Source organism: Streptomyces sp. NBC_01306, from assembly GCF_026340465.1.
Classification (GTDB): Bacteria; Actinomycetota; Actinomycetes; order Streptomycetales; family Streptomycetaceae; genus Streptomyces.
Genome location: NZ_JAPEPC010000001.1, coordinates 1,654,557 through 1,712,227 on the forward strand (window position 1 = coordinate 1,654,557; position 57,671 = coordinate 1,712,227).

A 57,671-nucleotide genomic window follows, 5' to 3' on the forward strand; every position below is an offset into this window, starting at 1 on the left:
CGACCGGGATGCGGGCGAGCTGCTTGCCGCTGGTGGTGTCGATCGCGTACACCTCCGCGTTGTAGCGCCCGGTCAGCCAGAGCACCTTGCCGTTGGCCGAGACGCCGCCCATGTCGGGGCTCCCGCCGCCGGGCAGGACCCACTTCTTGATGAGTTTGTCCTGCGGGAAGCTGAAGACCGAGATGGTGCCCTCGCCCCGGTTGGAGATGTACATCTCCTTGGAGTCGCGGCTGATGTAGAGCCCGTGGCAGCCCTTGCCGGTGTGCACCAGCTTCGGGGTGGTGAACTTGTCCGCGGGGAGCACCCACATCCCGTCGGCCATCATGTCGGCGATGTAGAAGGTCCGGCCGTCCGGCGAGATCTTCACGTCCTGCGGCATCGCCCCCTTGAAGGGCAGCTTCTGCTGGCCGACCACCTTCATCTTCTCGGTGTCGACCTTGAGCAGTTCGCCGGAGAACTCGCAGGAGACGATGAAGTACCGCCCGTCGGCCGAGAAGTCCGCGTGGTTGACGCCGGAACACGTCACCGGGAGGGTCTTCTTGATCTTCATGGTGTGCGGGTCGCGGAAGACGAGCTGGCGGTCGAGCGAGGCCATGACGATGGCGTACTTGCCGTTGGGCGTGAAGTAGAGGTTGTACGGGTCGTGGACGTCGAGCGTCTTCCCCACCTTGCCGTTCGCCGGATTGATCGGCGTGAGCGTGTTGCCCCGGTCGTTGTTGACCCAGAGCGTCTTCAGGTCCCAGGAGGGCACGACGTGCTGCGGCTGCACACCGACCGGGATGGTGCGGATGACCTTGTACGTCTTGGGGTCGATCACGTTGACCGTGTTGGAGTTGGTGTTCGGTACGTAGACCAGGGACGGGAACTTCCGCACGACGGGCGAGAGTTTGCCCGGGCGGTCCGCCGCGTACAGGTCCTTGGGGTTGAGGACCGGGGGCATACCGGCCAGTGGCGCGGGTTCCGCCGACTTCGCCGCGGTGCCCCGCTGCGCGGCGGCAGCGGTGGTGGTTCTGGCGGCGGCCGGGTGTGCACGGTGCCCGTGTGCGGCCTCGCCGGAGGACCCGCAGCCGCCGAGTGCGACGGTGAGGCCGGTGGTGACGGTGGCGGCGAACAGCCCGGTGGTGCGTTTGGTGATCATGAGGTCAGCAGCTCCGTAGTCGTCACCGCGTGCAGCCCGCGGCGGTCGAAGGCGTCCAGGATGGCGGGCAGCGCGGCGACCGTGTCCGCGTAGCCGAAGTGCATCGAGACCACCGAACCGGACCGGACAGCGCCGGTGACGTTGCGGACGACCGCCGCGATGCCGGGCGAGGTGAAGTCGAGGGAATCGGTGTCGTACGAGAGCACATGGGGGTACCCCGCGCGTCCCGCGAGCCGCTGGACCAGGGGGGTCGCGTACTGGGTGCGCGAGGGGCGGAACCAGGTGCCGATGGATCCCGTGAGCCGCCGCAGCCGGTCGGCGCAGCCGGTGATCTCGGCGTACGCCTCCTGCTCGCCCATCGCCGAGATGGAGGTGTGGTGGAGGGTGTGGTTGCCCAGGTCGTGACCGCCGTCGAGGATGCGGCGGGCCATCGCGGGATACTCGTCGAGCCAGGTACCGACGGCGAGGACGGTGACCCGTGCTCCGGCCCGTTCCGCCTCGGCGAGCACGGACTTGGCGATGGCGGGCTCGCCCTGGCCGTGGAAGGTGAGCGCGACGCGGGGGCGGCCACGGGGGCCGTGTGCGATCTGGGCCGGCTGCCCGGCGAAGGCGAGGGGTGCCGGGGCATGGAGGGCCCGGGATGTGGCGGGCCCGGAAGGGGAGCGTGCGGGGCGGGCCCCGGCCGGGGAAGGGGCCGCGGCGGGTGCGCCGCCGCCGGAACACCCCGCGGTGAACGCCCCGGCGACGGCCGCGCCGGCTCCTGCCCGCAGTGCGCTGCGGCGGCTTATGTCAGTCACGCGACCATTTAATGAGGAATCACCTGAAGCGGCCCTTTTTGCCTCATCGCACCCGGCAGGGACATAAGGCCATCAGGAGCGGCCGACTGAGGTCCGGGGTCCGGCAATCATCCGCAGAATCTCGCACGCGCTCGTAGATTTACAGGCGGGTTGGTCACTTCACCTGGGATTCACAGCAGCCACGCCGTGATCCGGATGGGTACAACCGGGTGGCATCCCGGCCGTTCGGGGCCCGCTTTCACGGCTGCGGGGCACGACCGTGGGGCACGGGCGCGGGTCACGGGTGCACGGTTCCACAGGTGCGTACGTCAGGAGGGCTGACGGTCGGCGACCCGCATCTCGAACCAGGTGGTCTTGCCGCGCGGCAGCAGGTCCACACCCCAGCGGTCCGAGAGCTTGTCGACCAGGAAGAGGCCGCGCCCGCTGACATCCATCGGCTGGACCGGCATCAGACAGGGCAGCCCGCGGGACGGATCGCGGACCTCCACCCGGATCCAGCCCCGGCGGCGCAGCATCCGGAGCCCGAAGACCCGGGCGCCGGTGTGGCGGACCGCGTTGCCCACGAGCTCCGAGACGAGTAACACCGCGTACTCGGCGGTCTGCGCGGAGAGCCCCCACTGGCGCAGTACGACACCCCGGGTGAGCCGCCGAGCGGTCGCAGCCGACTCCGGGCGGGACGCCAGCCGCACCTCCGCGTCCGTTGGGCTGCCGAACAACTCCAGTGCCTTCAGAGCCTGTTCGTCCTCAACGGCCGGTACCCATCGCGCAGCATCCGCGTGAACGCGCTGCCGCGGCTGCTCCACACCCTCCAGGCCCGCCATGCCCCCCATCATGGCCGCCCGAAGCGGCCTCCGGGGCCGTTCCGAGGGAATCCGCAATTGCATTCCCTCGTCGGGCACCCCACACTTTGGCATATGCACATGGCATTGCAGGGGCCTTCACACCCGCCCTGAGCTGCGCGGATTCCCCCCTCATGAACGAAGTTCAAGGGTCAAGATCGCTCACTCCTTAAGGTTCTCTTAAGGCGCAGCTAATCCACCCAACCGGGTACTCCTCAGCGGAACTTGGCCTTGCCGGGGCCCTCATCGACGAAGCTGCGCATACCCCGTTCGCGGTCCTCCGTCGCGAAGAGACCGGCGAACCAGGTGCGCTCGATGGCCAGTCCGGTGTCGAGGTCCGTCTCCAGACCCGCGTCGACGGACTCCTTGGCGGCGCGCAGCGCGATGGCCGGCCCCTGGGCGAGCCGTGCCGCCCAGGCGTGCGCCTGCTCGTACACCTCGGCCGCCGGGACGACCCGGTCGACCAGACCGAGGGTGAGCGCCTCGGGCGCCTTGACCTGACGGCCGGTGAAGATCAGATCCTTGGCCTTGGACGGGCCGATCAGCCGGGAGAGCCGCTGGGTGCCACCGGCGCCGGGGATCAGACCGAGCAGGATCTCGGGCTGCCCGAGCTTGGCGTTGTCGGCCGCGATACGGAAGTCGGCGCAGAGCGCCAGTTCGCAACCGCCGCCCAGCGCGTATCCGGTGACCGCGGCGACCACGGGCTTGGGGATCCGGGCCACCGCGGTGAAGGAGTCCTGAAGGGCCCGGGAGCGTACGACCATCGCCGCGTGGTCCATGGCCTGCATCTCCTTGATGTCCGCCCCGGCCGCGAACACCTTCTCGCCGCCGTAGAGCACCACAGCGCGTACGTCGTCGCGGTGGGACGCCTCTTCGGCGAGTTCGCGGAGCCGGTCCTGGATCGCGACGTTGAGTGCGTTCATCGGCGGGCGGTCCAGACGGATGGTGCCGACGCCTTCTGAGACTTCGAGGGTGACTGTCATGACAGCAGGTTAACGGTGGCTAACGCGGTGCGGCCCGGTGCACTTGGTCACAGTGCACCGGGCCGTACGGGGTGAGGCCGGAGGGGCTGAAGGCGAGGCGGGTGATACCCCTTCCGGCCCGTGCTGCTTCTTCCGGCCCGTGCTGCTTCTTCCAGTCCGCGTTACTTCTTCCAGTCCGCCCAGGACATGTTCCAGCCGTTGAGTCCGTTGTCCGGCTGGATCGTCCTGTCGTGCGAGTTCTTGACTATCACCACGTCACCGACGATCGACCTGTTGTAGTACCAGGCAGCCGGGGTCTCCTTGCTCCAGCCACCGCGCACGTCGTGCAGGCCGACACAGCCGTGGCTGGTGTTCGCGGCGCCGAACGTACCGCTGGATGCCCAGTAGTTGCCGTGCACGAAGGTGCCGGAGTCGGACAGGCGCATCGCGTGCGGCACGTCCTTGATGTCGTACTCACCGCCGAACCCGACGGTGGCCCCGTTCATCCGGGTCACCGCGTACTTCTCGCTGATGACCATCTGCCCGTTGTACGTCGTGGTCGCCGGGGCACCCGCGCTGATCGGGATGGTCCTGATCAGCTTGCCGTCCTTGACGACCTTCATGGTGTGGTTGTCCGCGTCCACCGTGGAGACCATCGAGCGGCCGACGGTGAACTTCACGGTCTTGGTCTGCTTCCCGTACACCCCGGGCCGGCCCTCGACACCGTCGAGGTCCAGCTTCACCGTCACCTTGGTGCCGGCCGCCCAGTACTTCTCGGGGCGGATGTCGAGGCGGTCGTTGCCGAACCAGTGGCCCTCGACCGGTACGGCGGGGTCGGCCGTCACCTTGATCGCGTCCTCGACGTCCGCGGGGTGGGTGATCCCGCGGGTGAAGTGGATCGAGACCGGCATCCCGACACCGACGGTCGAGCCGTCCTCCGGTGTGTACTGGCCGAGGAAGGTGTTCTTCGGCACGAGCGTGGTGAAGGCCGTGTCCTTCGCGGACTCCCGGCCCTTGGCGTCCTTGGCGACCGCGTGCACCTTGAACCTGGTGGCGGCGGGCAGGTGCTGGAGCGGCTGCCAGCTGGCGCCGCCCGCCGCGATACGGCCCGCGACCTCGTTGCCCTTGGCGTCCTTGACCGTGACGGAGGTCAGCCGGCCCTTGTCCGCGGTGACCTTGAGCGCGTCGCTGGTGGCCACCGACTCGGCGCCGTCCTTCGGGGCCACCGTCACGACGGCCTCCGACGCCGTGGAACCGGCCTCCTTGCCCGCGCCCTGCTTCGCCTTCTCATCGCTGCCGCCGCTGCCCGAACCGCCGCACGCCGTGACAAGCAGCAGCAGCGCACCCAGCAGGAGAGCCAGCAGTCCGGGTCGGCCGCGCCGCGCCCCACGCGCAGGCCGGCCCCCGGCCGATGTCCCCGATATCGGTCGCCCGTTCAACAAGATGGTGGTCTCCCCTCGCGCACGTTCCGGCTCCGCCGGTGCACGTACCCCCGCGCGCCGTGTCCGCGCGCACTGGTCCACAGAATAATCGCAGCGCGCGCCCGCCGGACTCCCCGCCAATGTCACCGTTCAGTTCCAACCGGGCGCCGCCGCGCAGGTCGTGGGGACACGTCGCCTGCGGGCGGGGCTCATGGGGAAACGGCTTCAGCCGAGCGCGGAGCCGGACTTCCAGTGGGCCCAGTCCAGGTTCCAGCCGCCGAGCCCGTTGTCCGGGGCGACTGTCGTGTCCGTCGAGTTGACGACCTCGACCACGTCGCCGATCAGTGTCTGGCCGAAGAGCCAGCCGGCCGGAGACGTGGTGCTGCCGCCGCGCACATCGCGCAGCCCGACACAGCCGTGACTGGTGTTGGACGCGCCGAACGTACGGGCGGGCGCCCAGTAGTTGCCGTGCAGGAACGTCCCCGAGTTGGTCAGCCGCATCGCGTGCGGGACGTCCGGGATGTCGTACTCACCGCCGAAGCCGACCGTCCGGCCGTTCATCCGGGTCACGGCGTGCTTCTCCATGACGACCATCTTGCCGTTGTACGTGGTGTGCTTCGCGGCGCCCGCGGTGACCGGCAGGGTCGTCAGGAGCGCACCGTCGCGGCGTACCGCCATGGTGTGCGCCGCCGCGTCGACCACCGACACCTGGGAGCGGCCCACCGTGAAGCCGACGGTCTTCTGCTGGGTCCCGTACACCCCCGGCGCAGCCTGTACATCGCGCAGCCGCATCCCGACGGAGACCCGGGTGCCCGGCTTCCAGTACGCGCTCGGCCGGAAGTCCAGACGGCTCCTGCCGAACCAGTGGCCCTCGACCGGAACCGAAGGGGTGGCGGTGACGCGGATCGCCCGCTCCACGGCCGGGCGGTTCTCGACGGGGCGGTTGAAGTTGAAGGAGACGATCATGCCGGTGCCGACGGTGGAGCCGTTCTCCGGTGTGAAGTAGCCGATGAAGCGGTGCGGGGGGACGAACGTGGTGAAGGTGGTGTGGCGGGCCAGGGTGTGACCGTCCCCGTCGGATGCCACCGCGTCCACGGAGTACTCGGATGCGAGCCCGAGCCGGCCGCCGTCCGCCTTCCAGGTCCTGCCGTCGCCGGAGACACTGCCGGGAAGCACCTCGCGGTGGCCGTCGGTGACGCTGTAGACCGTGACCTGTTCGAGCCGCTTCCCGTCCGGTACCCGCACCTCGACCTTGCCGTGCGCCCCGACGCCCTTCGCACCGTCGTCCGGCATCACCCGGATCGCCTCTTCGGGTGCCCGCGGTTTTCCGTCCCAGCCGGATCCGCATCCGGTCGGTCCGGCCAGCAGTCCCGCCCATACCAGCGCGGCCGCGACGCCCGCCCGTGTCCGCTTTGTCAGTTGTCTCACGGACCGCTCAACGACCACCCCCCTGCGGGGGAAACGTGAGATTGCCGGTTGTTGCGGGCAGAACAAGAGCGAGGACCATGCGAGGGGCCGCGGCCGGGACGCCGGGGCCCGACGCGCCGCCGGTCCCGATGAGCCGCGGGAGGCCGACAGGTGTCGAGCGCAGCCGAGCAGGAGACCGCACCGGATGCGGTGCAGGAAGCCGTGCGCGACGCGGTGCCCGCGGTGGAGCCGGAAGCCGTGCCGGGCGCCGTGCCCGGGGCGGTGTTCGAAGCCGGGCCGGACGCGGTGACCGTGTGGCCCGGTACGTCCATGCCGCTGGGAGCGCGGTACCGGGTCGGGCCCGACGGGGTCGCCGGTACCAACTTCGCGCTCTGGGCGGGCGGCGCCGAGGCCGTCGAGCTCTGCCTCTTCGACGAGGCGGGCCGGGAGACGCGCTGCGAACTGACCGAGCTGACCCATGAGATCTGGCACGGATTCCTGCCCGGGGTCCGGCCGGGACAGCGGTACGGCTACCGCGTCCGGGGCCGGTGGGACCCGTGGACGGGGGCCCGCTGGAACGCGGCGAAGCTGCTTCTCGACCCGTACGCACGCGCCGTGGACGGCGAGTTCCGGCTGCCGCCCGAGGTGTACGGGCACGTCAGGGACTGGCCGGAGCAGGAGGTCGCCGACACCGTGCGCGACGAGCGGGACTCGGCGCCGTACGTGCCCAAGGGCGTCGTCGTCCACGACGACACCCCGGGCGACGAGTGGGCGGACGACCTGCGGCCCAAGACACCGTGGGCGGACACCGTCATCTACGAGCTGCATGTGCGCGGCTTCACCAAGCGGCACCCCGGGATCCCCGAGGAGCTGCGGGGGACGTACGCCGGTCTGGCCCATCCGGCGGCGATCGGCCATCTCGTACGGCTCGGCGTGACGGCCGTCGAGCTGCTGCCGGTGCACCAGTTCGCACACGAGGACCATCTGCTGCGGCGCGGGCTGCGGAACTACTGGGGCTACAACTCGGTCGGCTACTTCGCCCCGCACGCCGGGTACGCGGCGTCCGGGACGGGCGGCCGGCAGGTCGGTGAGTTCAAGCGGATGGTGCAGGCGCTGCACGCCGCCGGGATCGAGGTGATTCTCGACGTCGTCTACAACCACACGGCGGAGGCCGGTGAGCTGGGGCCCATGCTGTCACTGCGCGGTATCGACAACCGCGGCTACTACCGGCTCCAGGACGACCCGCGCCGGTACGCGGACTACACCGGCTGCGGCAACACCCTGCACGTGGTGCAGCCCCATGTGCTGCGGCTGATCACCGACTCGCTGCGCTACTGGGTCACCGAGATGGGCGTGGACGGCTTCCGCTTCGATCTGGCCGCCGCGCTGGCCCGGTCCTTCCACGACGTCGACATGCTGTCCCCCTTCCTCGCGGTGATCGCCCAGGACCCGGTGCTGCGGCGGGTGAAGCTGATCGCCGAGCCGTGGGACGTGGGCAGCGGCGGCTACCAGGTGGGCGCCTTCCCGCCGCTGTGGACGGAGTGGAACGACCGCTACCGGGACGCCGTACGGGACTTCTGGCGGGGTGCGCTGCCCGACGTACGGGATCTGGGGTACCGGCTCTCCGGCTCCAGCGATCTGTACGCCTGGGGCGGGCGGCGTCCGCAGGCCTCCGTCAACTTCATCACGGCGCACGACGGTTTCACCCTGCGCGACCTGGTCTCCTACCAGCACAAGCACAACGAGGCCAACGGCGAGGACAACCGGGACGGCACCGACGACAACCGGTCGTGGAACTGCGGTGCGGAGGGCGGCACCGACGACCCCGGTGTCAGGGCGCTGCGCCGGAGGCAGCTGCGGTCGCTCCTCACGACGCTGCTGGTGTCGACCGGGGTGCCGATGCTCGTCGCGGGTGACGAGATGGGGCGGACGCAGGGCGGCAACAACAACGCGTACTGCCAGGACAACGAGATCAGTTGGGTCGACTGGACGCTGCTCGACGAGCCGGGCCCGCGGATGCTGCTCAGCCTCACATCCCGGCTGCTGGCGCTGCGCCACGCCCATCCCGTGCTGCGCCGCCGGGCGTTCTTCTCCGGGGCGCGCGCGGGCGACGGGCTGCGGGACCTCGCGTGGTTCACCCCGCACGGCCGGGAGATGACCGAACAGGACTGGTACGCGCCGGCGGCCACGCTCGGGGTCTACCTCTCGGGGGGCGACATCCCCGGCCGGGACGCCAGGGGCGAGCGGATCACCGACGACAGCTTCCTGACGGTTCTGCACTCGGCGGAGCGGCCGGTGGACTTCCTGCTGCCCGGGGCCCCTTGGGCGGACACCTACGAACTGCTCGTCGACACCTCACGGGAGGACCAGTGCGCGGCGCCGGGCACACTGCACCCGGGCGGCGCCGTGCTCACGGTCCCGGCCAGGTCGGTGCTGCTGCTGAAGGTGCGGGCCTGAGTCGGCGGCCCGCGCCGGGCGGGTGTCGGTTTCAGCCCCCGGACAGCCTCAGCCGAGGATCTTGCGGTCGTACGCCACCGCGACCGCCGCTGCCCGGTCCTTGACGTCCAGCTTCCCGTAGATGTGGGTCAGATGGGTCTTGACCGTCGCCTCGCTGATGAAGAGCTCACGCGCGATGTCGCGGTTGGACGTGCCCCTGGCGACCAGCACGAGCACCTCGCGTTCACGTGCGCTCAGCGCGTCGCGTCCCGGCGCTGCCGGGGTGCGCACCCGCGAGACCAGCCGGGAGGCGACCGCCGGGGAGAGCACCGTACGGCCGTCAGCCGCCGCCCGTACCGCGGTGAAGAGTTCGTCGCGCGGGGCGTCCTTGAGCAGATAGCCGGTGGCGCCCGCCTCGATGGCCGGGAGGGTGTCGGAGTCCGTGTCGTACGTCGTCAGGACGAGCACCTTGGCCCGGCTGTTGCGGCGGGTCAGTTCGGCGATGGCGTCCACGCCGTTGCCGCCCGGCATCCGCAGGTCCATGAGGACCACATCGGGGTCGAGCCGGCCGGCCAGCTCGACGGCCGCGACGCCGTCGGCGGCCTCGCCGAGCACCTGGAAACCGGGGGCGTCGGCGAACATGCCGCGCAGACCGTCCCGGACCACGGGATGGTCGTCGACGATCAGCAGGGTGATGACATCAGAGTTCATGGCGGACCAAAGGTACGCGAGCCGAGACCGCCGTGCCGTGCCCCGGCTCGGACTCGACCGCCACCGTGCCCGCGATCCGCTCGGCGCGTGCGCACATCCCGCCGAGACCGAAGCCGCCGTCGGTGCTGCGCGGCGGCAGCGCGAGCGGTTCGAAGCCGCGGCCGTCGTCGCGTACGTCCAGCGTCATCTCGTCGTCCATGTACGAGAGGGTGACCCCGACGCGGGAGGCCGCGGCATGCCGCCGGGTGTTGGTCAGGGCCTCCTGGGCGATCCGGAGCAGGGTGGCCTCGACCTCGTCGTGCAGCGGCTCGACGGTGCCGGTGACGGTGAACTCGGCGCGGACGCCCGCCTCCGCCGACCACTCGGCGACCAGCTTCTTCAGCGCTTCGGGGAGCGGGGTCCCGTCCAGGGCGACCGGGCTGAGGTTCTGCACGGAGCGCCGGGCCTCGCCCAGGCTGTGGCGGGCCAGCTCCTGGGCGCGGGCGAGGTGTTCACGGGCGGTGTCCGGGGCCTTGGTGAGGGAGACGACCTGGAGCTGGGTGATGATGCCCGCGAGCCCCTGCGCGATGGTGTCGTGAATCTCGGCTGCCAGCCTGCGGCGCTCGTCGGCGACCCCGGCCTCCCGTGCCTGGACCAGGAGTTGGGCGTGCAGGGCGGCGTTCTCGTCGAGCGCCTGCTGGAGACGGACGTTGGTGCGCTCCAGTTCGCAGATGGTCTCGGTCTGCTGTGTCGCGCGCTCCCCCTCCAGGTTGGCGAAGTGGGTGAAGACGGTGAGCAGGCTGACGTTCACGCCGAACAGCGCACCGAACACCAGCCAGCCCATGGGGCCGTGCGGTGGCAGTCCGCCGGACTGGGAGCCCGACACGGTGACCGCGCTGGCGAGCAGCCCGATCCGTACCCACCGGCGGGGCAGCAGCCGCTCGGCGCCGAAGTAGCCGGTGACCGCGTAGAACGCGTAGAAGGTGTTCAGCCAGGTCAGGGCGAAGGCGATCGCCCAGCGCAGCAGGTAGTACCAGGTGCCCGCCGTCGAGGGGTCCGGCCGGGTGCGGACCGCGTGGCCCCACCACAGCTGGAGCACGGCCCCTGCCACGGTGAGGGCCGCCGCCGCGACCAGTTCGGACCGGGTCATGTGCAGGGCTCCGGCGGTGGCGCCCGCGGCGAGGGTGCCGATGGCGAGCAGTGCGTACGGGCCCCAGCGGTAGAAGACCGCCCAGCCGACGCCCAGCCTGGAGCCGCCGATCAGGGGCGCGGCGGCCTCCCGGCCGGGCCGGGCGGCGGGGCCGGTCAGGTCCGAAGTCATCCATCCAGTCTGCCCGTACCGGCCCATGGCCGCCGTCACTCCCAACGGAACCAGCGGTTGGCGGCGGCCGACAGCAGCAGTGTCCACAGGGCGAGCACGCCCAGGTGGGTCCAGCCGGGCCAGCCGCCCGTCGCGGCCGTGTTGAGGGCCTGCGCCGCGGCGCCGAAGGGGGTCAGTTCGACGACGTGCGCCATGGCGTCCGGCATCGCCTGGACGGGCAGCCAGACCCCGGCGCAGAACATCATCGGGAAGAAGACGGCGGAGCCGACCGCGTTCGCGATCTTCTGGCTGCGTGACAGGGCGGTCACCAAGGAGCCCATGGCGAGCGCCGCGCAGACCGCCAGGACGAGCGAGAGCAGATAGCCGAGGATCTGCTGGGGCAGGGCGACCTTGAAGGCGATCCGCCCGACGACGAGCAGCATCAGGGTCGAGACGAGTGCCGCGGCGCCGTGCAGGCCCATCTGCGCGGTGAGCAGGGCGTGCGGCCTGAGCGGTGTGGTGGACATCCGGCGCAGGATGCCGCGCTCCCGGTATCCGGTGATCACCTGGGGCATCGCCTGCAGTCCGGCCAGGATCATCGAGAGCAGCACGGTGACCGGGACGTACACGCTGATCAGTGTCTGGCCCCCGATCGAGGAGTCGTGCTCCCGGAAGGACGGGATGGAGCCGAGGATCACCAGCAGGATGGTGGGGAACGCCATGACCCAGAAGAGGGTGGCCGGTTCGCGGCGGAAGAGCCTGAACTCGGAGCGCAGGACGGCGGCGGAAGCGCCGGCCTTGGCGGTGGCCTTCGTACGGGTGGTCGCGGTCGCTGTGCTCATGCTTCGGCTCCCGTCAGGTCCAGGAACGCGTCGTCCAGCGTGGCGTCGGTGACCCGGAGTTGGTGGGCGGTGATGTGGTGCCTGGCGAGCAGGGTGATGACGGCGTTGACCGTCTCGTCGGTGCCTTCGATGACCAGCGCGCCGTCCCGGTGCTGTAGGGAGGCGGCGCCGGGCAGCGCGTCCAGTTCGTCGTCGCCGAGCGGCTGCGAGGGGGTGAAGGAGATGACCGTCGAGCTGGACGAGCGGCGGATGAGGCCGGCCGGTGTGTCGAGCGCGGCGACCCGGCCGCGGTCGATCACGGCGATGCGGTCGCAGAGGCGCTGGGCCTCCTCCATGAAGTGGGTGACGAGCAGGACGGTCACCCCGCTGTCCCTGACGTCCTCGATGAGCTTCCAGGTGTCGCGGCGGGCGCGCGGGTCGAGCCCGGTCGTCAGCTCGTCGAGTACGACCACTTCGGGGTTGCCGATCAGCGCCAGCGCGATGGAGAGCCGCTGCTTCTGGCCGCCGGACAGCTTGGCGAAGCGCGAGTCGGCCTTCTCGGCGAGGCCCAGGCGTTCGGCGAGCGGCCGCCAGTCGGCGGGGTGCGGGTAGAAGGACGCGTAGAGCTCCAGCGCCTCACGGACGGTGATCTTCGGCTGGAGTTCGCTCTCCTGGAGCTGGGCGCCGAGGATCCGCGTCACCCGGTCGTGGTCGGCGACCGGGTCGAATCCGGCCACCCGCACCGCGCCCCCGTCGGGCACCCGCAGCCCCCCGATGCACTCCACTGTCGTGGTCTTGCCCGCGCCGTTCGGCCCGAGAATCCCGAAGATCTCCCCCACCTCGACGGCGAAGGACACCCCGTCTACGGCGGGCTTGCCGCCGTACGCCTTCCGCAGCCCGTCCACTTCGATGATTGCCATGCCCACAGGCTCCCGGGGTACGGCGTCGGGCGGCATCCGTCATCACGCTCGAACAGTCATCAACCGATCGGCTGATACCGGGGTACGACCTCCCGGCGGCCGGGCCGGTGTCCTGTGCCGGGCGGCGCGAACTGCCGCGAAATCCAGTGGGCACTGTCAGTGCCGGACCGTAGGCTCCCGCCCGATGCCCGAAACACATGCAACAGACAGACAACTGTCCGGCGTACGTTCGCTGCTGCGGCTCTGGCCGTATGTGCGACCGGTGCGAAGACGGCTGGCCGCTGCGGCTCTCGTGGGGGTCGTCGCCTCCTGTCTGAGCCTGGTCATCCCGCTCGTACTGAAGTGGATCGTCGACGGCCCGGTGACCGACCGGGACACCCACGGGGTCTGGATCGGCGCGCTGATGCTGTTCGGGCTCGGGGTCGCCGAGGCGCTGCTCTTCGGTCTGCGGCGGTGGCTGGTCGCCCGGCCGCTCTCCTGGGTCGAGGCGTCGATGCGGGCAGGCCTCTACCGCCATCTGCAACGGCTGCCGGTGGCCTTCCACGACCGGTGGCCTTCGGGCCAGTTGCTCTCGCGCGGCACGACCGATCTGATGATGGTGCGGATGTTCCTCGCCTTCCCGCTGACGTTCCTCCTGGTCAACGGGGTGACGATCGTGGTCGGTTTCGTCATCCTGCTGGTGCAGCAGTGGACGCTGGGGCTGGTGCTGCTGGCTCCCGCGATTCCGCTGATGATCCTCTGCAAGATCTTCGAGGAGAAGTACTCCAAGGTCGCCAGGGTCTCCCAGGACCAGGTCGGCGACATCACCACGGTCGTCGAGGAGAGCGTGCTCGGCATCCGCATCATCAAGGGCTTCGGACGCCATCGCAGCCAGGCCCTGGCGTTCCGTGAGCTGTCGGGTCGGCTGCGCTCGACGGAGCTGGTCAAGGCCCGGCTCCTGGCGGGCATCTGGGCGGTGATCACCACCATTCCCGAGCTGGCGATCGGCGCGGCCCTCGTCCTCGGCACGATCCAGGTCGCCGACGGGCATCTCTCCGCGGGCACCCTGGTCGCCTTCCTCTCCACCGCGCTCGCCCTGCGCTGGCCGGTGGAGTCGATCGGCTTCCTTCTGGCGATCACCCAGGACGCGTCGACCGCCACCCAGCGGTACTTCGAGGTGATCGACGTGGCCGAGGAGGCGGACGCCGCCGGTCCTGCCACGCTCGGCCCAGGCGGCGCCGGCACCGGCGACGGCCTGCGCTTCGAGGGCGTCGAGTTCCGGTATCCCGACGCCCCACCCGGCACCCCGCCCGTCCTCAACGGCATCGATCTGCACATCCGGCCGGGCGAGACGCTGGCCCTGGTGGGCTCCACCGGTTCGGGCAAGACCACGCTCACCGCGCTCGTACCGCGACTGCACGAGATCACCGGGGGCCGCATCACCCTCGACGGTCAGGACATCACCGCCCTGCCCCGCGAGCGGCTGCGCGAGCTGGTGTCGGTCGCCTTCGAGGAGCCCACCCTCTTCTCCGCGAGCGTCGCCGAGAACGTCCGGATGGGCGACGCGGGCGCCGACGAGGGCGCGCTGCTGCGCGCTCTGTCCACCGCCCAGGCCGACTTCGTGCACGAACTGCCGCACGGCCCGGACACCCAGGTCGGCGAGCAGGGGCTGAGCCTGTCCGGCGGGCAGCGCCAGCGACTCGCGCTGGCGCGCGCCGTCGTCGGGCAGCCGCGTTTCCTGGTGCTCGACGATCCGCTGTCCGCGCTGGACGTGCACACCGAGGCGCTGGTGGAGGCCGCCCTGCGCCGGGTGCTCGCGGAGACGACGGCCCTCGTCATCGCGCACCGGCCGTCCACCGTGCTGCTCGCCGACCGGGTGGCGCTGCTTTCGGACGGACGTATCGACGCGGTCGGCACCCACCACGAACTTCTGCAGTGCAACGCCGAGTACGCCTGGCTGATGTCCGGCGCCGAGGGGGACGGGACCCGATGACCACCACCGTCGACGGCCGGGAGGCCGCGGAACCGGACCCGGGCGAGGGACCCGGCCCAGGACCCGAAGCGGGCCCTGCGGCCGTACCGCAGCAGACCGGTGACGACCCGTTCGACAAGGACGCGCTGCCCGCCCCGCCCGGCGCGACCGGCGCCCTGCTGCGCTCGCTCGTCGCGCCGCACCGGACGGCGGCGATCGTCTCCGCCGTGCTGATGCTGATCCAGCAGGCGGCGGTGCAGGCCGGGCCGCTGCTCGTCGCGTACGCCATCGACACCGGCGTCCCCGCCTTCCGCGACAACGACCGCGGCCCGCTGATCGCCGTGGCCGTCGGCTACCTCGCCAGTGCGCTGCTCTCCGGAGGCCTGCAGTACGCGTTCGTCCAGGTCTCCGCCCGCGTCAACCAGGGCGCCCTGCTGGACCTGCGGGGCCGGATCTTCCGCCACGCACAGGCACTGAGTGTGGACTTCCACGAGCGCTACACGTCGGGCCGGCTGATCTCCCGCTCCACCAGCGATGTGGAGTCGCTGCGCGAGCTGCTCAGCGACGGGCTCCAGGAGCTGATCGGCGTCGTGCTCTCCGCCGTCTACATCTGCGCGATGCTGCTCTGGCTCGATCCCGGGCTCGGCACGGTGGCCGTGCTGTCGTTCGGGCCGTTGTACCTGCTGATCCGGCGCTACCGGCAGCGGGTCACCGTCGTGTTCAGCCGGCGCTCCACCGCGGTCGCCGCCGTCATCGTGAAGTTCGCCGAGACGATGAACGGCATCCGGCCGGTGCGTGCCTTCCGCCGGGAGCGCGCCAACGACGCGGAGTTCGAGCGGCTCAACCACCACCACGAGCGCGTCAACGGGGACTCCATGCTGGAGATGGCCCGCTATGTGACCGGCTCGCGGATGGTCGCCAACACCGCCGTCGCCTGCATCGTGCTGTGGGGCGCCTACCGGGTCACCCAGGGCGGGCTCGAACTCGGGGTGCTGGCGGCGTCGGTGCTGTATCTGCGCAGGCTGTACGACCCGATCGACCGGCTGGGCATGTTCCTCAACTCGTACCAGTCGGCAGCAGCCTCACTGGAGAAGATCGCCGGGCTGCTGGCCCAGGAGCCGACGGTCCCGGCGCCGGTGACCCCGCGTACGCTGCCCGCCCTCGCGTCCGAACACCCGGGCCGCGAGGTCGTGTTCGACGGCGTCCGGTTCGCGTACCGCACCGGCGGTGAGGTGCTGCCGCGCTTCGACCTCACCATCCCGGCGGGCCAGACCGTCGCGGTCGTCGGCTCGACCGGCGCGGGCAAGTCGACTCTCGCCAAGCTGCTGGCCCGGTTCTACGATCCGACAGAGGGCCAGGTCCGGCTCGACGGCGTCGGCCTGGGCGATCTGGACGTGCCCGAACTGCGGCGCGGGGTCGTCATGGTGACGCAGGAGGCGTTCCTCTTCTCCGGGACGATCTCCGAGAACATCGCCATCGGCCGGCCCGAGGCCACCGCCGCCGAGATCGAGCGGGCGGCGAAGGCGATCGGCGCGCACGACTTCATCAGCGCGCTGCCGGAGGGGTACGACACGGATGTACGCAAGCGCGGCGGCCGGATCTCCGCAGGCCAGCGGCAACTGGTGGCGTTCGCCCGCGCGCTGCTCGCCGACCCGGCCGTACTGATCCTGGACGAGGCGACCAGCTCGCTGGACATTCCGGGCGAGCGGGCGGTGCAGCACGCCATGGACACGGTGCTGCACGGCCGTACCGCGGTGGTCATCGCCCACCGGCTCTCGACGGTGGAGATCGCCGACCGGGTCCTGGTGATGGAGGACGGCCGGATCGTCGAGGACGGCACCCCGGACTCACTCATCGGCGGAAGCGGACAGTTCGCGGGGCTGCACCGCGCCTGGCGGGAGAGCGTGGTGGGGTGACCCCGCTCGGCGCGGGGATCGGGGAATGCGGCCGACCCGGCCACACCTCCGTGATCCGCACAGGGCTGTGTCCGCCTGCTTCCAGCTCTCCCGCCCCGCCGATCACCGCGAACCGGGACAACCCACCTGAATTCCAGCGCCCCGGGATGCCCGACCCGGCGAAGAATGTTTCGCATCTATCCTTGCGCACTTCTCGCCGACCGTGCCAAAGTGCAGGCCTTCAGAGAAGTTCCGGCCGGAGAAGCCACGTACGCGAGGACGGTGTGGAATGCTCAACAGGAGGAACTATCTTTCCTTACTGGCTGCCGCCGGAGTCGGCGCGAAGATCGCCCTCAAGCCGACACCCTCGCTGGCTCAGCCGATTCCTCCGGAGGTCGGGGGTGCGGATGACCAGACAGCCGGATTGTTCCGATCTATACGAGAACTCCATGGCTCTCTACGAGTTTTGACTCGGAAGTATGAGGGCACCACGCTGCGTCAGACCCAGAAGTTTGACGGCGACACGCTGATCGACGACCAGCAGCGGTGGCAGCTGGCATGGGAAACACGGCGCATACCCGGCCGTCAGGGATGGGACGTCACCTTGACGTGCACTTTGGAGCAGGGAGAAGCGGAGCAAACCGCAATCTCGATTGATTTCCCATTCAAGAAGTGGGAGACCGTGAACTACGTGATGATTCCCGGAATTGTCTACAATGGCAATCGTTACCGCACCATCGGAAATGGATACAATCCAGACTATCCGGCCGACATGTACTACAATCCGCGGGCATCACTGGTGACATCGAATAACCCGCGACTCGCCTTGGACACCTCGGAGTCCTCACAGATCGAGCTGGAAACCTGCGCAACTGCTGCTCCGTCGATGAGCTTCTTCTCGCCCAGGTTCAAGAAAGGATGGATCGTCCTCACTGAGCAAGGCACACGACTGGGCAATAGTGGACTCTCCATCGAGGAGAGCGCGAGCAGGGAAAGCTGCGACTTTCGCATTTCGGCACCTGTCGTGCGCCGGCTCGCGGCCGGTTTCGGCGACTTTCGGCCGAGCGGGGACAGTGCGCCGAACTGGTCTGCCGGCGACGCGGTGTCGATTCGCTTCCAGGTTTTCACTTTCGATGCTGACGGAATTCCGGCTCTCCTGCAAGAATTCATGGACGTACGGAAGTCACTGACGGGGGCCACGGTGCCCCGCAACCTGCTCCCAATGAGCAAGCTGGCGGAGCTCGGTACCGACATCTGCCGCGCAAACTTCACCGAGACCAAGGCCGGCAAGTACTACCTCCCGGAAAACTCGAAGGACTTCCAGCTGGGCTGGGTAAGCGGCATGATAAACACCTACCCCATGCTGGCCCTGAATGACGAGACAGAACGCAGTAGAGTCGCCGAGGAACTCGACTTCATCTGTTCTCGTATGCAAGGGCGAAGCGGATTCTTCTTCGGCTACATCAGCTCGGACGGCGAAATCCGCTCAGAGAAGTCCCACCCCGATTTTCCGGCAGTACAGGCCATGGTGCGCAAGAACGGGGACGTCCTCTTCTGGCTTATCAAACATTTGATGATCTTGAGGGTGCAGGGGCACGGCGAAACCGTCAAGGAGACCTGGGAATCAGCCGCGCGCGATCTGGCCGCGGCCTTCACCCGCACCTGGCGGGAGTGCGGTGAATTCGGTCAGTACATCGTTCCCGAAACGGGCGGGATTGCCGTCTACAACTCGACCGCAGGAGCCATAGCTCCGGCGGGACTCGCCTTGGCGGCAGAATACTTCCGTCGTCCGGACTGGTTGGCCGTGGCCGAGGAAAGCGCCGAATTCTATTACGAGCGCGACGTCAAGTCCCGCGGATTCACCGGCGGCGCATGCGCGGATATCTCACAGGATGCAGATTCCGAAACGTCGTTCGGTCTCCTGGAGACCTTCATGGCGCTTTACCAGTACACGGGCAAGAGTGCCTGGCTGGACCGCGCGAAGGTTCAAGCCGCACTGTGCTCGTCCTGGACGCTTGCGTACGATCCGCTGTTCCCGGCAGGCAGCGATATTGCGCGACTGGGCGGCAGGATGGCCGGCGCCGTTTGGGCAAGTAGTCAGAACAAGCATGCTGCGCCAGGCGTCTGCACCTCCTCCGCCGATCACCTGTTCAAGCTGTATCGAGCAACCGGGCAGAAAAAGTACGCAGAACTCATCAGGGATATCCAGCATGCTCATGCCGAGGCCGTCAACATGCCGGGGCACATTACAACCGACAACTTGATCGGTTCGAGCATGGAACGGATCCAGCCCAGCGACGCCGAGGGCAAGGACAGTATCGGCGAATTCATCCGGACGAGAAACTCCTGGACCGAGACCGACGGCATCTTGATGGCACTCGAACTTCCCGGCATCTACGTCCGGCCCGGGGAAGACGTCCTCTTCACCTTTGACCATGTCGGGGTTGAACGTATCCACGGGAACGGCCGATCCACAGTGCTCCGCCTGACGAACGAAACGCCCTATGCGGCACAGGTGTCGGTGCTGGCGGAAACGGCCCGCCAATCGGCCCGCCCCCTTGGATATACGGCGTTCCTCGGTTGGCCACGAGTCGAAGTTCCGGCCGGCGGGGAGGCTACTGTGAGCGTCACAAGCAATGGCAAGGTCACACGGCACGCCTGATCGGGAGCGGGGCACGTGTCCTCGCCCGGCGGGAAGGCTGTCCGGCGGGTGCTGGGCTGGCGGACGCTCACCTTTTGGTTGCGGGCATCGCGACCCGGGCAGCGGGCCCGAGAACCACCGGCTCGCTGCCCGTGTTGCGGAACCGGCGCGGCACCTCTCATACGGGGCAGCACATCCGGGCCGTCAGGTCCTCGGCTGGAGCTTGACCAGCGGGTAGTACGGCCGGGCCGCTTCGATCGCGTCCGCGAAGGAGCCGAATCCACGGTCGAGCGCGTGGAATTCGGCTTCGGCGCGGGCGCCGCCCCACTGCTGGACGAGCAGTTCGGCGATCCGCTCGGGCGAGATCCGGTCCACCGTGAAGTCCGGTCTTTCCGCGGTCAGTTCGTCGGTGAAGCGGCGGCATGCGGCGGCCGTGCGGGCCGCCCGCGCGAATTCCTCGATGGGTTCCAGATCGTCGAGGAACACCGATTCCCGGCCGGTCCCGGGCTCGGACTCGAAGCTGCGGGACAGGAACAGGCGCAGCTGGCGCCGCCGGTCGCCGCAGGCCGCCTCCTCGTCGGAGAGCCACGGGCGCAGGAAGTCGAAGCCGTCCGGGTGCTCATCCGGATCCGGGTACACCCCGCGATGCACCCCGTGCCTGATCGCGGCGTCGCCCCCGGTCTGCCGGGGACCACAGGATGCGGCGCATTCGCGCGCCAGTAACGCCAGGACCAGGTCGCGGCGGAGCGCCGGGAAACCGGGCGAGAACAGTTGCAGCACCCGTAGCGCTGTCAGACTGCCGGGATGGTCCGGGTGCTCGCCGGGCGGCCGCCTGGCCCGGTCCTCCCAGTCGGCCAGGAACACGGTGCGGGGCACCGGATCGCCAGTACGGTCGCCGTCCGGGCGTTCGGCACTCTCGCCGCTCCGGGCGTCGGCACACAGCGCCTCGACCAGGGCGAGCGCGTCGGCGCGTTTCACGTCGCGGCGGTTGCGCGCGCAATGGCGGCCGAGTGCGGCCAGTGCCCCGGGATCGAGGCCGCTCGTACCGGCCAGCTCGGGAAACCGCTGATAGGAGCGGAGCGCATACGGGACCGACCGCAGCGCGGCGATGATCCGCTCGGCGGCTTCCGGCGTGCACACTCCGTCCCGTACCGCCGCCGCCAGACAGGCTCGGATGTTGACCAGGGGCTCGGACATCGCGCGGTAGCCGCTTTCGGGCGGGCCGTGCAGCAGGGCGACCTCGTCGTCGGCGTCGAGCCGCCCGCAGCGGTAGTCCTCATAGATCTGCCCGACCCCGCGCATCCCGAAGGTGTCGAGTTCGGCGGCGCGCAGGGCTCCCGTGCTGGCCGCGCCGAGCACCGTGACCCCGCGGTCGAGCAGGGCCAGGATCTCCTTGTGCGGCACCGCCCGGACCTGATGGAAGTAGCCGTCGACGATGCCGACGGTGTCGCCCGCGGTGAGCGGGAGGGCGAGCAGGTCACCGGCGGCGACCGGCGGCCGGACAACGATGCCCGGCGGTGGCACGAACCCGGGTGCCGAAGGTCCGATGAACAGGTGGCGCGTGGTCACGGGCGGCCTCACAGAGCGGCGGGCATCGTCAGCCCGGGGCAGATCACGTGCACGACCGGGACGCCGAGTTCGGGACGGGTGTGGTCGACCACCAGCGGGCTGCGGCCGGTGACGGCGACGATCCGGTCGGCGAGCAGGGCGGCCTCGGCCCGGTGGCCGGGCACCCGCACCGAATCGACGGCGTCGAACCCGGCCTTCGGCCGGTCGTCGGGCGGCGCCGGCGCCGCCGGACCGGCCATGGTCCGGCGCAACCGCGCGTAGAGGCGGTCGTCCAGGTCGTCGCGGGCGCCGGCGATCACCGACACCCGGACCTGGGCGGCTTCGGTGAGCGCCCGGCACAGCGCGACCTGTGCGTCGAGGTGGCAGCCGTAGCCGTAGACCGGCAGCGGGAATCCGTCGCTCACGATGGCCACACTGAAGCAGGGCAGGTTCAGCGGGGTGGCCAGCACTCCGATCCCGACCCGCACCCCGGCCGCCCGGTACCGTTCGAGCAGCCCGGCCGCCGGTCCCGCGACCGTGGCCGGGTCGATGGCGAACGCGGGCCCGGCGGGAGTGTTGCGGTAGATCGCATCGCGTTCGATCACCTCGTACAGGCCGTGCACGATCGCCTCGTAGCGGTTGTTCCCGGCGGCCAGGCCGTTGCTGGTGGGGGCGAACAGCGGCGGGTGCCAGCGCGGGCGGACCCGGCGGTCCAGGCTCAGGCACTCCAGCGGCACCAGTGTCCGGCCGCCGTCGTCGAGGCGTACCGCGGCACGCCAGTCGAGCCGGGTGGCCGGGTTGAGGCAGTGCCGGGGGCGCAGGGTGAGTTCGTCGAGCCGGTAGCCGAGGCCGGGTTCCACATCCCCGGCGGTACCGGTGTGGTCGGGCCGGGTGTCCAGGTGCGCGCCGTGCAGGCGTTCGATCGCCTCCATGGCCGCCGACACCTTCGCTGAGATGTGGTCAAGGCCCTTGCCCTGATACACCGACAGGTAGCGGTTGGCCGGGCTGATGGCCTGGTAGACCGGGATGCCGATGTCGTCCAGCCAGGTCACATCGGCGATCCGGGTGACACCGGCGGCCGGCAGCAGCGGGGCGATACGGTCCCAGGTCTGGGCCGGCGGGCACGCACGGTGCGTGCCGGTGAAGTACGCCTTGCCGCCGTCATCGTCATCGCCGTCGAAAGCGGTCCGGGTGACCACACCGGCGGTTGGACCGTCGGTAGTCGCAGAGTCGGCGGCGGTGGCGGTGGCCGCCCGGACGGCCGCGGCTGCCGAATCGGCGGTCGCGCTCATCGAGTTGCCGGCCGCTGATCGGCGGACGGTCGCGGGGCGGGCGGGGCCTGCTCGGGCGCGGGGTGGCCGAGGGTCAGGCTGAGCAGGTGACGGCGGCCGGGGCCGCCGGCGGCGAAGGCCGCGGTGGACAAGTGCTGGGCGCGGCCACGCAGACATCCGCCGAACCCGCGAGCGATCGCCAACAGCCAGCAGCTGTGGGCCAGTTCGGCGGACCGCATCAGCAGATCGGAGTATCCGGCGACGCCCGCGCGGCGTACCGCGGCCCGCACATCGCCGCCGAACGACAGCACCACGGGGGCGTCGTCGAAGTACGCCGCCGGATCGGGCAGCTCCGGCGCACCGGCCACGCCGGTGTGGCTGCCGTCGGGGGCGACCTCGTACCACCCGGCGGCCAGCCCGTGTACGCGATGGGCCTGCGTCAGCACCGTCAGGTCCGCGGGCGGCCTGGCGGGCCACCGGTCGCGCTCGGCGGCCAGAGCGGTGGCCAGCAGCTCGGACAGGTCGCCGGCGCCGATCGGCCGGTCCGCGAAGGACCGCACCGACCGCCGGGCCGACAGCACCTCCCACAGCGAACCCTCCGGCAGCGGCACCGCCCGGCCGGCCGGACCGGTCACCGGCACCGGCCGGGCGGCGGCGAGTCGCGTGGCGAACTCGTCCATCACGTCACGCTGGTCCAGCAGCGGCATCGCCGGTGTCCTTCCCGTAGAGTCCGATGATTCCCATCGCCAGCTGATCGCCGGGGTTGAGGTCCAGCTGTCCGGCGAGGCCGCCGGTGTCGCCGGACACCAGCTCGGCTTCCAGACCGAGTTCGGCCGCGACCAGCGCGCACTGGGCCAGGGCGCAGCCGGCGTCGAGGTGGGCAAGCCGGAAGGCGAAGTCGCCGTACTTGCCGCGCAGCCGGTACACCGCACCGGTGACCACCACCGCCGCCCGCGGCTGCCGTCCGGCCAGACCGGTGCCGCCCAGCAGCTCGGACAGGGACGGTTTGTCGGCGCGAACCGCGATCAGGGTGCCGGCGTCGGCGTCGTATTTGAAGGCGGTGCCCGGCAGTCCCGGCCAGCTCTCGTCGGTGAGCAGGAAGAGCTGGACGGAGCCGCGGTTGCCGCCGCTGGGGCACCACCGCGACGGAAGACTGCCGGGTGCCCCGGTGGTTTCGCGTGGGCCCGCGGTGCGGGACAGCAGCAGGCTGACCGCCTGTTCGTCCAGCAGCCCCGGTGTGCAGGCCGTGCTGTCCGGGGCGGCGAGCCGGCGCCGCGGGCTGGTCGTGAGATCGAGGACGTCGAGCGGGTCGGGCCAGTCCGGGGCTGCGCTGTCGCCCTGGAAGACTTCGTCCGGCGGGCTCTGCAACAGCCATTCGACGGTGTCGAGTTCCTGCTCCGCGCCGGTGCCGATGGGCCCGCACGCACGGCAGCCGGGCTCCGGGGCGACCGTCCAGCGCCGACTGGTGTGATCCGGCAGCGTCAGGCGCCACAGGTCCCGGCGCGGCACCGGATGGGCGGTGCCGGCCAGCACAGCGGTGATCTGGGCGGCGACCAGCCCGGCGAACAGCCCGGCAACCGCACCCGGCAGCTCACCGGACGCGTCGCCGGACGGCGTGCTGCCCTCCGGCAACTCCTCCTCCGGGAAGGCGCGTTCGTGGCCGGTCCGCAGGCAGTCCGGGCACGCGGTGTGGCCGGGGTGGAAGCGTGGTCCGATCTCGATCGCCGCGATACGGCCGGCCGTACGCCGCACGCTGCACCGCAAGACCTCGCAACCTTCCGCGACACCGATCCGGTACGCCTCACCGACCCGGTCCGCATCGCCGACCCGGTCCGCGGCACCGGCCCCGTACGCCTCACCGACTCGGCCCGTCCCGTCGTCGCAGACCACGAGCAGGTTCGCCGGGCCGACCGGTACCGGGTCGCCCTGCGCCACGGTCGTGATCTCACCCACGCCACAGACCCGCAGGTCGTCGGCGATACGCCCGGTCACCACGGCCGGTCCGGTCAGCACGACTCGGCTCATGGCCAGCCGGACCAGCGCGTTCCCCGACCCGCCGTCGGCGGCGGCCACCGGTCCGGTGCGGGACAGATAGTCGGCGACCGTCTCCTCCGCCGTCACCACGCCGGACGGTACGGGTTCGAGCAGTCCGCGGTCGGTCAGCAGGTCCAGGACCGAGGTGAGCTGGGCGGCGTCGAGGCCGAGTTCGCCGGCGATGCCGGCCAGGTCGCGGTCGCCGTCGAGCAGAGTGAACAGCCGCGGCAGCACGTCCGTGGCCGACGCGCCGCCGAACAAGTGCCGCCGGCCCACCCCCTCCACGACCAGCCCGCGCTCGGTCGGGACGACCGTGAGCCCGCGACGCAGACGCACGTTGCCGACCCGATGGAGATCCCGCGTGGTCGACGGTGCGCTCATGCCGGAACCCCGTACGGTGTCGTGCCGCCGGCCGGGCGGAGCAGTTCGGCCAGTGCTCCGGTGCGGTCGAGGCCGGGTACGGATTCGGGGGCGCAGCGGGGGCAGCCGTGGCAGCGCAGGACCCGGTGGGAGTCGAGGTTTCCGCTGCGCACACTGAGCGCGACCACTGTTCCGGGGTCGGGCGGCTGGTGCAGCAGGCCGTGTGCCACGCCCGCCGCCGCCCGGGCGTACTGCGGCAGGAATCCGCGTGGTCCGCACGCGGGGTCGTCCGCGCAGGCCGCCCGGACTGCGGCGGTGATCGCGGACTGGTCGTCGTGCTGGACCCGCCTCGCCAGATAGCAGTCGAAGCAGGGCCCGGCGCCCGGCACCACCCATGGGCCGAGCCGGACGGTCAGGTCCTCGTCGACCACCGGCAGCCACGGCACCCCGTGCTGCCAGGCCGCACGGTCAGCGCTGCGGCACACCTCCGGCATCGGATGCGGAGCAGCCACGACGACCGCGGCCGGCCGGCGGGCGAAGGAGTCCGCCAGGTCGTCCGGCCCGATGCGGTACGCGCCGACGATGCCGTCGCACAGCAGCTCGGCCACCCGGGATCCGAAGGCGCCGAGGCCGAGGACCGGCACGGTGCCGGTCACGCGAACGGTTGCGGCCATGGGTTGAGCTCCTCCTCGGAGTGGACGGGGAAGCCCATCGCGGCCGGTGCCCGGTAGAGCCGGGGATGGGCGCGGAACTGGGCCAGCGGCAGCAGCGACATCGGCTGCAGGTCGGGAATGACGACATTGACCGCGGTCAGGCCGACCGAGCGGAGTTCGGCATGGCTGCGGTCGACTGCCAGCACCGGCATGTCGAGTGCCGACAGCCGCTCCAGCAGGGTGTCCAGTGCGGCCTGCGGTGGCGTCGGCAGAGCGGGCGGCGGACGGCGTGGCCCGGCGGCGCTCCCCCGGTGCAGGAAGGCGAATGCTTCGGACCGCTCCGGCACGGCCATGTAGCGGGCGCCGTCGGCGATGTCGGTGAACTCCTCGAAGGACTCCGGCGCACCGGGGCCGGCGTAGACCAGGTCACGGATGCTGAGTGTCTCGGCCAGTGCCTTCTCCGCCGCTGCGGACAGGGTGCGGTCGGCCGCACACCCCACCACGTGCCGCGCCCGCGGGTCGTGCTCGGCGATCTGCAGGCAGTACACGGTCGGCACCCCGAGATCGGTGGTCGCGTCGAGCAGCAGGGTGTGCACGAAGTGCCGCTGTGCGGCGGCCAGCAGTCGGTCCAGCATCGGTGAGTGCGCCTCGGCCGGGATCGGCCGCAACGGCATCCGCTGCAGCCAGGTGAGCGCGATCGCGTCGCGCTCGATCACCTCAAGGATGGCGCGGACCACGGCCTCCACCGGATCGGTATGGACGGCGAAGCCGGTGGACAGCTGGTACCAGAACCGTTCCGCCGGTCTCGCGGGGTGCAGGCGGTACGTCGACATCACCGCCGGCATCCATGTCCGTTCCCGCGACACCAGATCCAGGCCCTGGATCCAGCGCACCGGTGCGTCGGCGTCGAACGGGGTGACCAGGCAGGCCGGATGGGCCAGTTCGGCCGCCGAACAACGCGGCAGCCGGGTGGTGTCGAGGACAGGTCCGTCGAGTTCGGCGGCCGTCGCCCACCGGTGTTCGGCCGTGGGCGGCTCGTAGGCCGAATAGCGTTCGGCGGCTTCGGCGATAGCGATCATGCGGGCGTGCGCCGGGTCGTCGAACGCGCGGCCGCAGCCGGTGCTGGGGGAACGGCCGACGCCCAGGCCGGGGCATCCGCTGCCGCCGTCGGCCAGGGAGACGGTCATGCCGGCCAGCCAGCCCTCGGCACGGTTCGCACCGGTGGCCTGAACAACGCCGTAAGGCGACACCAGGTCGTCGAAGCTGTCTGCGGCGCTTACGGCGAGACCTCACTTTGTCTGTGTGCTGGGCGGTGGAGGCAGAGGCAGCTCTGCCTCCACCGTTCCGGCCCGGGTGCGCGCGGCACCGGGCAGGCCGACGGGACGAACGTCAGGTGCAGCAGCCGGCGCAGCCGCCGCAACAGCCGCAGCCACCGCCGCACTGGCAGTCGGCGGCATAGACGTTGTCCGAGACCAGATCTGCGGACAACTCGTCCCAGGCCTTGGGCGTCACATCGATGACGTCCAGGTCCAGATTCACCACAGGATTCATGAAGTTCTCCCCTTCCTTCGAAGTGCGGCGGACCGAACTCCACCGCGGGCAAGCCTGTCCCCCTGTGTGATGCTGGTACGGGCCCGCCGGTTTCACCATCCCGTGAACTGACCGAAACTGGAGGGCACTTCGCGCTGGAGGGAATCGGTTCCGCTGTGGCGCTCCGTCCGGCCGAAGAAGGCGCCGACACCGTCCTGGCCTGGTCGACAACGCCGGAATCCCCGACTCCTGCTCAGCCCCCTCCGGCCGCCCCCACGACCGGCCGCCCGGACGGCAGCCCCCACTCGCTCCAGGAACCGTCGTACACGGACAGGTCGCGGTATCCGGCGAGTTCGGCCCCCAGGGCCAGGACGCAGGCGGTGACACCCGATCCGCAGCTGAGGACCAGCCGCTCACGTCCGCCCGCGGCCTCGGCGAAAGCGGTACGCAGTCCGGACTCCGGGAACATCCGGCCGCCATGCTGGATCTCCCCGAAGGGCAGGTTCGCCGCTCCCGGCATATGGCCGCCACGCAGCCCCGGACGGGGTTCGGCGGCCTCGCCGGAGAACCGGTCACGGGCGCGGGCATCGAGGACGGCCGCGGCCGGGTCGGCGAGGGCCGCCGTGACCTCGGCGCTGCCGGCGAACAGGCCCGGACGGGGCCGGGCGGTGAAGTCGCCGAGGCGGCACACGGGTTCGGGTCCGCCGCTCACCACCGGCAGCCCTGCCGCCGTCCAGGCGGGCAGCCCGCCGTCGAGTACGGCGGCCCGGTCGAAGCCCATCGCCCGGAGCATCCACCAGGCCCTGGCGCTGGAGTAGACGCCCACGGCGTCGTACACCACGACGGTGTCGGTGTCGTTCACGCCCAGGGCGCGCAGCTCGTCGGTGAAGTGGGAGGCGCCCGGCATGGTGTGCGGCAGCGGGCTCGCGTGGTCGGACAGCGCCCCGTCGATGTCGAAGATCCGGGCGCCCGGGATTCCCGTCCGGTCCTCCCGTACGCGGGACGAGCCCGGTGCGACGGCCCGGTGCGCGCCCACCGATGCGTCGAGGATCACCAGTCCCGGCCCACCGAGCCGGGGCGCGAGCCACTCGACACCGACCAACGGGCCGGGCAGCGCACCGGCCGACAGCCCGACCGGAGGACCACCCCGCGTACCAACCGGCGTACCAACCGGCGTACCAACCGGCGTACCAACCGGCGCCGGAGCCTCCCCCGGCGAGTTCCCCGCGCTCATCCGGTACCTCCCGTGGATCAGTCAGGACCGGTGCGCCCTGCTCAGGGGCCAGGCTGCCATCCAGCGTGCGCGGGCGCCCACTTGGCCTCTCCAGCAAACATTCCGTATAGCGAACACGACCATGTGGACAACGGACGATTTCCAGCCAACCTTTTGACGCGGTCCTGACACAGGGTCCTCACAGATGTCACTCTCTCCCCGTTCTGCGCACTGCTTGCTCGTCAGGGCGGCTCACCAGGTCGCTCTGTCCACCCTTGCAGAAGGAGTCCGCGTGAGACCCACGCACCGTCGTGCCACCGCCACCGGCGCACTCGTCGCCGCTGCGGCACTGCTCGCCGTAGGAGTACAGGCCGGCACAGCCTCCGCATCACCCGGGAACACCGCCGCTTCCACCGCGGTCACCGGCAAGTCCGCCCCCGGCGCCGCCCCGGCAGCCCTCTCGCCGTCCCAGCGGGCCGAGTTGCTGCGTCAGGCGAACGCCACCAAGGCGGACACCGCCCGGAGTCTCGGTCTCGGAGCACATGAACAGCTCCAGGTCCACGACGTCACCAAGGACCGTGACGGCACCACGCACACCCGGTACGAGCGCACCTACGACGGACTTCCCGTCCTCGGCGGCGACCTCGTCGTCGACACCTCGAAGGCGGGAGCGACCGAGGGCGTCACCAAGGCGTCCCGCGCGGAACTGAAGAACGTGCACACCAGCGCGGCCGTCGCACCGGCCACCGCGGAGAAGTCGGCAGTGAAGGCCGCTGCCGCGCAGGGGTCGGCGAAGACCTCGGCCGACCGGGCGCCCCGCAAGGTGGTCTGGCTGGCGCAGGGCAAGCCGACGCTGGCCTACGAGACGGTCGTGGGCGGCTTCCAGGACGACGGCACGCCGAGCGAGCTGCATGTCATCACCGACGCCACCACCGGCAAGAAGCTCTTCGAGCGCCAGGCCGTCGAGACCGGCGTCGGCAACACCGAGTACAGCGGCAAGGTCACCCTCGGCACGACCCAGTCGGGGTCGAACTACACGCTGAACGACGGCGCCCGCGGCGGCCACATGACGTACAACCTGAACCACGGGTCCTCGGGCAAGGGCACCCTGTACTCCAACACCACGGACACCTGGGGCAACGGCCTGGCCTCCAACTCGGAGACCGCGGCAGCCGACGCCCACTACGGGGCCGCCGAGACCTGGGACTTCTACAAGAACGTCTTCGGCCGGACCGGGATAGCGGGCAACGGCGTCGCCGCCTACTCCCGGGTCCACTACGGCAACGCGTACGTCAACGCCTTCTGGGACGACAGCTGCTTCTGCATGACGTACGGCGACGGCGAGGGCAACGCCGACCCGCTGACCGCCATCGACGTCGCCGGCCACGAGATGTCCCACGGCGTCACCGCGGCCACCGCCGGGCTCAACTACAGCGGTGAGTCCGGCGGGCTGAACGAGGCCACGTCCGACATCTTCGGTACGTCGGTCGAGTTCTACGCCAACAACGCGTCGGACCCCGGTGACTACCTCATCGGCGAGAAGATCAACATCAACGGCGACGGCACCCCGCTGCGCTACATGGACAAGCCCAGCAAGGACGGCGCATCGGCCGACAACTGGTCGTCCAGCCTCGGCGGACTCGACGTGCACTACTCGTCGGGCCCGGCCAACCACTTCTTCTACCTGCTCAGCGAGGGCAGCGGCAAGAAAACCATCAACGGCGTCAACTACGACTCGCCCACGTCCGACGGTCTGCCCGTCACCGGTATCGGCCGGGACAAGGCCCAGCTGATCTGGTACAAGGCGCTCACCGAGAAGTTCACGTCGACGACCAACTACGCGGCGGCCCGCACCGGGACGCTGGCGGTCGCGAGTGAGCTGTACGGCGCGACCAGCGCCGAGTACAAGTCGGTCGCGGACGCCTGGGCCGCCATCAACGTCGGCAGCAGGCCCGGCGGCGGCGACCCGGGCACGGGCACCGTCTTCCAGTCCACCACCAAGGTCGCCATCCCCGACGGCGGTTCGGCGATCAACTCGCCGATCGCGGTCACGGGCGTGACGGGCAAGGCTCCGGCCACGCTCAAGGTGGACGTCAACATCAGCCACACCTGGCGCGGCGACCTGGTCATCGACCTGGTCGGCCCGAGCGGGAAGACGTACCGGCTGAAGAACTCCAGTTCGTCCGACTCGGCGGACGACGTGGTGGCCTCGTACACGGTCAACGCGTCCACCGAGACGGCCAACGGCACCTGGAAGCTGAAGGTCCAGGATGTCGCCCGGCAGGACACCGGAACGCTGAACAGCTGGAAACTGACCTTCTGATTTCCAGCCACAAAGCCGCCCGGCCGCACTAATGTTCCACCGAACGGCGTTTCACAGAAACATCGTTCGACTGAATGGCTGTTCAACAGGACAGTGCTGCCCGGGGGACCCCAACCTCCCCCGGGCGGCGCCACCACCCGCACGTCACCCGCATCTTTCCAACCCCCCACCTCTGAAAGGGAAAATCGAGTGACCTCTCACATATCGCGTTCCCAGCGCATCGCCGGTTCGATCGCCGTCGCGGCGCTGCTGGCCACCGGCCTCACCACCCTCTCCACCGCCTCCGCGGGCGCGGCGCCCACGCCGGCCGCCATGGGCGGGCAGGCCCTGGCCCTCTCCACCACCCAGCACGCCGCGCTGATGCGCACGGCGGCGGCCAACACCGCGAGCACCGCGGGGAAGCTCGGCCTCGGCAGCCAGGAGAAGCTCGTCGTCCGGGACGTCATCAAGGACGCCAACGGCACGACGCACACGCGGTACGAGCGCACCTACGCCGGACTCCCGGTCCTCGGCGGCGACCTCGTCGTCCACACGCCGAAGTCCGGTGCCACCACGGTCACCAAGGCGACCAAGGCCACCATCAAGGTCGCCGGCACCACCGCGGCCGTGAAGCCGGCCGCCGCCCAGCAGAAGGCGCTCGGCGCCGCCAAGTCGGCGGGCACCGCAAAGACTTCGGCCGACAAGGCCCCGCGCAAGGTCATCTGGGCGGCCACCGGCAAGCCCACCCTGGCCTACGAGACCGTGGTCGGTGGCTTCCAGGACGACGGCACCCCCAGCCAGCTGCACGTCGTCACCGACGCCGCCACCGGCAAGAAGCTTTCGGAGTGGCAGGCAGTCGAGACCGGCACCGGCACCAGCGAGTACAGCGGCAAGGTCACCCTGGGCACCACCAAGTCGGGGTCGAACTACACGCTGAACGACGGCGCCCGCGGCGGCCACCAGACGTACAACCTGAACCACGCGACGGACGGCAAGGGCACCCTGTTCAGCAACACCACCGACACCTGGGGCGACGGCACCGCCAAGAACCCGGAGACGGCGGGGGTGGACGCGCACTACGGTGCGGCCGAGACCTGGGACTTCTACAAGGATGTCCTCAAGCGCAACGGCATCGCCGGTGACGGCAAGGCGTCCTACAGCCGGGTGCACTACGGCGACTCGTACGTCAACGCCTTCTGGGACGACAGCTGCTTCTGCATGACGTACGGCGACGGCGAGGGCAACGCCGACCCGCTGACCGCCATCGACGTCGCCGGCCACGAGATGTCCCACGGCCTCACGGCGGCGACCGCCAACCTGGACTACACGGGTGAGTCCGGCGGGCTCAACGAGGCGACGTCGGACATGTTCGGTACGTCCGTCGAGTTCTACGCCAACAACGCGTCGGACCCGGGCGACTACCTCATCGGCGAGAAGATCAACATCAACGGCGACGGCACCCCGCTGCGCTACATGGACAAGCCCAGCAAGGACGGCGCGTCGGCCGACTACTGGTCGTCCAGCCTCGGCGACCTCGACGTGCACTACTCGTCGGGCCCGGCCAACCACTTCTTCTACCTGCTCAGCGAGGGCAGCGGCAAGAAGACCATCAACGGCGTCGACTACGACTCGCCCACCTCGGACGGCTCCACGGTCACCGGCATCGGCCGGGACAAGGCCATCCAGATCTGGTACAAGGCGCTGACGACGTACATGACCTCGACGACCGACTACGCGGCGGCCCGCACGGCGACGCTCAAGGCGGCGAGTGACCTGTACGGCGCGGACAGCGCCGAGTACAAGGCGGTCGGCTCGGCCTGGACCGGCATCAACGTGAAGTAACAGCAAGGTCGTTGCCCGACCGGCACGACCGCGAAGGCCCCGTCCCCCACCGCACTCCGGTGGGCGGCGGGGCCTTCCGCCGGCCGGCCGGCATCTGCGACAAGCGGGCCCGGCGCCCCGTAAGAGACGCCGGGCCCGTCCCGATCCTGTGTCAGCTCAGGCGTTCGCCTTCTGAGCTGTCACCTCAGGAGCACGCCCGCACCCTCCCCCGTCGCCGCGGTCGGCAACGCCACGAGTCCCAGCTCGGCGCCGGACGCCAGCAGGTGGTGTGCGGGCAGGATCCGGACGGTGTAGCCGTAGGGGCCCGTACGGTCCAGGGCCAGCGGGCCCTCGTACAGCCGCCGTCCTTCCAGGTCCGGGCCGCCCGCCGGTTTCAGTGCGACGGTCCGCGCGTCCGCGATGCGGTCCTGGTCGTCGACCCGGCCCGACACCGCCTGCACCTCCACGTCGTCGGGCCCCAGCGCTCCGAGCGCGACCTGGACCCGGAGCGAGAGGGTGGAGCCCAGTTCGGCGGTGCCGTCGGCCGCGGTCGGCGCGACGGCCTCCGCGTGGTCGACGTGCACGTCCGGCCAGGCGGTCCGCACCCGCGCCTTCCAGCCGGCCAGCTCCCGGGCCGCGTCGGGCCCGAGCGAGCGGTGGGCGAGGGCGGCGGGCGCGTAGAGCCGCTCGACGTACTCACGCACCATCCGCCCCGCCAGTACCTTCGGCCCCAGGGTGGTCAGTGTGGAGCGGACCATCCCGACCCAGCGCTCGGGCAGTCCGTCGGCCGTACGGTCGTAGAAGCGCGGCGCGACCCGGTCCTCGATCAGCGAGTACAGCGCGGCCGACTCCAGCTCGTCGCGCCGGTCCTCGTCCAGCCCCGAGCCGTCCGCGGTGGGGATGGCCCAGCCGAAGTCCGGCTCGAACCACTCGTCCCACCAGCCGTCGAGCACCGAGAGGTTGAGGCAGCCGTTGAGCGCCGCCTTCATCCCGGACGTACCGCACGCCTCCAGCGGACGCAGCGGGTTGTTCAGCCAGACGTCACAGCCCGGGTAGAGCCGCTCGGCCATCGCCATGCCGTAGTCCGGCAGGAAGACGATGCGGTGGCGCACCCGCGGGTCGTCCGCGAACCGCACCAGCTCCTGGACCAGCCGCTTCCCGCCGTCGTCGGCCGGGTGCGCCTTGCCCGCGACCACGATCTGGATGGGCCTGTCCGGGTGGAGCAGCAGTTCCGTCAGCCGGTCGCGGTCGCGCAGCATCAGTGTGAGGCGCTTGTAGGAGGGGACGCGCCGGGCGAAGCCGATGGTCAGCACCCCGGGGTCGAGCACCCCGTCGATCCAGCCCAGTTCGGCGTCGGACGCGCCGCGCCCGCGCCAGGACGCGCGCAGCCGGGTCCGCACCTCGCCGACCAGCTGCTCGCGCAGGGTGCGGCGCAGCTCCCAGATCTCCGCGTCGGGAATGTCGGCCACCGCGTCCCAGCGGTCGGCGACGCCCACCGACAGGGCGTGCTCGGTGCGTTCGGCGCCGATCCGGCGGACGGCGGTGCGGGTGATCTCGGGCGCCGCCCAGGTCGGGGCGTGCACGCCGTTGGTGATCGAGGTGATCGGCACCTCGTCGGGGTCGAATCCCGGCCACAGCCCGGCGAACATCTCCCGGCTGACGGCGCCGTGCAGGGTGGAGACCCCGTTGGCGCGCTGGGCGAGCCGCAGGCCCATCACCGCCATGTTGAAGAGGCGCGGTTCGCCGCCCGGGTAGGTCTCCCGGCCCAGTTGGAGCACGCGTCCGGCGTCGACGCCGGGCAGTTCGCCGTCGTCGCCGAAGTGCCGGGCGACCAGGTCCCGGTCGAACCGGTCGATCCCGGCGGGGACGGGGGTGTGGGTGGTGAAGACGGTTCCGGCGCGTACGGACTCCAGAGCGGCGTCGAAGTCCAGCCCGGCGCCCGCGAGTTCGCGGATCCGCTCCAGGCCGAGGAAACCGGCGTGCCCCTCGTTGGTGTGGAACACCTCGGGGTCCGGGTGGCCGGTGATCCGGCAGTACGAGCGCAGCGCCCGCACCCCGCCGATACCGAGCAGCATCTCCTGGAGGAGCCGGTGCTCGCTGCCGCCGCCGTAGAGCCGGTCGGTGACACCCCTCTCGCCCGGCTCGTTCTCCTCGATGTCGGAATCGAGCATCAGCAGCGGGACGCGGCCGACCTGCGCCTGCCAGATGTGCGCGTGGAGCGAGCGGCCGCCGGGCAGCGTGAGGGCTACCGTGCTGGGTGCGCCGTCCGCCTCGCGCAGCAGGGCGACCGGCAGCTCGTCGGGGTCGAGCACCGGGTAGTGCTCCTGCTGCCAGCCCTCGCGGGAGAGGGACTGCCGGAAGTATCCGTGGCGGTAGAGCAGGCCGACCCCGATGAGCGGTACGCCGAGGTCGCTGGCCGCCTTCAGATGGTCGCCGGCGAGGATGCCGAGGCCGCCGGAGTACTGCGGGAGCGCGGCGGTGACACCGAACTCGGGCGAGAAGTACCCGATGGCCGCGGGCAGCCCGGCGGGCTGCTCCTGGTACCAGCGCGGTCCATGCAGATAGGTGTCGAGGCCGGCGGCGGCCTCGGTCAGGTCGCGCAGGAAGCCGGGGTCGGCCGCCAGCTCGGCGAGCCGTGCGGCCGACACCGTGCCGAGCAGCCGGACGGGGTCACCGCCGGCCGCCGGGAAGCCGTCGGGGTCGACGGCTCTGAACAGGTCCTTGGTCCCGGCGTGCCAGGACCAGCGGAGGTTGCGGGCGAGCTCACCCAGGGGGCGCAGCGGCTCGGGGAGGACGGGGCGGACGGTGAATCGACGAATGGCCTTCACGTGTTCCACCTTCGCAGGGGAGATGCGCATCCAGGGGACGCACAGCGGTGTGTACGTCCGCACTTCACCCCGAAGGTAACCGTCAGCGCTCCCCGCAACCACGGCGCGAGGCCGCGTCCGCGTGCGCCGGTGCGGCGCTGCCGCGGAGTGCGCCCGGGTGGGTCCCCGCCGGGCGGTATGGCCGGTTCTCCCCCCTCGCGTGGGCTTGTGGCACTTCGCACCACGGGTGAGGCTGCTGTGTGACACATCGCTGGGACGCCTGGACCGGAAGGGAGCGCGCCCGGATGGAACGAACCGTCACCTGCCGGGAGCGGCCCGCCTCATGAGGCGCCGTCCGCACCTCCCGTACGCGGTGCAGGACCGGCACCTCCCGTACGCGGTGCACGGCCGACGCCGGCCGTGCGCCGTGCGCGCCGTGCGTGGCGCGCTCCGTCCGGTCCGGCCGGCCGTGGCGGAGCACGGCGGACTCTGCCAATGGTGTGAAACCGCGGCCACCCGCACGGCCGTGCACGGCCCCTCTGCGACGCGCGGCCCACCTGGTCCTTGCCTTGCACATTACGCACGAGTACTTAACTCAGGAGCCGGATTGCCCACCGGAGGTGTGGGGGAAGGCTCCTCCGGTACCCGCCCGAGCGCATCCCAGCCCTCACCCCACGCCTCACCACAGCCTGAGTGAACGCGGACAGGAGCGGTCATGCCCGCAGCCCGCAAGCCATCATCGGACAAGCCGGCCAGAGGGACTCTCGCGACGTCCCCGCTGCCGCCGAAGTCCCCGAAGCCGCCCAGGCGGCCGCCCACCGGTCAGCTGATCGGCCGTATCCCGGTGCTCGATGTGCGGCCGCGCGTCGACGGCGGTCGCAGGCCCGCCAAAGCGGTGACCGGTGAGACCTTCCAGGTCACGGCGACGGTCTTCCGTGAGGGCCATGACGCGGTCGCCGCCAATGTCGTCCTGCGCGGCCCGCGCGGCCGGACGGCGCCCTGGGCGCCTATGCGGGAGCTGGCACCTGGCACCGACCGCTGGGGCGCGGACGTCACCCCGGACGGCGAGGGCCGCTGGACCTACGCGGTCGAGGCGTGGAGCGACCCCGTCAGCACCTGGCTGCACACCGCCCGGATCAAGGTCCCGGCGGGCATCGACACGGAGCTGGTGCTCGCCGAGGGCGCCGGGCTGTATACACGTGCGGCGGCCGGGGTGCCCAAGAGCAGGGGCCGCCGGGCGGTCCTCGCGGTGGCGGAGGCGCTGGGCGACACCGCGGCGCCCGCCGCCGACCGTCTCGCGGCCGCGCTCGCGCCGGAGGCGGTGGCGGCCCTCGCCCGGTACCCGCTGCGCGAACTGGTCAGTGTGTCGGAGCCGCTGCCGCTCCAGGTGGAGCGTGAGCGGGCGCTGTACGGATCCTGGTACGAGCTGTTCCCGCGCTCCGAGGGCGCTGTGGTCGAGGAGGGCAAGCCGCACGTCAGCGGCACCTTCAGGACTGCGGCGAAGCGGCTTTCGGCGGTCGCGGCCATGGGGTTCGACGTGGTGTATCTGCCGCCGGTCCACCCCATCGGCACCACCCATCGCAAGGGCCCCAACAACGCGCTGACCGCCGGGCCCGACGACGTGGGGGTGCCGTGGGCCATCGGCTCGCCGGCCGGCGGCCACGACGCCGTCCACCCGGATCTCGGCACCCTGGAGGACTTCGACGACTTCGTCGGGCGCGCCCGTGAGCTGGGCCTGGAGATCGCCCTCGACTTCGCGCTCCAGTGCTCGCCCGACCACCCCTGGGTGACGCAGCACCCCGAGTGGTTCCACCACCGTCCTGACGGCACGATCGCGTACGCGGAGAACCCGCCGAAGAAGTACCAGGACATCTATCCGATCGCCTTCGACCAGGACGTGGACGGACTGGTCACCGAGACCGTCCGCATCCTGCGCTTCTGGATGGAGCACGGCGTACGGATCTTCCGCGTGGACAATCCGCACACCAAGCCGGTGGTCTTCTGGGAGCGCGTCATCGCCGAGGTCAACGGCCGCGACCCGGACGTGGTCTTCCTGGCCGAGGCGTTCACCCGGCCCGCGATGATGCACACGCTGGGCGCCGTCGGGTTCCAGCAGTCGTACACGTACTTCACCTGGCGGACCGGCAAGCAGGAGCTGACCGACTACGTCACCGAGCTGGCCGGGGAGTCCGCGGCGGCCATGCGGCCCAACTTCTTCGTGAACACCCCGGACATCCTGCACGCGTACCTCCAGCACGGCGGCCGCCCGGCCTTCGAGGTCCGTGCGGTGCTCGCGGCGACGATGGCGCCGTCCTGGGGGGTGTACGCCGGGTACGAGCTGTGTGAGAACACCACCGCACGGGCGGGCAGCGAGGACTACCTGGACTCGGAGAAGTACCAGCTGCGGCCGCGCGACTGGGAGTCCGCCGAGCGGGAGGGGCGGACCATCGCTCCGCTCATCACCACGCTGAACGAGTTGCGGCGCCGCCATCCGGCGCTGCGGCAGCTGCGTTCGGTGCACTTCCACCACACCGACAACGACGCGGTGATCGCGTACTCGAAGTCGGTGTCCGTGCCGGCCTGCACGGAGGCCCCGGCAGACGGCTTCACACCGGAGGGAGGTACCGCCGGCTCGAACACGGTTCTGATTGTCGTCAACCTTGACCCGCACCACACCCAGGAGGCCACGGTCTCGTTGGACATGCCGGATCTCGGCCTGGAATGGCACGAGTCCGTCCCGGTGCGCGACGAGCTCACCGGCGAGACCTACCACTGGGGCAGGGCCAACTATGTGCGTCTGGAGCCGGGCAGCACGCCCGCGCACATCCTGGTGCTGCGACCGTCCCCGCCGATCGGAGGGTCACCCACATCATGATTGTCAATGAGCCCGTCCACGACAAATTCGAGGACACTCCCACCAAGGACCGTGACCCCGACTGGTTCAAACGCGCCGTCTTCTACGAGGTCCTGGTCAGGTCGTTCCAGGACAGCAACGGGGACGGCGTCGGTGACCTCAAGGGCATCACCGCTAAACTGGACTACCTCCAGTGGCTCGGCGTCGACTGCCTCTGGCTGCCGCCGTTCTTCAAGTCGCCCCTGCGGGACGGCGGTTACGACGTGGCGGACTACACGTCCGTACTGCCGGAGTTCGGTGACCTCGCCGACTTCGTCGAGTTCGTCGACGCCACCCACCAGCGCGGGATGCGCGTGATCATCGACTTCGTGATGAACCACACGAGCGACCAGCACGAGTGGTTCCAGGAGTCGCGCAAGGACCCGGACGGTCCGTACGGCGACTACTACATCTGGGCCGACGACGACAAGCAGTTCGCGGACGCCCGGATCATCTTCGTCGACACGGAGAGCTCCAACTGGACCTTCGACCCGGTGCGCAAGCAGTACTACTGGCACCGGTTCTTCTCCCATCAGCCGGATCTCAACTACGAGAACCCGGTGGTGCAGGAGGAGATCATCTCGGCGCTGCGCTTCTGGCTCGACCTGGGCATCGACGGATTCCGCCTCGACGCGGTCCCGTACCTCTACCAGGTCGAGGGCACCAACTGCGAGAACCTCCCGCAGACCCATGCGTTCATGAAGCGGGTGCGCGCCGAGATCGACGCGAGCTACCCGGACACGGTGCTGCTCGCCGAGGCCAACCAGTGGCCGGAGGATGTCGTCGACTATTTCGGCGACTTCAAAAAGGGCGGCGACGAGTGCCACATGGCATTCCACTTCCCGGTGATGCCGCGCATCTTCATGGCCGTGCGCCGGGAGTCCCGCTACCCCGTCTCGGAGATCCTGGCCAAGACCCCGGCCATTCCGAAGAACGCCCAGTGGGGCATCTTCCTCCGCAACCACGACGAGCTGACGCTCGAAATGGTCACGGACGAGGAGCGCGACTACATGTACGCGGAGTACGCCAAGGATCCGCGGATGCGGGCCAACATCGGCATCCGCAGGCGGCTCGCGCCCCTGCTGGACAACGACCGCAACCAGATCGAACTGTTCACCGCGCTGCTGCTCTCCCTGCCCGGTTCGCCGATCCTCTACTACGGGGACGAGATCGGGATGGGCGACAACATCTGGCTCGGTGACCGGGACGCGGTCCGCACGCCGATGCAGTGGACCCCCGACCGGAACGCGGGCTTCTCGTCCAGCGACCCGGGGCGGCTCTATCTGCCGACCATCATGGACCCGGTCTACGGCTACCAGGTGACGAACGTCGAGGCCTCCATGGCCTCGCCCGCCTCACTGCTGCACTGGACCCGCCGGATGATCGAGATCCGCAAGCAGAACCCGGCCTTCGGCCTCGGTTCGTACACCGAACTCCCCTCGTCCAACCCGGCCGTGCTCGCCTTCCTCCGGGAGTACAAGGACGACCTGGTGCTGTGCGTGCACAACTTCTCGCGGTTCGCGCAGCCGACGGAGCTCGATCTCAACTCCTTCACCGGACGCCATCCGGTGGAGCTGATCGGCGGGGTGCGATTCCCTCCGATCGGTGAACTGCCGTATCTGCTGACCCTCGCGGGCCACGGCTTCTACTGGTTCCGCTTGCGCAAGGACGCCCCCACCGTCTGACGGCGTGCCCGGGGCGCGGCGGTTTCCACCGCCCCGTCCCGGGCACGCTCCTCACAGGTACCGCGCCACTGGTACCGGGGCACCAGCACCCGGCCCACTGAGCCGTAGGGCCTTTCGTTTGGATCAGGCCTGATCCAAACGAAAGGCCCTAGTCCATCTGGTCCATCCTCACCCGCACCGTCCCGCACAGCCGGATTCCCGCCCCCATTGCGTTCAGCATGGGAGGCGACCCCACGCAATCCGGGACACTCTGCGCATCGTGTGGTGTGCCCGGGAAAGGACGCGATGCCATGTCCAAGGCTGCATCCACCCGGAACAGCGTGCGCTCCGCCGGGTCGTCCGGCCCTCTCCGTCTCCTCGACTCGCTCGCCCCCCTGCTGCACGAGTGGCTGCCCAGACAGCGCTGGTTCGCGGGCAAGGGCCGGCCCGTCACCGCCTTCACACTGGTCTCGGCCACCGAACTGCTGCCGCTCGGCGCGGCCCCCGGGCTGCTCCATCTGCTGGTCCGCGCCGAGCAGGACTCCCCCGCCCCCGCCCACTCGACCGGCGACTGCTACCAGCTGCTGCTCGGCGTACGGACCTCACTGCCGCCGCGCCTCGCCGCCGCGCTGATCGGCCGGGCCCGTACCGGACCGCTCGCCGGGTCCGTGCTGTACGACGCGCTGCTCGACCCGCGGCTGACCGGGCTGCTCCTGGAGCGGCTGCGCGCGCCCGGCCGGATCGGGGCGCTGCGCTTCGACCGCGACCCGTCCGCGGCGATCCCCGCCGGGCTCCCCGCCCGGCCGCTGGGCGCTGAGCAGTCCAACACCTCTCTCGTCTATGGCGATACGTTCATCCTGAAGGTCTTCCGCCGGGTCCACCCGGGGTCGAACCCCGATCTGGAGCTGCCGCTCGCGCTGGCCCAGGCCGGCTGCGCCCGGGTGCCGGCGCCCGTCGCCTGGTACGAGACGACGGAGCCGGAACCCGCCACGCTGGGTGTGCTCCAGCCGTTCCTCGCCGGGTCCGAGGACGGCTGGCAGCTGGCCCTGCTCGCGCTCTCCGACGGCCATGACTTCGCGGCGGGCGCACGGGCGCTGGGCCGGGCGACCGCCGAGGTGCACGGGACGCTGGCGTCCGCCCTGCCCACCGCGGTGCTGAGCAAACGGCAGATACAGCATCTCGCCGCGGGGATGACGGAGCGCCTGGAGGCCACGGCTCAGGCCGTGCCCGCGCTCGCGCCGTACGTGGCGGGGCTGCGCACCGCATTCGACGCGATCGCGGACCTGGGCCACGCCGGCCGCACCTGGGCCGCCCAGCGCATCCACGGCGATCTGCATCTGGGCCAGAGCCTGCGGGCCAGGGACGGCGAGTGGTCGGTCATCGACTTCGAGGGCGAACCGGCCCGCCCGCTCGCCGAGCGCACCCGCCCGCAGCCGGTGGTCCGCGATGTGGCGGGGATGCTGCGCTCCTTCGACTACGCGGCCCGCACCCACCGCCCCTGGTCCCCGAAGTGGGCGATCGGCTGCCGCGACGCGTACTGCGAGGGGTACGCGTCGGTGGCCGGCGCCGACCCGCGCGCGGAGCCGGAGCTGCTGCGCGCGTACGAGACCGACAAGGCGGTGTACGAGGTCCTCTACGAGGCCAGGAACCGCCCCGACTGGCTGCCCGTGCCGATGGCCGCGATCGAGCGGCTCTCGCTTCCCGAACCCACCGTTTTCCACCGTGCGCCGAAGCTGCCGAGGAGGCCGCCCCAGTGACCGCCCGTCCCCCGTCCCGCACTCCGTCGCCCGCCGAACCCGAGCCCGCCCCGGCCGACCCGGCCGCCCCACCTGCCTCGGCCGCCCCGACCGCAGCGCCTCCGGAACCCGCAGCGAACACCGAGCACACAGCGGTCCTGCCCTCCCAGCCGGCACCGGCACCTACAGCGGCGCCGGCGCCGACCGGAGGCGCACGGCCCGTGGAGGCGCTCGACGCCCGGGACCGCGAGCGGCTGCTCAGCGGCGGCCACCACGACCCGCACGCGCTGCTCGGCGCCCATCCGGTCGGCGGAGGCATCGCCGTCCGGGCGCTGCGGCCGTACGCCCGGGCCGTGACCGTGGTCGCGAAGGGGCTCCGCGCCGAACTGCACGACGACGGCCAGGGTTTCTTCTCCGGGCTGCTGCCGCTGCGCACCGTCCCGGAGTACGCGCTGCTCGTCACGTACGACGACAACGAGATCGAGCTCCAGGACCCGTACCGCTTCCTGCCCACCCTCGGTGAGCTCGATCTGCATCTGATCGGCGAGGGCCGCCACGAGGAGCTGTGGAAGGCGCTCGGCGCGCACCCGATGACCGTTCAGGGCGTCACCGGCACCCGCTTCACCGTCTGGGCACCCGACGCGCGCGGGGTGCGGGTCAGCGGGGACTTCAACTACTGGGACGGCGCCGCGTATCCGATGCGTTCGCTCGGTTCGTCCGGTGTGTGGGAGCTGTTCGTGCCGGGCATCGGCGAGGGCGCGCTCTACAAGTTCGACCTGATGCGCCCGGACGGCAGCCACACGCTGCGCGCCGACCCGATGGCGCGGCGCACCGAGGTGCCGCCCGCCACCGCTTCGGTCGTGACGCAGTCGCACCACCGCTGGCAGGACGAGCAGTGGATGACGCACCGAGGGGACCGGCCGGTGCACGAGGCGCCGTTCTCCGTGTACGAGATCCATCTGCCGTCCTGGCGACCGGGTCTGACGTACCGCCAGCTCGCGACACAGCTGCCGGCGTACGTCCAGGACCTGGGTTTCACACATGTGGAGCTGATGCCGGTCTCGGAGCACCCCTTCGGCGGCTCGTGGGGGTACCAGGTCACCGGCTTCTACGCGCCGACGTCCCGGATGGGCACGCCCGACGACTTCCGGTGTCTGGTGGACGCGCTGCACAGGGCGGGTATCGGTGTCCTGATGGACTGGGTGCCCGCGCACTTCCCGAAGGACGACTGGGCGCTGGCGCAGTTCGACGGGTGCCCGCTGTACGAGCACTCCGACCCGGCCCGTGCCGAGCACCCCGACTGGGGCACCCTGGAGTTCGACTACGGTCGCACCGAGGTGCGTAACTTCCTTGTCGCCAACGCCACTTACTGGTGCGAGGAGTTCCATATCGACGGGCTGCGGGTGGACGCGGTCGCCTCGATGCTCTATCTGGACTACTCCCGCGAGGAAGGGCAGTGGTCACCGAACGAGCACGGCGGCCGGGAGAACCCGGACGCGGTGGCCTTCCTCCAGGAGATGAACGCGACGGTCTACCGCCGCAACCCCGGTGTGGTGACGATCGCCGAGGAGTCGACGGCCTGGGACGGTGTCACCCGCGCCACCGACCAGGTCGGCGCGGGCGGCTTCGGCGGTCTCGGCTTCGGGCTGAAGTGGAACATGGGGTGGATGCACGACTCGCTGGAGTACGTGGCCAAGGAGCCGGTGCACCGCAAGTACCACCACAACGAGATGACGTTCTCGATGGTGTACGCGTTCAGCGAGAACTACGTCCTGCCCATCTCGCACGACGAGGTGGTGCACGGCAAGCAGGCGCTGGTCTCGAAGATGCCGGGCGACTGGTGGCAGCAGCGCGCCACGCACCGCGCGTATCTGGGCTTCATGTGGGCCCACCCGGGCAAGCAACTCCTGTTCATGGGGCAGGAGTTCGCGCAGGGCGCCGAGTGGTCGGAGGCGCACGGCCCGGACTGGTGGCTGCTGGACCCGTCGTACGGGGCGGCGCACGACCACCGCGGGGTACGGGACCTGGTGCGCGACCTGAACGCGGTGTACACGGCGGCCCCCGCCCTGTGGCAGCGCGACACCGACCCGGGCGGTTTCGACTGGGTGGTGGGGGACGCGGCGGAGGACAACGTCTTCGCGTTCCTGCGCTACGACGCGCACGGCGCCCCGCTCCTGTCGGTCTCCAACTTCTCGCCGGTGGTGCGGCACCAGTACCGGCTCGGGGTGCCGGAATCGGTGCCGGAGTGGCACGAGGTGCTCAACACCGACACCGGTCTGTACGGCGGCGGTGACATCCGCAACGCGGACCCGCTGAAGCCCGAGCCGGTGCCGTACCACGGGCGGCCGTCCAGCATCGGTCTGACGCTGCCGCCGCTCGCGACGGTGTGGTTCAGGCCGGTCTGATCCCGCCGGGCGCGGCCGGACGGGGAGACACACTCCCGGCAGCACGGAGGTACGGAGGTGCGGCGGCGTGGAGCTCACAGCTCACACGCGCCGCACCTCCTCCGTGTCAGGCTCCGTGTCACGGGCGGGGCTCCGTCGCGCCCGTGAGGCACTCCGGCAGTCCGCCGCGGGTGTGCACGATCCCGGCCCGCTGGGTGGCCCGGGTCAGGGCCACGTACAGGTCGCTCGTACCGCGCGGCGAACCGGTCAGGATCAGGCCGGGCTCGACCACGATCACCGTGTCGAACTCAAGCCCCTTCGCCTGCCGGGGATCGAGCAGGACGACGGGCCGGTGCAGGTCCGGCTCGCCCCCGTCGACGTCCGGGAGTACGGCGGCCAGTTCGCGGTGGAGCACGGCAGGGGCGATCACCGCGAGCCTGCGCTCGTCGGCGCGCTCGTCCGCGACGGCATCGGCCACGGCCCGGGGCAGGTCATCGGCGGCCCGCACCCACGGCGCCACCCCCGTGGAGCGGATGGAGCGCGGCGGCCGGAACGCCGGGTCCGCGGCGCTCGGGACGGCTGCCGCGACCTCCATGATCTCGGCGGGGGTGCGGTAGTTGATGCCGAGCCGCACCTGCTCGTAGCGGTCTTCGACGTACGGGGCGAGCATCGTCGCCCAGTCGCCCACGCCGCCCGGCTCGGCGGTCTGGGCCGGGTCGCCGACCAGCGTCATCGAGCGGGTCGGGGAGCGCCGCATCAGCAGCCGCCACACCATCGGCGACAGCTCCTGCGCCTCGTCCACGATGATGTGACCGAAGGCCCAGGTGCGGTCGGCCGCCGCGCGTTCGGCGGCGCTGCGGTGGTCGGCCTCCTCGTGGCGCTCGGCCATCCGCTCGGCGTCGATGATGTCGTGCGCCGCGAGCAGTTCGGACTCCTCGTCCTCGAACTCGAAGGACTCGGAGCCCAGCGACAGATCGAGGACGCCCTGGGCGAACGCGACCTGCTCCTGCCGGGCGGCCTCGGCCGCCGCGCGTACCGCGGAGTCGTCCTCGCCGAGCAGTTCGGCGGCCTCGTCGAGCAGCGGGACGTCGGCCGCCGTCCAGTCACCGCCCTTGCGGCGGATGGCGTCCGCGTCGGCGTCCGGCAGGTGCACCGGGTCGGTGAGGTAGTCGGCGACCACCTGCTGCGGGGTGAGGATCGGCCACAACTCCTCGATGGCCGCGTGCACTTCGGGGCTGGACGCGACGGCCTTGCCGATCTGGGCGAGGTCGTCGGGGCCCAGGAAGTTGGGCCCGCCGTAGGGGTCGGTGCCGAGCCGGTCGGCCAGCTGCGCGGTCAGATCGTCGATGATCCGGAACGCGAAGTGCGGGCGCGCCAGGTTGTGCGGCAGCAGTGTCGAGCGGGCCCGCTCACGGGCGGTGTCGGCGATGGTCCAGTCGAGCAGCAGATCGCCGTCGTCGTGCGGGATCACCAGGGGCTCGCCGGGCTCCGGCGTGCGCTGGAGATCGCGTACGAAGGCGGCCAGCGCCTCCGCCATCTCCGTACGCCCCTTGACGGCGGCGGCAGCCGGGGTGTCCGTGCCGGTGGCGGTCACTCCGGGGAAGAGCTCCCCCGGGGTGGCGAGCAGCACGCCCGTCTCGCCGAGCGAGGGCAGCACCTCACCGATGTAGCCGAGGAAGGCCGGGTTGGGGCCGACGACGAGCACGGCACGGCGGGCGAGCTGGTCGCGGTGCGCGTAGAGGAGGTATGCGGCGCGGTGCAGGGCGACCGCGGTCTTCCCGGTGCCGGGGCCGCCCTCGACGACGAGGATCCCGTGGTGCGGGGCCCGGATGATCTCGTCCTGTTCGGCCTGGATGGTCTGCACGATGTCGTGCATCCGGCCGGTGCGCGCGGAGTCCAGGGCAGCGAGGAGCACCGCGTCGGCGTCGGCCCCCTCGTGCCCGGTGCGCTCGGTGTCGGTGAGGTCGAGGATCTCGTCGTGGAGCGCGGTGACGGTCCGGCCATCGGTGGTGAGGTGCCGGCGGCGGCGCAGCCCCATCGGGGAATGCCCGGTGGCGAGGTAGAAAGGCCGCGCGATACGCGCACGCCAGTCGATCACCAGCGGGGTGCGTTCGTTGTTCTCGTCGGCCTCTTCGCGGATTCCGATACGGCCGATGTGGTACCGGGATCCGTCGGTGAAATCAATACGGCCGAAGCAGAGCCCGGATTCCACCGAATTCAGCGCACTGAGCAGACCGGACCGTTCAGCGACCAGCACATCGCGCTCGACACGCGCCTGAAGTCCCTTCCCCACCTGGGCGAACGAGCCCTGGACGGCGGCTTCGGCGCGCTCCCGGAGCGCGTCCAGCCGCTCGTAGAGCCGTGAGACGAATTGCTGCTCGTTCTGCAATTCCTCGGTTGACAATGCAGCTCCTGACGCGATACGGTGCCCTTATAAGTCTTCTTCTGACTCCGCCTCACACAAGGCGATGCAAAGACAGGAAGCACCCACTCTACGCGCCGCAATACCCCGGACGTCAATTCGCCCGGGGTATTTTTGTGCAGTATTTTCCGCTTTCCGCGACAGGACTCCGTGGCAGGTTCCGCGTGAGGTCTCCCTGTCAGAGCACGTCGGCGAGTTCCTGGAGCAGCCGCCGCTTCGGGCGGGCGCCCACCATCGACTTCACCGGCTCCCCGTCACGGAAGACCATCAGTGTCGGCATCGACATCACCCCGTACCGGACCATCACATCCGGGTTGCTGTCGACGTCGAGCTGTACGACCTTGAGGCGTCCGGCCTCCTCGCCCGCGACGGCGCTCAGCACCGGCGCGAGCTGCCGGCACGGCCCGCACCAGTCGGCGGTGAACTCGACCAGGACCGGCAGTCCGGCCGCGAGTACCTCGGTGTCGAAATCGGCGTCGGTCACGGCGTCGACGCCCTCTGCGTGGATCATCTCCGGTGTTCCTCCCACTCGTCCCCGTCGGACAGTTCACAGCGCGGCTCCGGACCGCCCGGCAACTCCGCCTCGGCGCGGGCCAGTTCGGCCCCCACCTGTCGGCGGACCCCCTGGAGCTGCCCGATCAGCGCGTCCAGCTCGGACAGCTTGCGCCGGTACACGGCGAGCGAGGCGGGGCAGACGTCTCCGGCCGGGTGCCCGGCGCGCAGGCACTCGACGAACGGCCTGGTCTCCTCCAGGTCGAAGCCGAAGTCCTGGAGCGTCCTGATCTGCTGGAGCAGCCGCAGATCGTCCTCGTCATAGGTGCGGTAGCCGTTCACCGCCCGCCGTGCGGGCAGCAGTTCCCGGGACTCGTAGTAGCGCAGAGCACGGGTGGTGGTGCCGGCCCGCTCCGCCAGCTCGCCGATTCGCATGTCCCGACGGTAATCCTTGACGTCGGCGTCAAGGCAAGGAGCAGGGACGGCCCGCGGCGGCCTCAGGCCGCGGTGGTCGCCGGCTCCTCCGCGGGCGCCGCCTCCGGTTCCGTACGCCGGCCGCGGCCCGGGATCAGGACGGCGACCAGCACCGTGCCCACCCCGAGGATCACCGCGCCGACCAGGCTGGTGTGGGCGACCGCCTGCGAGAAGGCGCCGTTCACCGCGTCCACCAGGGCGTGCGCCTGCTCGGGCCCCGCCTTGGCGCCGACCTTCTCGGCGACCGCGAGCCCGGCACCCACCGAGTCCTGCGCGGTGCTCAGCGCACCGGCGGGCAGCTTCCCGCCGACCGTGTCCGCGAGGTGCGAGGAGTACGCGCCGGAGAGCACCGACCCGAGAATGGCGATGCCCAGCGAGCCGCCCAGCTCGATCGAGGTGTCGTTGACCGCGCCGCCGACGCCGAGTTCGGACTCCGGGAACGCGCCCATGATCGCGTCGGTGCACGGCGAGAGGGCGAGGCCGATGGCCAGACCGAGCAGGACCAGGGGCAGGACGAACTCCCCGTAGCCCGAGCCCGCGTCGATCCGGGTGAGCAGCGCCAGCGATGCCGTGCCGCCGACCATGCCCGCGGTGACCGTGACGCGCATCCCGAGCCGGGGCGTCAGGATCCCGGTCAGCGCCGAGCCGACGAAGACCGCGCCGGCCAGCGGCAGCATCCGGACCCCGGTCTCGAAGGCGTCGAAGCCCAGGACGAACTGGAGGTGCTGGGTCAGGTAGTAGAAGGCACCGAACACGGCCAGGAAGAAGAGCGCGACGGCGAGATTCGACCCGGCGAATCCGCGGTCGAGGTAGCGCCGTACGTCGAGCACCGGTCGCGGGTGCCGCAGCTCCCACAGCACGAACACGACGAACCCGGCGCCCGCCACGACAGCGGCGGTGACGGCCTTGGCGCCCCAGCCGAAGTGCGGACCTTCAATGATCATGTAGACGAGGGCGCCGACGGAGATCACCGAGAGCAGCCCGCCCACGTAGTCGATCCGGCCGTGGTGGCCTGCCTTCGACGGGGGTACGAGGACGAAGGCGCCGATAATGGCGAGTACCGCGATCGGTACGTTGATCAGGAACGTCGAGGCCCAGCCGTGGTGCTGGAGCAGCGCCCCCGCGACCAGCGGGCCGGCGGCGATGGCGAGCCCGGCGGTGGCCGTCCACAGGACGATCGCCTTGGCCCGCTCGGCGCGCGGGAAGCTCGCGGCGAGCAATGAGAGCGTGGCCGGCATGATCATCGCCGCACCGACCCCCATGACGGCGCGGGCCGCGATGACGCCTGTCGCACTGCCGACCAGCGACCCGGCGACCGCTCCCCCGCCGAAGACGACGAGCCCCAGCACGAGCGCGCCGCGCCTGCTGTACTTGTCGCCGATCGCGCCGAGCAGCAGCATCAGCGCCGCGTACGGGACGGTGTAGCCGTCGATGACCCACTGGAGGTCGGCGCTGCTGAGCCCCAGGTCCCGTGTCATGTCGGGGGCCGCGACCGTCAGGGCGGTGTTCGCCATCACGATGATCAGCAGGCTCAGACAGAGCACCAGCAGCGCCCACCAGCGGCGCCGGTACGGCCCTGCCATCTCCGCCACCGGTTGCTTCACCACGAGGTTCATGACGTTCCACCACTCCCGTCCACTGGCACACGCCGACTGCACACGCCAACACCTACTTGCACATCACTGTGCAATTACACACTGCTGTGCAATTTAGCGCGCTTCCCGGCGCGGTGCAAAATGGGGCCCGTGACTTCCGGACGAGCAGACGCCAACCGCCGCCGCATCCTGGATGTGGCGCTCACCGAGCTGCTGCACGACCCGGACGCCTCGATGGACCAGATCGCGCGCGCGGCCGGAGTCGTACGCCGCACGGTCTACGGCCACTTCCCGAGCCGCGAGGCGCTGATCGGCGCGCTCGTGGACAACGCGACGGCCGCCGTGGTCGAGGCCCACGCCACCGGCCGCGAAGGCATCAGCGACCCGGCCGAGGCACTGGCCCGCGCGACCCTCGCGGTCTGGGAGATCGCCGACCGCTACCGGCTGCTGGTCGCACTGGCCCAGCGCAGCGTGACCATGGCGGGCATCAAACAGCGCCTCACCCCGGTACGGGAGATCTGCACGGCGCTCATCCAATACGGCCTGGACGAGGGCGCGTTCACTTCACCCCTGACCGCGGCGGCCCTGTCGTACGTCCACGAGCAGGCGCTGTTCGGCCTGATGGAGGCCGTCAACGAAGGGGCCCTCCCGGCGGAGGAGGGCGGAGCGGCGGCAGCCAGCACCCTGCTGATGACAGCGGGCGTACCGGCGTCGCGGGCGGCCGCGGTGGTGCGCGCGGCACTGGGGCGGGGGGACGGGGCGTGAGGGCGGGTCGGCCCCGTGCGTTCGTCAGACCATGGGAATCATGTGCCTGATCCGGTACTAGCGGCCCGTGGTGAGGACCATCCGGAAGCGTGCTGAGCCCGACATCATCCTGGCGAACGCCTCGTCCGCCTCCTCCAGCGGTGCCTCCTCGGTCCACGAGCGGACGCCGGTCTGCTCGGCGAAGCGCAGGGTGTCCTCGGTGTCCACCGCGGTGCCGGACGCGTGGCCGTAGACCTTCTTCGTGCCCGTGATGAACTGCAGGCCGCTGAACGTCATTTCGTCGGGGGTGGCGCCGACCACGATGAGTTCACCGCGCCGGCCCAGGCCGTCGAAGGTCGCTGTCATCGCCGGGCCGTTGGTGACCGTGGCGAGGACGACCTTCGCGCCGCCCAGCTCCTGGAGCTCGTCGGCGACGTTCCCGGCCGTGCTGTCGATGTAGTGCCTGGCTCCGAGGCCGTACGCGAGCTTCGCCTTCTCCGCGCCGCGGGCGATCGCCACCGTACGGAACCCCATCTTCGCCGCGAACTGCACGCCGAGATGGCCCAGTCCGCCGATCCCGAGGATCGCGACCAGGTCACCCGGGCCGGCAGCGCTGCGCCGCAGCGCGTTGAAGACCGTGACGCCCGCGCAGGCCAGCGGGGCCGCCTCGACGGAGGTCAGGGCGTCGGGGACGCGGGCCAGGGCGACCGCCGGTACGACGACCGTGTCGGCATAGCCGCCGGGATAGGCGGCGCCGGGAATCTCCAGCCGGTCGCAGTTGATGCCGTCGCCCTCCCGGCAGGCCTCGCAGTAGCCGCAGCTGCCGCCGTACCAGCCGACCGCGACCCGGTCCCCGGTATCCCAGCCCTCGACGCCCGCGCCGAGGGTGTCGATCCGGCCCGCGATCTCATGGCCGGTGGTCACGGGGAACGTCGCTCCGGGCAGCATTCCGCCGGTGATCATCGCGTCGGAGTGGCAGACCCCGCACGCTTCCACCGTGATCCTGACGTGGCCAGGTCCCGGTTCCGGGAGTTCGGTGCGTACGAGGGTGAAGGGGCCGCCGGGCTCGGCGACCTGCATGGCGCGGGGAGATGCGGGCGTGGATGTCATGGGGCCTTCCCTGCCTTCCGCGGGGTGGAGGGTGCGACGAGGATCGGGAGCGAGGAGGGGGCGTCGGCGTTCTGTCCGGTTCTGTCCGCCCCTCCCAGTGTGGGCATTCCGCGTCACATCGGCCACGCGCACCGCGCGGCGCGGCTCAGGGCTGCGCGTCGTACCAGGTCAGCAGGGGTGCGGGAGGCGGAGGCAGGCCCGTGCGGAATGGACTCGGGGCCCGTTGTCAGTGGTGGGTGACAGCATGTGAACCGACCGCTCGCAACTCCATGACCCGACCAATCGGCCACCCGCAACTCCGTGACCCGGACCAACCGCACCCATAGCCCGACCGCGTCTCCAGGGAATCCGTATGAAGCACGCCGAACACCGCTGCGTCTGGGCGGACAGCTCCGACCTGATGGCCGCCTACCACGACGAGGAGTGGGGCCGCCCGTCGCACGACGACCGCTACCTCTTCGAATTCCTCGTCCTGGAGGGCGCCCAGGCCGGGCTCTCCTGGTCGACCGTGCTCAACAAGCGGGCCAACTACCGGCGGCTGCTGGACGGATTCGACCCGGTGCGGATCGCCGAGTACGACGAAGGCAAGCTGGCGGAGCTGCTCGGCGACCCGGGCATCGTACGGAACCGGCTGAAGGTCGCCTCGCTGGTCAAGAACGCCCGGGCCTTCCTCGCCGTACAGAAGGAGTTCGGCTCGTTCGACGCCTACCTCTGGCAGTGGACCGACGGAAAACCGGTCGTCAACCGGCCGGGGCCCGGCGACCCCCTTGCGACCAGCACCGAGCTCTCCGACCGGATCAGCAAGGACCTCAAGCGGCGCGGCTTCACCTTCGTCGGCACCACCATCGTCTACGCCTATCTCGAAGCCGTCGGCGTCGTCGACGACCACTGGGCGGGCTGCCCGGCAGCGGCGTCGGTACCGCTGCCGGGCTGAGCCGACCGACCGTGACGACCCGGCCCAGGCTGTCAGCTCCTGGCTGTCAGCTCCTGGCCGCCGGCTCCTTGCCGCCGTCCCGGGACGGCGGGACATCCTGCTGCTCCCGGGGCCCGGCGGCCTCGCCGTCCGCAGCACCCTCCGGCCGGTCGTCCATCAGCGTCGCCTCGTCGAACGGCAACCGGCCGGCCAGCACCTCCACCGCCCGCGCCTTGTCGATCTCCTTCGTCCAGGTGCCCACCAGCACCGTCGCGACCGCGTTCCCGGCGAAGTTCGTCATCGCCCTCGCCTCACTCATGAAGCGGTCGATGCCCACGATCAGGCCGACCCCGTCGACCAGGTCGGGGCGGTGCGACTGGAGACCTCCGGCGAGCGTGGCGAGGCCCGCGCCGGTGACGCCCGCCGCGCCCTTCGACGCGACGATCATGAAGAGCAGGAGCGAGATCTGCTCGCCGCCGCTCAGCGGCTTGTCCATCGCGTTGGCGACGAAGAGGGCCGACATCGTCAGATAGATCGCGGTGCCGTCGAGGTTGAAGGAGTACCCCGTCGGGACCGTGATCCCGGCGACCGGCCTGCTCACGCCCAGATGTTCCATCTTCGCGATCAGCCGCGCCAGCGCCGACTCCGACGACGAGGTCGAGAGGATCAGCAGGAACTCGCGGCCCAGGTACTTCAGCAGCATGAAGATGTTCATGCCCGCGATCAGCCGCAGCAGCGCGCCGAGCACGACGAAGACGAAGAGCGCGCAGGTCAGATAGAAGCCGATCATGATGACGGCCAGTGACTTCAGCGCGTCCACGCCGGTCTCGCCGACCACCGCGGCCATCGCGCCGAACGCGCCCACCGGGGCCGCCCACATGATCATGGCGAGGATCCGGAACACCAGCCGCTGGATGTGCTCGATACCGCGCAGCACCGGCCGCCCCGCCGGGCCGATCGCCTGGAGCGCGAACCCGCAGAGCAGTGCGATCAGCAGCGTCTGAAGGACCTGGCCCTCGGTGAAGGCGGAGATCATCGTCGTCGGGATGATCCCGAGCAGGAAGTCCGCGGTGGAATCCCCTCCACCGGTGGCCTGCGCGGCGCCCGCGTGCCGCACCGCCTCGGTCAGATGCAGCCCGGAGCCCGGCTCCAGTACGTTCCCGACGACGAGGCCGATGGCGAGCGCCACCGTCGACATCACCAGGAAGTAGCCGAGTGCGAGACCGCCGACCGCGCCGACCTTGGCCGCCTTGCGGACCGAGCCGACCCCCAGCACGATCGTGCAGAAGATGATCGGCGAGATCATCATCTTGATGAGATTCACGAACCCGGTGCCCAGCGGCTTGAGTTCGACGGCGACCCCGGGTGCGGCGAAGCCGACCACGATGCCGAGCACCACCGCGGCGATCACCGCGAGATACAGATAGTGCGTACGGTCCCGCTTCTCTGCGGACACGCTTGCCTCCTCGTGCAGGTCCGGTCCACGTCCGGTCCACGTCCGATCCACATCCCTGACCATCCCGGTGGATCCCCGCGACTCTCCAACAGCCTGTGACCGCGGTCACCCTTACGTGCATTTCGTTCACGCATTTCGCAGCGTGCAGACTGTCGGCCATGCGCATACGCACCCCCCGGCCCCGCAGCCTGGCCGGCCAGCTCTTCGCGATGCAGGTCGTGCTGGTCGCGGTGATCGTGGCCGGGTGCGCGGTGTTCAGCTATGTGTCGGACCAGCGCCAGGCCCAGGCGGCCGCCCGGCGCCAGGCCACCGCTGCCGCGACCGCCGTGGCGCTCTCCCCCTCCGTGCGCCGGGCGACCGTCTCCGACGACCCGTCGGCGGTGCTCCAGCCGTACGCCGAGCAGGTGCGCCGCTCCACGGGGGTGGCCTTCGTGACGATCATGGACGTGCACGGGATCCGCTGGACGCACCCCGACCCGGCCCGGATCGGTGAGCACTACCTCGGCCACACCGCGGAGGCGCTGCACGGCAGGACGTACGCCGAGACGTACACCGGCACACTCGGCCCGTCCGCCCGGGTCGTCACCCCGGTCCGGGCCGACGGCAGCGCGCACGGCAGAGTCACAGGACTGGTCAGCGCGGGCATCACCGTGGACCGGATCGACGCGCAGCTCCAGGCGCAGGTGAGTGTGCTGCTCTGGTTCGCGGGGGTGGCCCTCGCGCTGGGCGGCATCGGTACGTACGTCATCAACGCGCGGCTGCGCCGGCACACGCACGGGATGAACCCGGCCGAGCTGAGCCGGATGCACGACTACCACCAGGCCACCCTGCACGCCGTACGGGAGGGGCTGCTGATGCTGGACAGCGGCCGCCGTATCGCGCTCATCAACGACGGCGGCCGGGAACTGCTGGGGCTCGGCGACGACGTGGTGGGCCGCAGCGCCGCCGATCTGGGGCTGCCGGCCCCGCTCACCGGGCTGCTGCTCGCCGACGGGCCCCGGGTGGACGAGGTGCATCTGACCGCCGACCGGGTCGTGGTCGTCAACAGCCGCCCTGTCTCGTCGGGCGAGCACCGGGGCACGGTGGTCACCCTGCGCGACCGCACCGAGCTCCAGGCGCTCGCCGGCGAGCTGGACTCGGAGCGCGGTTTCACCCAGGCGCTGCGCGCGCAGGCCCATGAGGCCGCCAACCGGCTGCACACCGTCGTCTCCCTGATCGAGCTGGGGCGGGCCGCGGAGGCGGTGGAGTTCGCCACCGGGGAGCTGGAGCTGGCGCAGACCCTCACGGACCGGGTGGTCGGCGCCGTGGACGAACCGGTGCTGGCCGCACTGCTGCTCGGCAAGGCGGCGCAGGCCAACGAGCGCGGGGTCGAACTGGTGCTGGCCGATGACAGTGTCCTGGACGACGGACTGCTGCCCGCCCGCGACCTGGTCACGGTCCTCGGCAACCTCATCGACAACGCGGTCGACGCCGCCCAGGGCAGCGAGGGCGCCCGGGTCACCGTGACGGTGCGCGCGGCGGACGGCGAGCTGCTGATCCGGGTCCGCGACACCGGTCCTGGCGTCGCCCCGGGCGACGACGTCTTCCGGCTCGGCTGGTCGACGAAGAGCACCGGCCGGGGCCTCGGCCTGGCCCTGGTCAGGCAGACCGTCCAGCGGAGCGGGGGTACGGTCACGGCGGCGGGCCCGGAGTTCGTCGTCCGGCTGCCGGTCCGACAGGAGGTGACCCCGGCGTGATCAGGGTGCATGAGGTGACCCCGGGTGGGGACAGGGTGCATGGGGTGACCCCGGCGTGATCAGGGTGCTGGTGGTCGAGGACGACCCGGTCGCGGCGGACGCGCACGAGCTGTACGTGGGCCGGGTGCCCGGGTTCACCGTGACCGGAAAGGCCCACTCCAGGGCGGAGGCCGTGCGGATCCTGGACCGCACCCCCGTCGACCTGCTGCTGCTCGATCTGCATCTGCCCGACGGCCACGGCCTCCAGCTGGTCCGGTCGCTGCGCACCGCGGGGCACAGCGCCGACGTCATCGCGGTGACCTCGGCGCGCGATCTCGCCGTCGTACGGGAGGGGGTCTCACTCGGTGTCGTGCAGTACGTGCTGAAGCCGTTCACCTTCGCCACCCTGCGGGACCGTCTGGTGCGGTACGCCGACTTCCGGGGGGCCGCGGCGGGCGAGGCGAGCGGCCAGGAGGAGGTGGACCGGGCGCTCGCCACCCTGCGTACGCCCGAACCGGCCTCGCTCCCCAAGGGGTTGAGCGCGCCGACGCTGGAGGCGGTGACCCGCACACTGCGGGCGGCGGCCGGCGGGGCCACGGCCACCGCGACCGGGGAGGCGGTCGGTATCTCGCGGATCACCGCGCGCCGCTATCTGGAGCATCTGGTGACGACCGGCCGGGCCGTGCGCCGCCCGCAGTACGGGCAGATCGGGCGCCCGGAGCTCCAGTACCGCTGGCTGAGCCGGCCGTAGCGGCGCGTACCGGCTTTCCGCACGGCCCGGCGGCCGGCGGGACGGGTGACGGGACGGGCGGCCGGGGCACCTCAACAACGTTGTCATGCAAAGGCATTGACCTTGAATTGCGGGCCGCCATACCTTCGCCGGGCAGCCGCTGACCGCGGTTCGCGCCAGAGGAGGTCGTGCCCGTGCGCCCCACCGCCCCGCTCATCCTCGCCGCCGCAGCCACCGTCATCGCCGCGGGATCGCTCACCGCCTGCGGCAGTGGATCCGGCAGCGATCCGGACACCGTCAAGGTCGCCTACAACCGGAACACGGACAACAACGTCCGCTTCAAGGACCAGTTCCTGGATTCCATGAAGAAGCAGTTCGAGAAGGCACACCCCGGCAAGAAGATCGAACTCGTCCCCATCCAGGCGCCGGACGACGACTACGCGACCAAGGTCCAGCAGATGATGCGCTCCCCCAGGACGGCGCCCGACCTGGTCTACGAGGACACGTTCCGGATCAACTCCGACATCAAGGCCGGGTATCTGCGCCCGCTGGACGACTATCTGGCGAAGTGGCCGGCCTGGAGCCATTTCGTGGACACCGCGAAGTCGGCGGCGAAGGCCGGGGACGGGAAGACGTACGGCGTCCCGGACGGCACGGACACCCGCGGGCTCTGGTTCAACAAGAAGCTGTTCGCCAAGGCGGGGCTGCCCGCCGACTGGCACCCGAAGAGCTGGGCGGATGTGCTGGACGCCGCCCGCACCATCAAGAAGAAGCTCCCGGGCGTCATCCCGCTGAACGTCTACACCGGCAAGGCGCCCGGCGAGGTCGCGGTGATGCAGGGCTTCGAGATGCTGCTGTACGGGACCGGCGCCGACCCGCTCTACGACCCGGCGGCGAAGAAGTGGGTCGCCGGGGGCAAGGGCTTCAAGGACGCGCTCAACTTCGTACACACGGTGTACGGCGAGAAGCTGGGCCCCGACCCGTCGGACGCCCTCGACGCCAACATCAACACGACGGTGGGTACCGAGTTGCTGCCCGAGGGCAAACTCGCCATCGATCTGGACGGGTCCTGGCTCGGACAGCTCTGGCTCGGCAACGGCACCAAGAAGTGGCCGGAGTGGAGCACCACGCTCGGGCAGGCTCCGATGCCCACCCAGCGCGGGCAGGCACCCGGCGCGGTCTCGATGTCCGGCGGGTGGACCTGGGCGATCCCGCAGAAGTCCAAGAACGCCGCGCTCGCCTGGGAGTTCATCCAGCAGATGCAGCAGAAGGAGAACGCCGTCCGGTGGGACATCGCCGACGCGCAGATCGCGGTGCGCGACGACGTGGCGGCGGACCCGAAGTATCTGAACTCCATGCCGGGCATCAAGTTCTTCACCTCCCTGGTGAAGAACACCCACTACCGGCCCGCGCTGCCCGTCTATCCGCAGGTGTCGTCCGCGATCGGCGAGGCCCTGGAGTCGGTGACCACCGGTGACTCCACTCCGGCCGGTGCGGCGAAGTCGTACGACGACCAGCTGAAGTCGGTCACCGGCGGCGCGGTCGTCGACAGGACCGGATGAGCACCGCGAGCCGGACGGGCACCGCGTCCGGCACCGTCACGGGCGCCGGGACGGGTGCTGGGGCGGGCCCGGGGACCGGCACTGGGACGGGAGTGCGGCGGCAGCCGGTCCGCTGGCTGCCGCTGGCCCCCGCCACGCTTCTGCTGCTGCTCTTCCTGGCGGGGCCCATCTGTTACTGCGTCTACATCGCCTTCACCGACATGCAGCTCACCGGCTCGTCCCACACGGACTTCGTGGGCCTGGCCAACTTCCGGCGGGCGCTCTCCGACGCGCGGTTCCGTAACGCCGTGTGGCTCACCCTGGTCTTCACCTTCGTCTCGTCGGTCGTCGGCCAGAACACGCTGGGGCTGGCGCTGGCCGGTCTGATGCGCCGCGCCTCCCGTCCGCTCCGCACGCTGACGGGTGCCCTGGTCATCACGGCCTGGGTGCTGCCGGAGATCGTCGCGGCCTTTCTGCTGTACGCGTTCTTCCGCCGCGAGGGCACGCTCAACGCGGTGCTGGGCTGGCTCCATCTCCCGGGCCAGAACTGGCTGTTCACCCTGCCGATCGTCGCCGTGTCGTTCGCCAACGTCTGGCGCGGCACCGCTTTCTCGATGCTCATCTACTCGGCGGCGCTCGCGGAGATCCCCGAGGAGATCACCGAGGCCGCCGAGGTGGACGGCGCGAGCGGCTGGCGGGCGGTGTGGCACATCACGCTGCCGATGATCCGGCGTTCGATCGGCACCAATCTGATGCTCAACACCCTCCAGACTCTCTCGGTGTTCGGACTGATCTGGGCGATGACCCGCGGCGGCCCCGGCGACCGGAGCCAGACGCTGCCGGTCTTCATGTACGACGAGGCGTTCAACAAGAGCCTCATCGGCTACGGCACCGCGGTGGCGCTGCTGCTGCTCCTGGTGGGGTCGCTCTTCTCGGTCGTCTATCTCCGGCTGATGAAGGTGGAGGTCTGATGCCCCCGGTGCATACGGTGCTGTCCCGCCGCACCCGGCGCAGGCTGGCAGCGGACGCGGCGCTGCTCGTGGTG

General features: G+C 70.7%; 42 protein-coding genes (2 of these 42 cut by a window edge). 17 read left to right on the top strand and 25 right to left on the bottom strand.

What is annotated here, in order from left to right; all coding sequences use genetic code 11:
* The 6 genes from OG385_RS07005 to OG385_RS07030 form a co-directional block, all read right to left on the bottom strand.
* Positions 1 to 1,138 carry the 5' portion of a YncE family protein gene (locus tag OG385_RS07005; protein ID WP_266852828.1) on the bottom strand. The gene continues 77 nt to the left of window position 1, outside the view, so the window shows 1,138 of its 1,215 coding nt (coding positions 1-1,138); its start codon is at positions 1,136 to 1,138; the stop codon falls past the left edge of the window.
* Positions 1,135 to 1,935, bottom strand: coding sequence for a polysaccharide deacetylase family protein (locus tag OG385_RS07010; RefSeq protein WP_266852830.1), 801 nt, complete (start codon positions 1,933 to 1,935; stop codon positions 1,135 to 1,137). Before OG385_RS07010 ends, OG385_RS07005 begins: the two co-directional genes overlap by 4 nt.
* Before the next feature lie 308 nt (positions 1,936 to 2,243).
* Positions 2,244 to 2,768, bottom strand: coding sequence for an ATP-binding protein (locus tag OG385_RS07015; RefSeq protein WP_266852832.1), 525 nt, complete (start codon positions 2,766 to 2,768; stop codon positions 2,244 to 2,246).
* 221 nt (positions 2,769 to 2,989) lie between these two features.
* Positions 2,990 to 3,757, bottom strand: coding sequence for an enoyl-CoA hydratase/isomerase family protein (locus OG385_RS07020; RefSeq protein WP_266852834.1), 768 nt, complete (start codon positions 3,755 to 3,757; stop codon positions 2,990 to 2,992).
* Positions 3,758 to 3,918: 161 nt separating this feature from the next.
* Positions 3,919 to 5,175: an Ig-like domain-containing protein gene (locus OG385_RS07025; protein ID WP_266852836.1), complete on the bottom strand. Its 1,257-nt coding sequence runs from the start codon at positions 5,173 to 5,175 to the stop codon at positions 3,919 to 3,921.
* 207 nt (positions 5,176 to 5,382) lie between these two features.
* Positions 5,383 to 6,585: an Ig-like domain-containing protein gene (locus tag OG385_RS07030; protein ID WP_266852837.1), complete on the bottom strand. Its 1,203-nt coding sequence runs from the start codon at positions 6,583 to 6,585 to the stop codon at positions 5,383 to 5,385.
* Positions 6,586 to 6,735: 150 nt separating this feature from the next.
* Between OG385_RS07030 and glgX the strand changes: the two genes are divergently transcribed.
* Complete coding sequence (gene glgX, locus OG385_RS07035) at positions 6,736 to 9,021, top strand: glycogen debranching protein GlgX (protein ID WP_266852839.1); 2,286 nt, start codon at positions 6,736 to 6,738, stop codon at positions 9,019 to 9,021.
* 48 nt (positions 9,022 to 9,069) lie between these two features.
* On the opposite strand, the gene OG385_RS07040 is transcribed toward glgX, so the two are convergent.
* From OG385_RS07040 to OG385_RS07055, 4 genes are read right to left on the bottom strand one after another with little or no spacing between them, the layout of a single operon-like run.
* Entirely contained in the window at positions 9,070 to 9,711 is a 642-nt protein-coding gene (locus OG385_RS07040) for a response regulator transcription factor (RefSeq protein WP_266852841.1), read from the bottom strand.
* Complete coding sequence (locus OG385_RS07045; protein WP_266852843.1) at positions 9,701 to 11,011, bottom strand: sensor histidine kinase; 1,311 nt, start codon at positions 11,009 to 11,011, stop codon at positions 9,701 to 9,703. Before OG385_RS07045 ends, OG385_RS07040 begins: the two co-directional genes overlap by 11 nt.
* Before the next feature lie 35 nt (positions 11,012 to 11,046).
* Positions 11,047 to 11,832, bottom strand: coding sequence for an ABC transporter permease (locus OG385_RS07050; protein ID WP_266852845.1), 786 nt, complete (start codon positions 11,830 to 11,832; stop codon positions 11,047 to 11,049).
* The gene (locus OG385_RS07055; protein WP_266852847.1) at positions 11,829 to 12,731 is read right to left on the bottom strand and encodes an ABC transporter ATP-binding protein; all 903 of its coding nucleotides are present in this window, start codon (positions 12,729 to 12,731) and stop codon (positions 11,829 to 11,831) included. Before OG385_RS07055 ends, OG385_RS07050 begins: the two co-directional genes overlap by 4 nt.
* 184 nt (positions 12,732 to 12,915) lie before the next feature.
* Here OG385_RS07055 and OG385_RS07060 point away from each other — a divergent pair, with 184 nt between their 5' ends.
* The 3 genes from OG385_RS07060 to OG385_RS07070 all read left to right on the top strand — a co-directional run bounded on the left by OG385_RS07060 (position 12,916) and on the right by OG385_RS07070 (position 19,239).
* Positions 12,916 to 14,703: an ABC transporter ATP-binding protein gene (locus OG385_RS07060; protein ID WP_266852849.1), complete on the top strand. Its 1,788-nt coding sequence runs from the start codon at positions 12,916 to 12,918 to the stop codon at positions 14,701 to 14,703.
* Entirely contained in the window at positions 14,700 to 16,598 is a 1,899-nt protein-coding gene (locus OG385_RS07065; RefSeq protein WP_266852850.1) for an ABC transporter ATP-binding protein, read from the top strand. Before OG385_RS07060 ends, OG385_RS07065 begins: the two co-directional genes overlap by 4 nt.
* A 268-nt stretch (positions 16,599 to 16,866) precedes the next feature.
* The gene (locus OG385_RS07070) at positions 16,867 to 19,239 is read left to right on the top strand and encodes a hypothetical protein (protein ID WP_266852852.1); all 2,373 of its coding nucleotides are present in this window, start codon (positions 16,867 to 16,869) and stop codon (positions 19,237 to 19,239) included.
* A gap of 183 nt (positions 19,240 to 19,422) precedes the next feature.
* Here OG385_RS07070 and OG385_RS07075 read toward each other — a convergent pair whose 3' ends face one another.
* The 8 genes from OG385_RS07075 to OG385_RS07110 all read right to left on the bottom strand — a co-directional run bounded on the left by OG385_RS07075 (position 19,423) and on the right by OG385_RS07110 (position 27,716).
* Entirely contained in the window at positions 19,423 to 20,787 is a 1,365-nt protein-coding gene (locus OG385_RS07075; protein ID WP_266852854.1) for a TfuA-like protein, read from the bottom strand.
* Between the two features lie 8 nt (positions 20,788 to 20,795).
* Positions 20,796 to 22,058: a YcaO-like family protein gene (locus OG385_RS07080; protein ID WP_266852856.1), complete on the bottom strand. Its 1,263-nt coding sequence runs from the start codon at positions 22,056 to 22,058 to the stop codon at positions 20,796 to 20,798.
* Positions 22,055 to 22,744: a nitroreductase family protein gene (locus OG385_RS07085; protein ID WP_266852857.1), complete on the bottom strand. Its 690-nt coding sequence runs from the start codon at positions 22,742 to 22,744 to the stop codon at positions 22,055 to 22,057. Before OG385_RS07085 ends, OG385_RS07080 begins: the two co-directional genes overlap by 4 nt.
* Entirely contained in the window at positions 22,722 to 24,452 is a 1,731-nt protein-coding gene (locus OG385_RS07090) for a TOMM precursor leader peptide-binding protein (protein ID WP_266852859.1), read from the bottom strand. Before OG385_RS07090 ends, OG385_RS07085 begins: the two co-directional genes overlap by 23 nt.
* On the bottom strand, positions 24,449 to 25,105 hold the full coding sequence (locus OG385_RS07095) for a TOMM precursor leader peptide-binding protein (protein ID WP_266852861.1): 657 nt from the start codon (positions 25,103 to 25,105) through the stop codon (positions 24,449 to 24,451). Before OG385_RS07095 ends, OG385_RS07090 begins: the two co-directional genes overlap by 4 nt.
* The gene (locus OG385_RS07100) at positions 25,084 to 26,271 is read right to left on the bottom strand and encodes a YcaO-like family protein (RefSeq protein WP_266852863.1); all 1,188 of its coding nucleotides are present in this window, start codon (positions 26,269 to 26,271) and stop codon (positions 25,084 to 25,086) included. Before OG385_RS07100 ends, OG385_RS07095 begins: the two co-directional genes overlap by 22 nt.
* Positions 26,272 to 26,473: 202 nt before the next feature.
* A complete protein-coding gene (locus OG385_RS07105) occupies positions 26,474 to 26,635 on the bottom strand; it encodes a hypothetical protein (RefSeq protein WP_266852864.1) in 162 nt (53 codons plus the stop codon).
* A gap of 232 nt (positions 26,636 to 26,867) precedes the next feature.
* Positions 26,868 to 27,716, bottom strand: coding sequence for a sulfurtransferase (locus tag OG385_RS07110; RefSeq protein WP_266852866.1), 849 nt, complete (start codon positions 27,714 to 27,716; stop codon positions 26,868 to 26,870).
* Between the two features lie 403 nt (positions 27,717 to 28,119).
* Between OG385_RS07110 and OG385_RS07115 the strand changes: the two genes are divergently transcribed.
* Positions 28,120 to 30,150, top strand: a complete 2,031-nt coding sequence (locus tag OG385_RS07115) for a M4 family metallopeptidase (protein ID WP_266852868.1) — start codon at positions 28,120 to 28,122, stop codon at positions 30,148 to 30,150.
* Positions 30,151 to 30,339: 189 nt separating this feature from the next.
* Complete coding sequence (locus OG385_RS07120) at positions 30,340 to 31,971, top strand: M4 family metallopeptidase (RefSeq protein WP_266852870.1); 1,632 nt, start codon at positions 30,340 to 30,342, stop codon at positions 31,969 to 31,971.
* Between the two features lie 179 nt (positions 31,972 to 32,150).
* On the opposite strand, the gene glgP is transcribed toward OG385_RS07120, so the two are convergent.
* The gene (gene glgP / locus OG385_RS07125) at positions 32,151 to 34,778 is read right to left on the bottom strand and encodes an alpha-glucan family phosphorylase (protein WP_266852871.1); all 2,628 of its coding nucleotides are present in this window, start codon (positions 34,776 to 34,778) and stop codon (positions 32,151 to 32,153) included.
* An 805-nt stretch (positions 34,779 to 35,583) separates the two neighbouring features.
* Between glgP and OG385_RS07130 the strand changes: the two genes are divergently transcribed.
* The 4 genes from OG385_RS07130 (at position 35,584) to glgB (ending at position 43,455) form a co-directional block, all read left to right on the top strand.
* The gene (locus OG385_RS07130; protein ID WP_266860693.1) at positions 35,584 to 37,632 is read left to right on the top strand and encodes an alpha-1,4-glucan--maltose-1-phosphate maltosyltransferase; all 2,049 of its coding nucleotides are present in this window, start codon (positions 35,584 to 35,586) and stop codon (positions 37,630 to 37,632) included.
* Positions 37,629 to 39,335 carry a maltose alpha-D-glucosyltransferase gene (gene treS, locus OG385_RS07135; RefSeq protein ID WP_266852872.1) on the top strand — a complete coding sequence of 569 codons (1,707 nt, stop codon included), beginning with the start codon at positions 37,629 to 37,631 and terminating at the stop codon, positions 39,333 to 39,335. The genes OG385_RS07130 and treS overlap by 4 nt, the downstream gene beginning before the upstream one ends.
* Positions 39,336 to 39,625: 290 nt before the next feature.
* The gene (locus tag OG385_RS07140) at positions 39,626 to 41,071 is read left to right on the top strand and encodes a phosphotransferase (RefSeq protein WP_266852874.1); all 1,446 of its coding nucleotides are present in this window, start codon (positions 39,626 to 39,628) and stop codon (positions 41,069 to 41,071) included.
* Entirely contained in the window at positions 41,068 to 43,455 is a 2,388-nt protein-coding gene (gene glgB, locus OG385_RS07145; protein ID WP_266852876.1) for a 1,4-alpha-glucan branching enzyme, read from the top strand. Before OG385_RS07140 ends, glgB begins: the two co-directional genes overlap by 4 nt.
* Positions 43,456 to 43,573: 118 nt before the next feature.
* Here glgB and OG385_RS07150 read toward each other — a convergent pair whose 3' ends face one another.
* The 4 genes from OG385_RS07150 to OG385_RS07165 form a co-directional block, all read right to left on the bottom strand.
* Entirely contained in the window at positions 43,574 to 45,838 is a 2,265-nt protein-coding gene (locus OG385_RS07150) for an AAA family ATPase (protein ID WP_266852878.1), read from the bottom strand.
* A gap of 196 nt (positions 45,839 to 46,034) precedes the next feature.
* Positions 46,035 to 46,367 (bottom strand): thioredoxin, encoded by a 333-nt coding sequence (gene trxA / locus OG385_RS07155; protein ID WP_266852880.1) that lies wholly within the window; start codon positions 46,365 to 46,367, stop codon positions 46,035 to 46,037.
* Positions 46,364 to 46,783: a MerR family transcriptional regulator gene (locus tag OG385_RS07160; protein WP_266852881.1), complete on the bottom strand. Its 420-nt coding sequence runs from the start codon at positions 46,781 to 46,783 to the stop codon at positions 46,364 to 46,366. The genes trxA and OG385_RS07160 overlap by 4 nt, the downstream gene beginning before the upstream one ends.
* A 62-nt stretch (positions 46,784 to 46,845) precedes the next feature.
* Positions 46,846 to 48,438, bottom strand: a complete 1,593-nt coding sequence (locus OG385_RS07165) for an MFS transporter (RefSeq protein WP_266852883.1) — start codon at positions 48,436 to 48,438, stop codon at positions 46,846 to 46,848.
* Between the two features lie 120 nt (positions 48,439 to 48,558).
* Between OG385_RS07165 and OG385_RS07170 the strand changes: the two genes are divergently transcribed.
* A complete protein-coding gene (locus tag OG385_RS07170; protein ID WP_266852885.1) occupies positions 48,559 to 49,182 on the top strand; it encodes a TetR/AcrR family transcriptional regulator in 624 nt (207 codons plus the stop codon).
* Between the two features lie 57 nt (positions 49,183 to 49,239).
* On the opposite strand, the gene OG385_RS07175 is transcribed toward OG385_RS07170, so the two are convergent.
* Entirely contained in the window at positions 49,240 to 50,271 is a 1,032-nt protein-coding gene (locus OG385_RS07175) for an alcohol dehydrogenase catalytic domain-containing protein (RefSeq protein WP_266852886.1), read from the bottom strand.
* A gap of 352 nt (positions 50,272 to 50,623) precedes the next feature.
* Here OG385_RS07175 and OG385_RS07180 point away from each other — a divergent pair, with 352 nt between their 5' ends.
* Positions 50,624 to 51,205 (top strand): DNA-3-methyladenine glycosylase I, encoded by a 582-nt coding sequence (locus OG385_RS07180; protein ID WP_266852888.1) that lies wholly within the window; start codon positions 50,624 to 50,626, stop codon positions 51,203 to 51,205.
* 46 nt (positions 51,206 to 51,251) lie between these two features.
* On the opposite strand, the gene OG385_RS07185 is transcribed toward OG385_RS07180, so the two are convergent.
* Positions 51,252 to 52,703: a cation:dicarboxylase symporter family transporter gene (locus OG385_RS07185; RefSeq protein WP_266852890.1), complete on the bottom strand. Its 1,452-nt coding sequence runs from the start codon at positions 52,701 to 52,703 to the stop codon at positions 51,252 to 51,254.
* A gap of 95 nt (positions 52,704 to 52,798) precedes the next feature.
* Between OG385_RS07185 and OG385_RS07190 the strand changes: the two genes are divergently transcribed.
* From OG385_RS07190 to OG385_RS07210, 5 genes are all read left to right on the top strand, one after another.
* Positions 52,799 to 54,376 carry a sensor histidine kinase gene (locus tag OG385_RS07190; protein WP_266852892.1) on the top strand — a complete coding sequence of 526 codons (1,578 nt, stop codon included), beginning with the start codon at positions 52,799 to 52,801 and terminating at the stop codon, positions 54,374 to 54,376.
* A gap of 55 nt (positions 54,377 to 54,431) precedes the next feature.
* A complete protein-coding gene (locus tag OG385_RS07195) occupies positions 54,432 to 55,106 on the top strand; it encodes a response regulator (RefSeq protein ID WP_266852894.1) in 675 nt (224 codons plus the stop codon).
* A 173-nt stretch (positions 55,107 to 55,279) separates the two neighbouring features.
* Positions 55,280 to 56,647, top strand: a complete 1,368-nt coding sequence (locus OG385_RS07200; protein WP_266852896.1) for an extracellular solute-binding protein — start codon at positions 55,280 to 55,282, stop codon at positions 56,645 to 56,647.
* Positions 56,644 to 57,597, top strand: coding sequence for a carbohydrate ABC transporter permease (locus OG385_RS07205; protein WP_266852898.1), 954 nt, complete (start codon positions 56,644 to 56,646; stop codon positions 57,595 to 57,597). The genes OG385_RS07200 and OG385_RS07205 overlap by 4 nt, the downstream gene beginning before the upstream one ends.
* Positions 57,597 to 57,671 carry the 5' portion of a carbohydrate ABC transporter permease gene (locus tag OG385_RS07210; protein WP_266852900.1) on the top strand. Its footprint extends 771 nt past the window's final position, so the window shows 75 of its 846 coding nt (coding positions 1-75); the start codon lies at positions 57,597 to 57,599; its stop codon lies beyond the right edge, outside the window. The genes OG385_RS07205 and OG385_RS07210 overlap by 1 nt, the downstream gene beginning before the upstream one ends.

Coding starts and splice junctions, on each gene's coding strand:
- OG385_RS07015 (WP_266852832.1), bottom strand. CDS start 2,768: ATGATGGGGGGCATGGCGGGCCTGGAGGGTGTGGAGCAGCCGCGGCAG.
- trxA (WP_266852880.1), bottom strand. CDS start 46,367: ATGATCCACGCAGAGGGCGTCGACGCCGTGACCGACGCCGATTTCGAC.
- OG385_RS07050 (WP_266852845.1), bottom strand. CDS start 11,832: ATGAGCACAGCGACCGCGACCACCCGTACGAAGGCCACCGCCAAGGCC.
- OG385_RS07175 (WP_266852886.1), bottom strand. CDS start 50,271: ATGACATCCACGCCCGCATCTCCCCGCGCCATGCAGGTCGCCGAGCCC.
- OG385_RS07070 (WP_266852852.1), top strand. CDS start 16,867: ATGCTCAACAGGAGGAACTATCTTTCCTTACTGGCTGCCGCCGGAGTC.
- OG385_RS07140 (WP_266852874.1), top strand. CDS start 39,626: ATGTCCAAGGCTGCATCCACCCGGAACAGCGTGCGCTCCGCCGGGTCG.
- OG385_RS07185 (WP_266852890.1), bottom strand. CDS start 52,703: ATGGTCAGGGATGTGGATCGGACGTGGACCGGACGTGGACCGGACCTG.
- OG385_RS07065 (WP_266852850.1), top strand. CDS start 14,700: ATGACCACCACCGTCGACGGCCGGGAGGCCGCGGAACCGGACCCGGGC.
- OG385_RS07165 (WP_266852883.1), bottom strand. CDS start 48,438: ATGAACCTCGTGGTGAAGCAACCGGTGGCGGAGATGGCAGGGCCGTAC.
- treS (WP_266852872.1), top strand. CDS start 37,629: ATGATTGTCAATGAGCCCGTCCACGACAAATTCGAGGACACTCCCACC.
- OG385_RS07170 (WP_266852885.1), top strand. CDS start 48,559: ATGGGGCCCGTGACTTCCGGACGAGCAGACGCCAACCGCCGCCGCATC.
- OG385_RS07055 (WP_266852847.1), bottom strand. CDS start 12,731: ATGGCAATCATCGAAGTGGACGGGCTGCGGAAGGCGTACGGCGGCAAG.
- OG385_RS07160 (WP_266852881.1), bottom strand. CDS start 46,783: ATGCGAATCGGCGAGCTGGCGGAGCGGGCCGGCACCACCACCCGTGCT.
- OG385_RS07205 (WP_266852898.1), top strand. CDS start 56,644: ATGAGCACCGCGAGCCGGACGGGCACCGCGTCCGGCACCGTCACGGGC.
- OG385_RS07180 (WP_266852888.1), top strand. CDS start 50,624: ATGAAGCACGCCGAACACCGCTGCGTCTGGGCGGACAGCTCCGACCTG.
- OG385_RS07080 (WP_266852856.1), bottom strand. CDS start 22,058: ATGAGCGCGACCGCCGATTCGGCAGCCGCGGCCGTCCGGGCGGCCACC.
- OG385_RS07045 (WP_266852843.1), bottom strand. CDS start 11,011: ATGACTTCGGACCTGACCGGCCCCGCCGCCCGGCCCGGCCGGGAGGCC.
- OG385_RS07040 (WP_266852841.1), bottom strand. CDS start 9,711: ATGAACTCTGATGTCATCACCCTGCTGATCGTCGACGACCATCCCGTG.
- OG385_RS07085 (WP_266852857.1), bottom strand. CDS start 22,744: ATGCCGCTGCTGGACCAGCGTGACGTGATGGACGAGTTCGCCACGCGA.
- OG385_RS07190 (WP_266852892.1), top strand. CDS start 52,799: ATGCGCATACGCACCCCCCGGCCCCGCAGCCTGGCCGGCCAGCTCTTC.
- OG385_RS07095 (WP_266852861.1), bottom strand. CDS start 25,105: ATGGCCGCAACCGTTCGCGTGACCGGCACCGTGCCGGTCCTCGGCCTC.
- OG385_RS07100 (WP_266852863.1), bottom strand. CDS start 26,271: ATGACCGTCTCCCTGGCCGACGGCGGCAGCGGATGCCCCGGCCTGGGC.
- OG385_RS07020 (WP_266852834.1), bottom strand. CDS start 3,757: ATGACAGTCACCCTCGAAGTCTCAGAAGGCGTCGGCACCATCCGTCTG.
- OG385_RS07090 (WP_266852859.1), bottom strand. CDS start 24,452: ATGAGCGCACCGTCGACCACGCGGGATCTCCATCGGGTCGGCAACGTG.
- OG385_RS07060 (WP_266852849.1), top strand. CDS start 12,916: ATGCCCGAAACACATGCAACAGACAGACAACTGTCCGGCGTACGTTCG.
- OG385_RS07105 (WP_266852864.1), bottom strand. CDS start 26,635: ATGAATCCTGTGGTGAATCTGGACCTGGACGTCATCGATGTGACGCCC.